The 55,579-nt window shown below is 74.0% G+C and carries 50 protein-coding genes, 1 pseudogene and 2 riboswitches (2 of these 53 cut by a window edge); of the genes and pseudogenes, 23 read left to right on the top strand and 28 right to left on the bottom strand.

Annotation, left to right across the window (positions count from 1 at the left end):
- Positions 1-1,029: the 3' portion of a putative Ig domain-containing protein gene (locus ACFY2K_RS25030; RefSeq protein WP_387714163.1), read on the top strand. It extends 996 nt beyond the left edge of the window; the window shows 1,029 of its 2,025 coding nt (coding positions 997-2,025); the start codon falls outside the window, past its left edge; it ends in the stop codon at positions 1,027-1,029.
- Positions 1,030-1,155: 126 nt separating this feature from the next.
- On the opposite strand, the gene ACFY2K_RS25025 is transcribed toward ACFY2K_RS25030, so the two are convergent.
- A complete protein-coding gene (locus tag ACFY2K_RS25025) occupies positions 1,156-1,872 on the bottom strand; it encodes an SDR family NAD(P)-dependent oxidoreductase (protein ID WP_380588161.1) in 717 nt (238 codons plus the stop codon).
- Between the two features lie 145 nt (positions 1,873-2,017).
- On the opposite strand from ACFY2K_RS25025, the gene ACFY2K_RS25020 reads away from it, so the two are divergent.
- Positions 2,018-3,070, top strand: a complete 1,053-nt coding sequence (locus ACFY2K_RS25020) for an Lrp/AsnC family transcriptional regulator (RefSeq protein ID WP_387714160.1) — start codon at positions 2,018-2,020, stop codon at positions 3,068-3,070.
- Between the two features lie 72 nt (positions 3,071-3,142).
- Here ACFY2K_RS25020 and ACFY2K_RS25015 read toward each other — a convergent pair whose 3' ends face one another.
- From ACFY2K_RS25015 to ACFY2K_RS24995, 5 genes are all read right to left on the bottom strand, one after another.
- Entirely contained in the window at positions 3,143-4,468 is a 1,326-nt protein-coding gene (locus ACFY2K_RS25015; RefSeq protein ID WP_387714157.1) for a cryptochrome/photolyase family protein, read from the bottom strand.
- 168 nt (positions 4,469-4,636) lie between these two features.
- Positions 4,637-6,130: an SDR family oxidoreductase gene (locus ACFY2K_RS25010; protein WP_380523370.1), complete on the bottom strand. Its 1,494-nt coding sequence runs from the start codon at positions 6,128-6,130 to the stop codon at positions 4,637-4,639.
- 94 nt (positions 6,131-6,224) lie between these two features.
- Complete coding sequence (locus ACFY2K_RS25005; RefSeq protein ID WP_387714154.1) at positions 6,225-7,205, bottom strand: MerR family transcriptional regulator; 981 nt, start codon at positions 7,203-7,205, stop codon at positions 6,225-6,227.
- Positions 7,202-7,807, bottom strand: a complete 606-nt coding sequence (locus ACFY2K_RS25000; protein WP_380523382.1) for a sigma-70 family RNA polymerase sigma factor — start codon at positions 7,805-7,807, stop codon at positions 7,202-7,204. Before ACFY2K_RS25000 ends, ACFY2K_RS25005 begins: the two co-directional genes overlap by 4 nt.
- 191 nt (positions 7,808-7,998) lie before the next feature.
- Positions 7,999-8,856 carry an SAM-dependent methyltransferase gene (locus ACFY2K_RS24995; RefSeq protein WP_387714151.1) on the bottom strand — a complete coding sequence of 286 codons (858 nt, stop codon included), beginning with the start codon at positions 8,854-8,856 and terminating at the stop codon, positions 7,999-8,001.
- A 133-nt stretch (positions 8,857-8,989) separates the two neighbouring features.
- Between ACFY2K_RS24995 and ACFY2K_RS24990 the strand changes: the two genes are divergently transcribed.
- From ACFY2K_RS24990 to ACFY2K_RS24965, 6 genes are all read left to right on the top strand, one after another.
- A complete protein-coding gene (locus tag ACFY2K_RS24990; protein ID WP_380523373.1) occupies positions 8,990-9,682 on the top strand; it encodes a TetR/AcrR family transcriptional regulator in 693 nt (230 codons plus the stop codon).
- Positions 9,683-9,721: 39 nt separating this feature from the next.
- Positions 9,722-11,221: an MFS transporter gene (locus ACFY2K_RS24985; protein WP_387714148.1), complete on the top strand. Its 1,500-nt coding sequence runs from the start codon at positions 9,722-9,724 to the stop codon at positions 11,219-11,221.
- Positions 11,222-11,448: 227 nt separating this feature from the next.
- Positions 11,449-11,988, top strand: a complete 540-nt coding sequence (locus ACFY2K_RS24980; RefSeq protein WP_380396498.1) for an RICIN domain-containing protein — start codon at positions 11,449-11,451, stop codon at positions 11,986-11,988.
- Between the two features lie 211 nt (positions 11,989-12,199).
- A complete protein-coding gene (locus tag ACFY2K_RS24975) occupies positions 12,200-13,750 on the top strand; it encodes an MFS transporter (RefSeq protein ID WP_387714145.1) in 1,551 nt (516 codons plus the stop codon).
- On the top strand, positions 13,747-14,391 hold the full coding sequence (locus tag ACFY2K_RS24970; protein WP_387714142.1) for a TetR/AcrR family transcriptional regulator: 645 nt from the start codon (positions 13,747-13,749) through the stop codon (positions 14,389-14,391). The genes ACFY2K_RS24975 and ACFY2K_RS24970 overlap by 4 nt, the downstream gene beginning before the upstream one ends.
- Before the next feature lie 59 nt (positions 14,392-14,450).
- Positions 14,451-14,990, top strand: coding sequence for a GNAT family N-acetyltransferase (locus ACFY2K_RS24965; RefSeq protein ID WP_380523377.1), 540 nt, complete (start codon positions 14,451-14,453; stop codon positions 14,988-14,990).
- Between the two features lie 263 nt (positions 14,991-15,253).
- Here ACFY2K_RS24965 and ACFY2K_RS24960 read toward each other — a convergent pair.
- Both ACFY2K_RS24960 and ACFY2K_RS24955 read right to left on the bottom strand, forming a co-directional pair.
- Positions 15,254-15,655: pseudogene (locus tag ACFY2K_RS24960) on the bottom strand (class I SAM-dependent methyltransferase); the annotation flags it as partial.
- A 200-nt stretch (positions 15,656-15,855) separates the two neighbouring features.
- On the bottom strand, positions 15,856-17,409 hold the full coding sequence (locus tag ACFY2K_RS24955) for an HD domain-containing phosphohydrolase (protein WP_387714139.1): 1,554 nt from the start codon (positions 17,407-17,409) through the stop codon (positions 15,856-15,858).
- An 89-nt stretch (positions 17,410-17,498) separates the two neighbouring features.
- On the opposite strand from ACFY2K_RS24955, the gene ACFY2K_RS24950 reads away from it, so the two are divergent.
- Positions 17,499-18,035, top strand: a complete 537-nt coding sequence (locus tag ACFY2K_RS24950; protein ID WP_387714136.1) for an NUDIX hydrolase — start codon at positions 17,499-17,501, stop codon at positions 18,033-18,035.
- A gap of 78 nt (positions 18,036-18,113) precedes the next feature.
- On the opposite strand, the gene ACFY2K_RS24945 is transcribed toward ACFY2K_RS24950, so the two are convergent.
- Positions 18,114-18,503 (bottom strand): nuclear transport factor 2 family protein, encoded by a 390-nt coding sequence (locus tag ACFY2K_RS24945; protein ID WP_380588137.1) that lies wholly within the window; start codon positions 18,501-18,503, stop codon positions 18,114-18,116.
- A 68-nt stretch (positions 18,504-18,571) separates the two neighbouring features.
- A complete protein-coding gene (locus ACFY2K_RS24940; protein WP_380588134.1) occupies positions 18,572-19,756 on the bottom strand; it encodes an MFS transporter in 1,185 nt (394 codons plus the stop codon).
- A gap of 220 nt (positions 19,757-19,976) precedes the next feature.
- On the opposite strand from ACFY2K_RS24940, the gene ACFY2K_RS24935 reads away from it, so the two are divergent.
- A complete protein-coding gene (locus ACFY2K_RS24935; RefSeq protein ID WP_387714133.1) occupies positions 19,977-20,543 on the top strand; it encodes a TetR family transcriptional regulator in 567 nt (188 codons plus the stop codon).
- A gap of 59 nt (positions 20,544-20,602) precedes the next feature.
- On the opposite strand, the gene ACFY2K_RS24930 is transcribed toward ACFY2K_RS24935, so the two are convergent.
- The 3 genes from ACFY2K_RS24930 to ACFY2K_RS24920 form a co-directional block, all read right to left on the bottom strand.
- Entirely contained in the window at positions 20,603-20,878 is a 276-nt protein-coding gene (locus ACFY2K_RS24930) for a hypothetical protein (protein ID WP_387714131.1), read from the bottom strand.
- A gap of 214 nt (positions 20,879-21,092) precedes the next feature.
- The gene (locus ACFY2K_RS24925) at positions 21,093-22,907 is read right to left on the bottom strand and encodes an alkaline phosphatase family protein (protein ID WP_387714128.1); all 1,815 of its coding nucleotides are present in this window, start codon (positions 22,905-22,907) and stop codon (positions 21,093-21,095) included.
- A gap of 314 nt (positions 22,908-23,221) precedes the next feature.
- Complete coding sequence (locus tag ACFY2K_RS24920; RefSeq protein WP_387714126.1) at positions 23,222-24,913, bottom strand: serine hydrolase; 1,692 nt, start codon at positions 24,911-24,913, stop codon at positions 23,222-23,224.
- A gap of 251 nt (positions 24,914-25,164) precedes the next feature.
- Here ACFY2K_RS24920 and ACFY2K_RS24915 point away from each other — a divergent pair, with 251 nt between their 5' ends.
- The gene (locus ACFY2K_RS24915; protein ID WP_387714124.1) at positions 25,165-26,310 is read left to right on the top strand and encodes a hypothetical protein; all 1,146 of its coding nucleotides are present in this window, start codon (positions 25,165-25,167) and stop codon (positions 26,308-26,310) included.
- Between the two features lie 66 nt (positions 26,311-26,376).
- Here the strand turns inward: ACFY2K_RS24915 and ACFY2K_RS24910 are convergent, their stop codons facing one another.
- Positions 26,377-27,528, bottom strand: a complete 1,152-nt coding sequence (locus ACFY2K_RS24910; RefSeq protein ID WP_387714121.1) for an endonuclease/exonuclease/phosphatase family protein — start codon at positions 27,526-27,528, stop codon at positions 26,377-26,379.
- Between the two features lie 86 nt (positions 27,529-27,614).
- Between ACFY2K_RS24910 and ACFY2K_RS24905 the strand changes: the two genes are divergently transcribed.
- Positions 27,615-28,346: a response regulator transcription factor gene (locus ACFY2K_RS24905; RefSeq protein ID WP_380588116.1), complete on the top strand. Its 732-nt coding sequence runs from the start codon at positions 27,615-27,617 to the stop codon at positions 28,344-28,346.
- Positions 28,339-29,439 carry a sensor histidine kinase gene (locus ACFY2K_RS24900; protein ID WP_387714118.1) on the top strand — a complete coding sequence of 367 codons (1,101 nt, stop codon included), beginning with the start codon at positions 28,339-28,341 and terminating at the stop codon, positions 29,437-29,439. The genes ACFY2K_RS24905 and ACFY2K_RS24900 overlap by 8 nt, the downstream gene beginning before the upstream one ends.
- A gap of 82 nt (positions 29,440-29,521) precedes the next feature.
- On the opposite strand, the gene ACFY2K_RS24895 is transcribed toward ACFY2K_RS24900, so the two are convergent.
- Positions 29,522-30,565, bottom strand: a complete 1,044-nt coding sequence (locus ACFY2K_RS24895; protein ID WP_380530733.1) for a GlxA family transcriptional regulator — start codon at positions 30,563-30,565, stop codon at positions 29,522-29,524.
- Between the two features lie 137 nt (positions 30,566-30,702).
- On the opposite strand from ACFY2K_RS24895, the gene ACFY2K_RS24890 reads away from it, so the two are divergent.
- Positions 30,703-31,626 (top strand): NADP-dependent oxidoreductase, encoded by a 924-nt coding sequence (locus tag ACFY2K_RS24890; RefSeq protein WP_387714115.1) that lies wholly within the window; start codon positions 30,703-30,705, stop codon positions 31,624-31,626.
- A gap of 52 nt (positions 31,627-31,678) precedes the next feature.
- On the top strand, positions 31,679-31,903 hold the full coding sequence (locus ACFY2K_RS24885) for a hypothetical protein (RefSeq protein WP_380588111.1): 225 nt from the start codon (positions 31,679-31,681) through the stop codon (positions 31,901-31,903).
- 23 nt (positions 31,904-31,926) lie between these two features.
- On the opposite strand, the gene ACFY2K_RS24880 is transcribed toward ACFY2K_RS24885, so the two are convergent.
- The 4 genes from ACFY2K_RS24880 to ACFY2K_RS24865 all read right to left on the bottom strand — a co-directional run bounded on the left by ACFY2K_RS24880 (position 31,927) and on the right by ACFY2K_RS24865 (position 35,050).
- Entirely contained in the window at positions 31,927-32,286 is a 360-nt protein-coding gene (locus ACFY2K_RS24880) for a nuclear transport factor 2 family protein (protein WP_380530739.1), read from the bottom strand.
- A 54-nt stretch (positions 32,287-32,340) separates the two neighbouring features.
- Complete coding sequence (locus ACFY2K_RS24875; RefSeq protein ID WP_380396482.1) at positions 32,341-32,961, bottom strand: TMEM175 family protein; 621 nt, start codon at positions 32,959-32,961, stop codon at positions 32,341-32,343.
- Between the two features lie 75 nt (positions 32,962-33,036).
- Complete coding sequence (locus ACFY2K_RS24870) at positions 33,037-34,194, bottom strand: FAD-dependent oxidoreductase (RefSeq protein ID WP_387714110.1); 1,158 nt, start codon at positions 34,192-34,194, stop codon at positions 33,037-33,039.
- A 139-nt stretch (positions 34,195-34,333) separates the two neighbouring features.
- A complete protein-coding gene (locus ACFY2K_RS24865; RefSeq protein ID WP_380530745.1) occupies positions 34,334-35,050 on the bottom strand; it encodes a TetR/AcrR family transcriptional regulator in 717 nt (238 codons plus the stop codon).
- A 152-nt stretch (positions 35,051-35,202) separates the two neighbouring features.
- Here ACFY2K_RS24865 and ACFY2K_RS24860 point away from each other — a divergent pair, with 152 nt between their 5' ends.
- Positions 35,203-35,406: a CsbD family protein gene (locus ACFY2K_RS24860; protein ID WP_380530748.1), complete on the top strand. Its 204-nt coding sequence runs from the start codon at positions 35,203-35,205 to the stop codon at positions 35,404-35,406.
- Positions 35,407-35,474: 68 nt separating this feature from the next.
- Positions 35,475-35,636, top strand: coding sequence for a hypothetical protein (locus ACFY2K_RS24855; RefSeq protein WP_380530751.1), 162 nt, complete (start codon positions 35,475-35,477; stop codon positions 35,634-35,636).
- Between the two features lie 65 nt (positions 35,637-35,701).
- Here the strand turns inward: ACFY2K_RS24855 and ACFY2K_RS24850 are convergent, their stop codons facing one another.
- The 7 genes from ACFY2K_RS24850 to ACFY2K_RS24820 all read right to left on the bottom strand — a co-directional run bounded on the left by ACFY2K_RS24850 (position 35,702) and on the right by ACFY2K_RS24820 (position 43,453).
- The gene (locus ACFY2K_RS24850; protein WP_380588096.1) at positions 35,702-36,475 is read right to left on the bottom strand and encodes an enoyl-CoA hydratase; all 774 of its coding nucleotides are present in this window, start codon (positions 36,473-36,475) and stop codon (positions 35,702-35,704) included.
- Complete coding sequence (mmsB, locus tag ACFY2K_RS24845) at positions 36,472-37,353, bottom strand: 3-hydroxyisobutyrate dehydrogenase (RefSeq protein ID WP_380588093.1); 882 nt, start codon at positions 37,351-37,353, stop codon at positions 36,472-36,474. Before mmsB ends, ACFY2K_RS24850 begins: the two co-directional genes overlap by 4 nt.
- The gene (locus ACFY2K_RS24840; protein ID WP_380588090.1) at positions 37,350-38,414 is read right to left on the bottom strand and encodes an enoyl-CoA hydratase/isomerase family protein; all 1,065 of its coding nucleotides are present in this window, start codon (positions 38,412-38,414) and stop codon (positions 37,350-37,352) included. Before ACFY2K_RS24840 ends, mmsB begins: the two co-directional genes overlap by 4 nt.
- On the bottom strand, positions 38,414-39,559 hold the full coding sequence (locus ACFY2K_RS24835) for an acyl-CoA dehydrogenase family protein (RefSeq protein WP_387714104.1): 1,146 nt from the start codon (positions 39,557-39,559) through the stop codon (positions 38,414-38,416). The genes ACFY2K_RS24840 and ACFY2K_RS24835 overlap by 1 nt, the downstream gene beginning before the upstream one ends.
- 5 nt (positions 39,560-39,564) lie before the next feature.
- A complete protein-coding gene (locus tag ACFY2K_RS24830) occupies positions 39,565-41,064 on the bottom strand; it encodes a CoA-acylating methylmalonate-semialdehyde dehydrogenase (protein ID WP_387714101.1) in 1,500 nt (499 codons plus the stop codon).
- A 196-nt stretch (positions 41,065-41,260) separates the two neighbouring features.
- A riboswitch (cobalamin riboswitch) is annotated at positions 41,261-41,452 on the bottom strand.
- A gap of 241 nt (positions 41,453-41,693) precedes the next feature.
- Positions 41,694-41,915, bottom strand: a complete 222-nt coding sequence (locus tag ACFY2K_RS24825) for a hypothetical protein (protein WP_380529809.1) — start codon at positions 41,913-41,915, stop codon at positions 41,694-41,696.
- Between the two features lie 146 nt (positions 41,916-42,061).
- Positions 42,062-43,453 carry a short-chain fatty acyl-CoA regulator family protein gene (locus ACFY2K_RS24820; RefSeq protein ID WP_387714098.1) on the bottom strand — a complete coding sequence of 464 codons (1,392 nt, stop codon included), beginning with the start codon at positions 43,451-43,453 and terminating at the stop codon, positions 42,062-42,064.
- A gap of 359 nt (positions 43,454-43,812) precedes the next feature.
- On the opposite strand from ACFY2K_RS24820, the gene aceA reads away from it, so the two are divergent.
- The 6 genes from aceA (at position 43,813) to ACFY2K_RS24790 (ending at position 51,454) form a co-directional block, all read left to right on the top strand.
- Positions 43,813-45,108 (top strand): isocitrate lyase, encoded by a 1,296-nt coding sequence (gene aceA / locus ACFY2K_RS24815; protein ID WP_380588083.1) that lies wholly within the window; start codon positions 43,813-43,815, stop codon positions 45,106-45,108.
- 202 nt (positions 45,109-45,310) lie between these two features.
- Positions 45,311-46,921, top strand: coding sequence for a malate synthase A (aceB, locus tag ACFY2K_RS24810; RefSeq protein WP_380588080.1), 1,611 nt, complete (start codon positions 45,311-45,313; stop codon positions 46,919-46,921).
- A 27-nt stretch (positions 46,922-46,948) separates the two neighbouring features.
- Positions 46,949-47,860 (top strand): 3-hydroxybutyryl-CoA dehydrogenase, encoded by a 912-nt coding sequence (locus tag ACFY2K_RS24805; RefSeq protein ID WP_380642634.1) that lies wholly within the window; start codon positions 46,949-46,951, stop codon positions 47,858-47,860.
- Between the two features lie 290 nt (positions 47,861-48,150).
- On the top strand, positions 48,151-50,349 hold the full coding sequence (locus tag ACFY2K_RS24800) for a glycoside hydrolase domain-containing protein (protein WP_387714093.1): 2,199 nt from the start codon (positions 48,151-48,153) through the stop codon (positions 50,347-50,349).
- Entirely contained in the window at positions 50,346-50,705 is a 360-nt protein-coding gene (locus ACFY2K_RS24795; RefSeq protein ID WP_380529820.1) for a hypothetical protein, read from the top strand. The genes ACFY2K_RS24800 and ACFY2K_RS24795 overlap by 4 nt, the downstream gene beginning before the upstream one ends.
- A 20-nt stretch (positions 50,706-50,725) precedes the next feature.
- Positions 50,726-51,454, top strand: a complete 729-nt coding sequence (locus ACFY2K_RS24790) for a hypothetical protein (protein WP_380642654.1) — start codon at positions 50,726-50,728, stop codon at positions 51,452-51,454.
- A gap of 96 nt (positions 51,455-51,550) precedes the next feature.
- Here the strand turns inward: ACFY2K_RS24790 and metE are convergent, their stop codons facing one another.
- Positions 51,551-53,866, bottom strand: a complete 2,316-nt coding sequence (gene metE / locus ACFY2K_RS24785; protein ID WP_387714090.1) for a 5-methyltetrahydropteroyltriglutamate--homocysteine S-methyltransferase — start codon at positions 53,864-53,866, stop codon at positions 51,551-51,553.
- A gap of 177 nt (positions 53,867-54,043) precedes the next feature.
- A riboswitch (cobalamin riboswitch) is annotated at positions 54,044-54,213 on the bottom strand.
- Positions 54,214-54,384: 171 nt separating this feature from the next.
- A protein-coding gene (locus tag ACFY2K_RS24780; RefSeq protein WP_387714087.1) for a SpoIIE family protein phosphatase crosses the window boundary here: on the bottom strand, positions 54,385-55,579 show its end. It continues 1,370 nt past the right edge of the window; only the last 1,195 of its 2,565 coding nucleotides appear in the window; its start codon lies off the right edge, out of view — the gene reads right to left on this strand; its stop codon occupies positions 54,385-54,387.

The raw sequence follows: 55,579 nt of genomic DNA, 5'->3' as shown, positions 1-55,579 counted from the left end.
GTCGCCGTCTACCAGACCTACGGCGGCAGCGGCTGGGCCGTGTACGGCGGCACCAGCGCCTCCGCGCCGATCATCGCCGCCGTCTACGCCGACGCGGGCGCCCCGGGCGCGGGCGACGTCCCGGCCAAGTACGCCTACCAGCACGCCGGTTCGCTGAACGACGTGACCAGCGGCGCCAACGGCACCTGCTCGCCGACCTACCTCTGCACCGCCGGCGCCGGCTACGACGGACCGACCGGCCTCGGCACCCCCAACGGCCTGGCCGCCTTCACGGCCGGCGGCAGCAGCGGCGGCAACACCGTCACGGTCACCGGCCCCGGCAACCAGAGCGGCACCGTCGGCACCGCGGCCAGCCTGCAGATCCACGCCAGTGACTCGGCCTCCGGCCAGAGCCTCAGCTACTCGGCCACCGGCCTGCCGGCCGGACTGTCGATCAACTCCTCGTCCGGCCTGATCTCCGGCACCCCGACCACGGCGGGCAGCAACAACGTCACGGTCACCGCCAAGGACACCACCGGCGCCACCGGCTCCGCCTCCTTCACCTGGACCGTCGCGGGCACCGGCGGCGGCACCTGCACCGGCGGCGGCCAGCTGCTCGGCAACCCCGGCTTCGAGACCGGCACCGCCTCCCCGTGGACCGCGTCCAGCGGCGTGATCGACAACTCCAGCAGCGAGCCGAGCCACTCCGGCTCCTGGAAGGCCTGGCTCGACGGCTACGGCAGCACCCACACCGACACCCTGAGCCAGACCGTCACCATCCCGGCCGGCTGCAAGGCGACGCTCAGCTTCTGGCTGCACGTCGACACCGCCGAGACCGGCACCACGGCCTACGACAAGCTCACCGTCCAGGCCAACTCCACCACCCTGCACACCTACTCCAACGTCGACGCCGGCACCGGCTACGTGCAGCGGACCTTCGACCTGTCGAGCTTCGCGGGCCAGAGCGTGACCCTCAAGTTCACCGGCACCGAGGACTCCTCCCTGCAGACCAGCTTCGTCATCGACGACGCGGCCCTCAACGCCTCCTGAGCGACCGTACGACGCGCACAGCTCCAACCCGTGTGGGCCGCAGCCTCGCTGCGGCCCACCGGCCTGTCCCGCGCCGACCTGTCCCGCGCCGGCACCCGTCAACCCCGTGCCTGCGCCCGGCGGGACCTACCAGGGGACGGTCCGGCCGAACCGGTCCAGGTACGCCAGTCCGGGCGTGCCCAGCCGGGACAGCAGGACGTCCACCAGCAGGGGGACGGTCTCCTCGACGGTGAACGGCGCGTCCGGGCCGCCCAGGTCCGTGCGGATCCAGCCCGGCGCCAGGAGCAGGAAGGCCCGCCCGGTGCCGCTGCGCCGGGCCGCGAAGCTCCGCAGGAACATGTTCAGGGCCGCCTTGCTGCCCCGGTAGACCTCGCGGCCGCCGGACGTGTTGTCCGTGATGCTGCCCTGCCCGGAGGACATCACCCCGATCAGGCCCGCAGGGGCGACCAGGTCCTCGAAGGCTTCGATGACGCGCAGGGGGCCGAGCGCGTTGGTGACCATCACGTCGACGAAATCGGCGGTCGTGACCGCCCCGATCGGTGTCCGCTCGTTGCTGGTGGTGCCCGCGTTGACGAAGAGCACGTCGAACCGTCGGTGCGCCAGCCGTTCGTGCAGCGGGGGCAGCAGGCCGGGGTCGTTGACGTCGAGCTGCTCGACGGTCACCCGCCCGCCGGCGCGGTCCGCCAGCTCGTGCAGCGGCGTGCGGGCCGCGGGGTCGCGCACCGTGCCGACCACCGACCAGCCCCGGTCGAGGAACTCCGCCGCCATCGCGTGGCCGAGGCCGCGAGAGGCCCCGACGATCAGGGCGGTCGGTGGGTGCGGTGCGCTGCCTGTCGATGACATCCGGCGTCATCCCCATCTCTTCGGGTCTTCGGGTCTTCGGGGTCTCGCTGCTGCGAGCCCTGCTTCCCGCTTCGGGCACCGCCGAGTGTTCCGCCCGCACCGCCACCCGGGCGAGCCACCGGCCCCCGTCCGTAGGATCGCCCCCATGGCAAGGTCCCCGATGTCGGAATCCACTCCGATCCAGCCCGACGACGTGCGAATCATCCGGGCGTTGCAGATCGCTCCGCGGGCCTCGTTCGCCGCGATCGCGACCGCCCTCGGCCTGACCGAGGGCGCTGTCAACCGCCGCTACCGCCGCCTGTGCGCCGACGGCGTCATCCGGGTGGCCGGCGTGGTCAACCCGGGCGCCCTGGGGCAGAGCAGGTGGCTGGTGCGGCTGCGCTGCCGCCCCGGGAGCGCCCCGGCGATCGCCGACGCGCTGGCCGGGCGGGACGACGTCAACTGGGTGTCGCTGGACGCGGCGGGCTGCGAGATCACCTGCGCGACGCAGTCCCGGACCCGGGAACAGCGCGAGGACCTCCTCGGGCAGCGGCTGCCCCGTACGGCCGCGGTGCTCGACATCAACGCCGTCGCCATGCTCCGCCAGTTCCTCGGCGGGCGCGGCCACTACTGGTCCGCCCTCCAGGGCACGCTGTCCCCGCAGGAGGAGGCGGCACTGGGCGGCGACGGACCCCCGTTCACCGAGTCCCCGGTCGTCCCCCGCGATCCGCTGCACCTCGCCCCGGAGGACGAGAAGCTGCTCGCCGCGCTCGCCGCCGACGGCCGGGCCGGTCTGGTCGACCTCGCCGCGGCCGCCGGGCTCACCCCGGGGCGCGTCTCCCGGCGCCTGGACACCCTGCTCCGGCACCGCGCCGTCCACCTCGACGTGGAGATCGCCGCGGCGGCCCTGGGCTACCACGCCCGCGCCCACCTCTGGCTCCGGGTGCACCCCTCGGAGCTGAAGACCGCGGGCCGCGCCCTGGCGCAGGAGCCAGGGATCGCCTTCGCCGCGGCCGTCTCCGGGCCCTGGAACCTCCACGCCGTCGCGCACTGCCGGGACCTCGACGAACTGTTCGTGTTCACGTCGGAGCGGATCGGGTCCCTCGCCGGGCTCCAGGGCATGGAGGTCTCCCCCGTGCTGAGGCAGGTCAAGCAGGCCGGCACCCGGCTCGTCGGCGACCGCCTCGTCAGCCCGGCCGGCGCCCGTCCACAACGCTGAGCGACCGGGGCGGGGAGCCGGGAGCGGGGAGCGGGGAGCGGTACGAACGGCGGTGGCCCAACGGCGGTGGTGCTACGGGGCGTCCAGCTCCCGGGCCGCGCGCATCCGGACCATCAGCGCGTCGGGGGCGATGATCGGGTCCGGGTACTCGGGGGCGAGCATCCACGGGCGGTGCACGGCCGGCCCGGGCAGGTGGGCCAACTCCGGTACCCAGCGCCGTACGTAGGCCCCGTCGGGGTCGTAGCGGTCGGCCTGGCGCAGCGGGTTGAGCACCCGGTTGGGCCGGGTGTCGGTGCCGGTGCCGGCCACCCACTGCCAGTTGAGCTGGTTGTTCGCGACGTCGCCGTCGACCAGCAGGGAGAGGAAGTGGGCGGCGCCGATCCGCCAGTCCAGGTAGAGGGACTTGGCGAGGAAGCTGGCCGTCAGCAGCCGGGCCCGGTTGTGCATCCAGCCCTCCTCGGCGAGCTGGCGCATCCCGGCGTCGACGATCGGGTAGCCGGTGCGGCCCTCCCGCCAGGCCTGGGCCTCGTGCTCGTCCCGGTGCCAGCGGTCCTCCCGGGTGCGGTAGTCGCGGTGCGCGGCGTCGGGCCGGGCGGCGAGCACCTGGTGGTGGAAGTCCCGCCAGGCCAGCTGCCGGACGAAGGCCTCCGCCCCGGGGCCGCCGCGCTGGAGGGCGCGGGCGGTCAGCTCGGTGGCCGACAGGCAGCCGAAGTGCAGGTACGGGGAGAGCCGGGAGGTGTCGTCGGCCGCCAGGTCGTCGTGGACGTCGGCGTACGCGTCGACGTCCCAGCGCCGCCAGCGCTCCCGGGCCGCGGTCTCGCCGCCGCGCGGCAGCGAGGGTGAGAACGGGCCGCTGACCGCGAGGTTCTCGCTGCCGATGCCGTCCGGTGTGCGGATCACCCGGGGCGCGCCCAGCACGGTGCGGTGCGGGGTCTGCTGCCAGGCCCGGTGGTACGGGGTGAAGACGGCGTAGTGGTCGCGGCCCGCCGGGGCGACCCGGCCGGGCGGCACGACGGTCACCGAGGCGTCGTGGACGTGCAGCCGGTCGCCGAACAGGGCGAGCAGCGCGGCCTCGCGCCGCCGGGCGTAGCCGCTGACCCCGGCGGCGACGTGCACCGTCCCGGCCCCGGTCTCGGCGGCGAGCCCGGCCGTCTGCTCGGCGGTCGGCCCCCGGCGGACGATCAGCCGGGAGCCGGTGCGGCGCAGCGAGGCGTCCAGGTCGGCGAGGCAGTCGGCCAGGAAGGCCAGCCGGTTGGGGGCGGCGAAGCCGGCCGCCTCGACGGCCGGGTCGAGGACGAACAGCGGCACCACCTGGTCCGCGGCGGCGCGGGCGGCGTGCAGCACGGGGTTGTCGTGCAGGCGCAGGTCCTGGGTGAACAGGGCGATCGAGACGGTCATCGGCGGGACCTCGGAGCGGGTGCGGTCGGGGTTCTGGGGGTGGGGTGCGGCGGGTGCGGCGGGTGCGGCGGGTGCGGCGGGTGCCGGACCGTACCCGGTCCTTCGGAGCGGGTCACCGCGCGGATTGGCGGTGCTCCCGCGGTCCGCCCCGCCACGGTGGGCGACCGGTCAGGCGGCATGCCGGGCCCGTTCGGTGATGTTGCGCGCCATGGCGTCGAAGACCACCGAGTGGAACGGCGCCACCGACCACCAGTAGGCGTGGCCGGCCAGTCCGTGCGGGTGGAACAGGGCGCGCTGGCGGTAGCGGGCGCCGCCTTCGCCGTCCGGGGAGACCCGCAGTTCGAGCCAGGCCAGGCCGGGCAGCCGCATCTCGGCCCGCAGCCGCAGCAGACGCCCGGGTTCGATCTCCTCGACCCGCCAGAAGTCGAGGGCGTCGCCGACCCGCAGGTGCTCCGGGTCGCGTCGGCCGCGTCGCAGGCCGACCCCGCCGGCCAGCCGGTCGAGGGTGCCGCGCAGCGCCCAGGCGAACGGGAGGGAGTACCAGCCGTTGTCGCCGCCGACGCCCTCGACGACCCGCCACACGGCGGCCGGGTCGGCGTCCACCCGCCGTTCCCGCAGGTCCTGGTAGAGGCTGCCGCCGGCCCAGTCGGGGTCGGTGGGCAGCGGGTCGCTGGGGGCGCCGGGCAGCGAGGCGGAGGACCACCGGGTGGTGACCCGGGCCTCGCGGATGCGGCGCAGGGCGAGTTCGAGGGCGCGGTCGAAACCGGTCAGGCCCTGCGGCGGGTCGGGGATCCAGCGGGCGACGTCGTGCTCGTGGCAGACGACCTCGTGCCGCAGCGACTCCACCAGCGGGCGGGCGAGTGGCCCGGGCACGGGGGTGACCAGGCCGACCCAGTGGCTGGACAGCGCCGGGGTGAGCACCGGCACCGGCAGGATCAGCCGTGGCGGCAGGCCGGCCGCGCGGGCGTAGCGCTGCATCATCAGCCGGTAGGTCAGCACGTCCGGTCCGCCGATGTCGAAGGCCCGGTCGACCTCGGGCGGCAGCCCGGCCGCGCCGACCAGGTAGTGGAGCACGTCGCGGACGGCGACGGGCTGGATCCGGGTGTTGACCCAGCGCGGGGTGACCATGGCGGGCAGGCGTTCGGTCAGGTAGCGGAGCATCTCGAAGGAGGCGGAGCCGGAGCCGATGATGACGGCGGCCCGCAGTTCGGCGGTGGGCACCCCGGCCTCCCGCAGCACCCGGCCGACCTCGGCACGCGAGCGCAGGTGCGGGGACAGCTCGGCCTCGGGCACCCCGGCGGGCACCAGCCCGCTGAGGTAGACGATCCGGCCGACCCCGGCCCGGGCGGCCGCGCGGGCGAAGGCGCGGGCGGCGCGGCGGTCGGTGGACTCGAAGTCCGGCCCGGTGCCGAGGGAGTGGACCAGGTAGTAGGCGACGTCGACGCCGTCGAAGGCGCCGTCCAGCGCCTCCGGCCGGGTGACGTCACCCGCGACCGCCTCCACCTCGGCGCGCCACGGCTGGTCGCGCAGCCGGCCCGGGTCGCGGGCCAGGCAGCGGACGCGGTGCCCGGCGGCGAGCAGTTCGGGGACCAGGCGGCCGCCGATGTAGCCGGTGGCGCCGGTGACCAGGCAGTGCTTGCCGGTCGGGGTCGGCTCGTCCATGGTCCGCTCCTTCGGTTCCTTCCGTACGGCGGGGTGTGCCCGGTGGGTGTGCCCGGCGGGTGTCCGGGGGCCGGGGGGGGTGCCCCGGTCCTGGTCAGCGGAGCAGCGCCTCCAGGTGGTCGACGGCCGTGGCGAGGTCGCGCGGCCGCAGGGTGCCCGGTGGGCGGCGGGGGCCGGCCCAGCCCGGCCCGGCGACCAGCACCACCGGCTGGGTGCGCGCGCCCTGCGGGCCCCAGGCCGTCCGGACCACCCGTTCGACCAGGGCCCGGTCGGCGGTGCGGGTGACCTGCGACCAGAGCAGCACGGCGGGCGGGCCGGTCCGGCGCACCGCTTCGAGCAGCGCCTCGGGCGGCAGGGCGGGGCCGAACATCCGGAACGGCAGGCCGCGTTCGGCCAGCGCCGCGGCGAGCGCCTCCAGCGGGAGGGCGTGCAGTTCGGACGGCATCCCGGCGAGCAGCACGGCCGGGCCGGGCAGCGGCTCCGGCCGGTCGGCGACCCGGCGCAGCGCGGCCGCCACGTGCCAGGACAGCAGGTGCTCCACCTCGACGTAGCGCTCGCCCTCGGCGACCCACTTGCGCCCGGCCGCCCGCAGCGCCGGGGTCATCACCTCCGTCCAGGCGACGACGGCGCCGAGCTCGTCGACGCTGCGGCGCAGGATGCGGGCCACCTCGGGGGCGTCCAGCCGGACGGCGGCCCGGGCCAGGCCCCGGCACTCGGGGCGCACGGTGCCCACCGGCAGGGTGTTGCCGCCGGAGGCCGTCCCCGTCCGGGCGGTCGACCGCCCGGGCCCGGAGCCGGACCCGGAGTCGGAGCCGGTTCCAGGGCCGGACCCGGCCGCCAGGGCCGTCCGGGCGGCCTCGGCGGGGTTGACGCCCCGGGCGGTGAGCCGGCACATCTCCTCCAGGACGGCCACGTCCTCCGGCTCCCAGCGGCGGTGCCGCCCGGGGGCGCGGTGGGCCGGGCCGATGCCGTAGCGGCGCTCCCAGGACCGGATGGTGGTGGGCGAGACGCCGAGCCGGCGGGCGAGGGCTCCGGTGGTCAGTCCGGCCGGGGCCGGTGCGGTCGGGGCGGTCACGGCCGCGAGCCTACGACGGGGCGCCGGGGCCCGCTCGGCCGACGCGCGCGCGGCCGGGGCGGGGGCCCGGCCGCGTCGCCGAGCTCCTCGCGCAGCCGGCCGAGGGCGTCGCGGATGCGGGTCTTGACGGTGCCCAGCGGCGCGCCGAGCGCGGCGGCGGCCTGGGTGTGGGTGCAGCCGCCGAAGTAGACCAGCAGCAGGCACTCGCGCTGGACCTCGGTCAGCCCGGCCAGCGCGTGCCGGACCGTCCGGCGCTCCAGCTCGCGCTCCAGCGCGCCCTCGACCTGCTCGGCGACCTGGTCGAAGTCCGGGGTGTAGCCGCGCAGCGCGGCGGCGCGGTCCCGGTCGGCGGCCGCCCGGGCGGAGCGGACCCGGTCGACGGCGCGGTGGTGGGCCACGGTGAGCATCCAGGTCAGCACCTCGCCCCGCTCGGGGCGGTAGCGCGGGGCCTCCCGCCAGACCTGCCAGAACGCCTCCTGGACGACCTCCTCCGCCTGCGCGCGGTCGCGCACCACCCGCAGCACCAGGCCCAGCACGGCGCCGGCGGTGGCCGCGTAGAGCTCCTCGAAGGCCCGCTCGTCGCCCCGGGCGGTCCCGGCCATCAGCACGCGCAGCCGGGCCCGCCCGTCGGCGGTCCGCTCGGGTACGGCCGGTACGGCGGGTCCGGTGGGCGGCCGGTCGGTGATTGCCTGCACGTTCCGACCGTCGCGCACTCACACGCTGCACCGGTAGTCGCATCGTTTTCGCAGCGTTGCCGGTCCGGCGGGCCGTCCAGGTCAGCGGCCCCGACCGGTCAGTGCCCGTCGCGGCCGTCCCGGCCGTGGAAGATCCCCCAGCTCAACCGGCCCTGCCGGCACGCCTCCACCCAGAGCGGCAGGTTCTCCAGCAGCCCCGCGACGTAGTCCGGCCCGATGAGCCGGCGCAGCTCCGGGGCCCGGCGTTCGGTCTCCGCCACCAGGCGCAGGTAGTGGGTGAGGAGTTGCCCGCCGTCGTCGTCGAAGTCGACCCGGAGCGGGCCGAGTTCGGCGAACCGCTTCAAGTAGTAGCCGGGGGTGGCGAGTTCGGCCACCTCCAGTCGCGCCACCACCGCCCGCAGCGTCTCGGGCGCGACCCCCTCGGCGGCCATCACGTCGGTGAAGACCACCTCGCCCCCGGGCCGGAGCACCCGGGCGACCTCGGCGAGCAGCCGGTCGCGGTCGGGGCTGTGGCAGAAGGCCTCCTGCGACCAGACGACGTCGAAGTGGCCGTCCGGGAAGGGGATGTCCTGGAACGAGCCGGTGACGACCTCGATCGACCGGTCGAGCCCGTGGGCCGCGTTGACGGCCCGGTGGTGCGCGTTCTGCCGCTCGCTGATGTTGAGCGCGACCACCCGGCACCCGAAGCGCCCGGCCAGGTAGCGGGTCGCACCGCCGTACCCGGACCCGAGGTCCAGCACCGTGGCCCCGGGGCGCCCGAGCCGCCCGGCGACCTTCGCCGCCACCCGTTCCACGGTGCGCCGGGACGCCCGCGCGATGGACTCGTCCGGTTCGAGGTACGTCCCGGTGTGGATGTCCTCCCCGCCCCACACCGTGGCGTAGAAGCCGTCGACCTCGGCGCTCCCGTAGTAACGGCGCGCTGTCTCCACCGCGCCTGCGGCACCCTGCTCGGCCATGGGGTCCAACCCTTCGCTTCGCTCCGCTGTCGACTGCTGACCCTACGTCATCGAACCGTCCGACCGAAGGCATTGGCGCGGCCCGGAAATGGAGCGACTCCAGAAATCCGGCGACTACGGCTAGGCTTGATCCATGCCCACCCGCACCGACACCCCCGCCGAGACCACCTCCGGCCTGCGCGAACGCAAGCGGGAGCGGACCCGTCGCACCATCGGGGACGCGGCGTTCCGGCTGTTCGCCGCACACGGCTTCGAGGAGGTGCGGCTCACCGACATCGCGGCGGCGGCCGAGGTCGCGCCCGCGACGGTGTTCACGCACTTCCGGACGAAGGAGGAGATCTTCTTCAGCCGCCGGGCCGACTTCAACCAGGGGCTGACCGCGGCCGTGGCGGGGGCGGGCACCACCCTGGGACTGATCGCCGCCCTGGAGGCGTGCTTCCGTTCCGTCACCCGGATCGGGCTCGACGAGGACGGCCTGCCCCGGTCCCGGACCTTCGCGGGCGTGCTGCTGGCGAGCCCGGCGCTGCGCGACGCGTACCTGGTGCTGGACCGGGAGCGGCGGGAGCTGCTGCTCGCGGCGCTGACCGAGCGGGCCGCCGGCCGGACGGCCGTGGCCGACCAGGAGCTGTTCGCCGGCCTGGTGGGCGCGGTGGCCTCCGCCGCGTTCGGCGCCCGGCACCGACTGCTGGCCCAGGGGGCGCCGGTCGGGGACGTCGAAGCCGGTGTGGACGAGGTGCTGCGGCGCGGCTTCGGGCGGATCGCCACCGCCTACGCGGGGGACGCGGCCCTGGACGCGGCACACGCAGCGCCCACCGCAGTCGGATAGGAAATAGGAGGACTCTATTTATAGAGTTACTCTTCCCCCATGCCTGAGCCAGCCCCCGCACCGCGCGCACGCACCACCCCGCCCGCCGACTCGACCCCGGGCACCACCCCGGACATCACCCCGGACGGAAGCACCGACGGGACCTCCGCCCCGGACCGCCGGAGCTCGACCGTCCTGTGGATCGCCTGCGCCGCCCAGTTCATGGTCGTCCTCGACGTGTCGATCGTGAACGTCGCCCTGCCGCAGGTCCGCGACAGCCTCGGCCTCAGCCCGGCCGGGCTCCAGTGGATCGTCAACGCCTACACCCTCGGCTTCGCCGGGCTGCTGCTGCTCGGCGGCCGCCTCGCCGACCTGATCGGCGCCAAGCGCGCCTTCACCACCGGGCTGGCCGCCTTCACCACCGCCTCCCTGGTCTGCGGCCTGGCCGGCAACGGCCCGCTGCTGATCGCCGCCCGCGCCACCCAGGGCGTCGGCGGCGCGATGCTCGCCCCGGCCACCCTGACCCTGATCATGACCACCTTCACCGAACCCCGCGCCCGCACCCGGGCGATGGGCGCCTGGAGCGCCGTGATGGCCGCGGGCGGCGCGGCCGGCGCGGTGCTGGGCGGCGTGCTCACCCAGTACGCGGGCTGGCGCTGGGTGTTCTTCGTCAACGTGCCGATCGGCATGGTCCTGGTGGTCGCCGCCGTCCGCTCCGTCCCCGTCGGGCAGCGTCCGCGCGCCGGCCGCCGCCTGGACCTGCCCGGGGCGCTCACCGTCACCCTGGGGCTGACCCTGCTCACCTACGGCATCGTCGCCACCGAGACCCACCCGTGGGGCGCGCCCCAGGTGTGGGCCCCCGTCGCGGCCGCCCTCGCGCTGCTCACCGCGTTCGCCGTCATCGAGGCCCGCACCGCCCAGCCGCTGGTGCCGCTCACGATCCTGCGCCGCCCCGTGCTGGTCCTGGCCAACGCGACCGTGTTCGCCCTGGGGGCGGCCATGTTCGCGATGTGGTTCCTGCTCTCGCTCTACTTCCAGCAGGTCCTCCTGTGGGACCCACTGCGGGCGGGCCTGGCCTTCGTCCCCGGCGCGCTCGCGATCATCGCCGGCGCCCGGATCGCCACCCGGCTGATCGGGCGGACCGGCGCGCGCCCGCTGATGGTCCTCGGCACGGCGGTCAGCACCGCCGGGTTCGGCTGGCTGTCGCAGATCACCGCCGACGGCTCGTACGCCACCGACGTCCTGCCGCCGTTCGTCCTCTGCACCCTGGGCCTGGGCCTGGCCACGATGCCGCTCACCGTCGCGGCCACCGCCGGCTCCCGGCCCGAGGAGGCCGGGCTGGCCTCGGGGCTGGTGAACACCTCACGGCAGGTCGGCGGCGCCCTCGGCCTCGCCGCGCTCGCCTCCGTCGCCTCGCACACCGCCGCCTCCCACGGCGGCACCGCGGCCCAGGCCGCCACCGCCGGCTACGGACGGGCCCTGCTCGCCGCGGCCGCCTTCACCACCGTCGCCGCACTCCTGGCCCTCGCTCTCCCGGGCCCCCGCGCGGCCCGCGGCTGAATCCCCCGGGGCGCCGCATCCCCCGGGCGCTGCATCCGCTCGCCGCGCGGCGCCGTCGACACCCTGCGTCTGCCCGCCGAACCCTGGGCGGGATGCGGAGGCCGCCGCCGGCCCCGGGCCCACGACCCCGCTTCGTCTCCTGTTCGTTGCCGCTCGGTGATCATCGTGCGGAGGGATTCCCCTACGATCGTGATCAACAGCTTGTCGATCAACGGGGGAAGATCATCATGCGCAAACTCCTGGCCACGTTCGCCGCCGTCGCCGCAGCACCTCTGCTCGCCGCCACGCTCGGCACCGGCACCGCCCACGCCGATACCAGGTCCGTCTGGGGTGAGGTCCGGTTCGCCAACGGCTACTGCCTCGACGTCTCCGGCGCCGACTTCGTCTCCGGCGCCACGGTCCAGATCTGGGGATGCAACGGCACCCAGGCCCAGCAGTGGTCGCTGTACCCGGCGGACGCCACCCACTTCCAGATCCAGGCGGCCACGAGCAACGACCACGTGCACACCCTGTGCGTGAACAACTGGGAGGGGGGCGACGTCACCGGCAACCACATGCGCCTGTACCCCTGCACCCAGGGCTCCGCGAACGACACCTGGTTCAACTGGGTCCACAAGGGCAACGGCAGGCAGATGCAGCCGAAGGTCGCCTCCGCCAACTGCCTCAACTCCTGGGGCGGGCTCTACCAGGGCGCCCAGGCCCGCTTGTTCTCCTGCTACGACAGCGCCGAGGAGAACGTCGTCTCCGCCCCGATCTTTCCGATGTAGCCCGACCACGGCAGGCCCGGCCACTCGCACCCGAGCGGCCTGACCCCAACGCGCACAACGGCCCCGTACTCCCGACCCCGGGAGCACGGGGCCTCGCCGTTGCATGCCCAGGGGCCGGTGCGGCTCGTCGCCCGGACCCCCTATTTTGACAGTCGACTCCCATATGGGAGTCTGGTGTCAGATTCGTGGTTCGGTTCTCCTGGAGGTTGGCATGGTGTGCCCGTCGTCGGCGCTGTCCCGCTCGCGGCGCTGGTGGGCACTGGCGGCCCTGGTGGCCTGCAATCTGCTGCTCGGCCTGGACGCGACGGTCCTGAACGTGGCGCTGCCCTCGATCTCGGCGGAGCTGGGTGCCACGGGCGGGCAGTTGCAGTGGATGGTGAACGGCTACCTGGTGGTGCTCGCGGCCCTGATGCTCCCGGGCGGGCTGCTGGGCGACCGCTTCGGCCGGCGGCGCGTGCTCGTCGCCGGCCTGGGGGTCTTCCTGGGCGCCTCGTTGCTGGGTGCCTCCGCCCACACGGTCTGGCCGGTCCTCGTGGCCCGTGCGCTGATGGGTGCGGGTGCCGCACTGGTCATGCCGCTGGCACTGTCCGTGCTGCCGTCCCTGTTCGGCCCGCGGGAGCGCGACCGGGCCCTCGGCGTCGTGTCGGCGGTGTCCGCGCTCGGGTTCCCGCTCGGCCCGTTGCTGGGCGGCTGGCTGGTGGAGCGGTTCTGGTGGGGCTCGGTCTTCCTGGTCAACGTGCCGCTGGCGCTCGCCAGCATCGCGGCCTGCGTGTTCCTGCTGCCGGAGAGCCGGGACCCGGCCTCGCCCCGGCTCGACGTCACCGGCGCCGCGCTGACGGTCGCGGGACTGGGCGCTCTGGTCCTCGCCCTGAACGAAGGACCCGCACGGGGCTGGGCCAGCCCTCCGGTCCTGGGCGCGGCCGCGGCCTCGGCCGTGCTGCTGGCCGCTCTGGTACGGCGCTCGCGCGGCCGGGAGCGGCCGTTGCTGGACCTGTCCCTGCTGCGGCAGCCGGAGTTCGTGTGGAGCACGGCGGCGGCCACGCTGGTCTCGTTCGTCCTGGCCGCCCTCATGTTCGCCCTGCCCCAGCACCTCCAGGACGTCCGCGGCTACGACGGCCAGGGCGCCGGACTGGCGATGCTGCCGCTGATGGCCGCCATGGCGGCCGCCCCCAGGCTGACCGGCGCGCTCACCGCCCGCTTCGGCCCGCGCGCCGTGATCGGCGGCGGGCTGCTCACCCTGTCCGCCGCCACCCTCCTCGGCGCGGCCGTGGGGCAGGCGGGCGGATACCCGGCCCTGGCGCTGTGGCTGGCACTGGCCGGCCTGGGACTCGGTACGGCGATCGTGCCCGCCGTGGGTGCCGCCCTGGGCGCACTGCCCACCGAACGCGCCGGCAGCGGCTCCGGCCTGCTGACCACGCTGCGCCAGTGCGGTTCCGCGCTCGGAGTGGCGGTGCTCGGTGGCATCCTGACCAGCGTGTACGCGGCCCGGCTGGACACCGACGCCGTCCCCGCCGCCCAGGCCGTGGCGGCCCGGCAGTCCGTCGCCGCCGCCCATCTGGTGGCCGACCGCCTCACGGACGGCCGGCTGGCAGCCTCGGCCGACCGCGCCTTCACCGACGGGACGCGTGTCCTCCTGGCGGCCTGCGCGGCCGCCGCACTGACCGTCGCTCTGCTCGTGCTCCGGTTCCTGCCCGCCCCCGCACCGGCCCCCGCACCCCGACCTGGAACCACCGCCCCCGACCGAAGGACCGCCGAACGATGACCCCCGAGACCCCCACGCCAGCCACGCCCCCCACACCCGCCACGGGCACCACCGGTGACCGGTCCGGGCTGCGGGAACGGAAGAAGGCCCGGACCCGGCAGGCGATCCGCCGCGCCGCCTACCGCCTGTTCGCCGAGAACGGGTACGAGGCCACCCGGGTCGAGGAGATCGCCGCCGCCGCCGAGGTCTCGCCCAGCACCGTCTTCCGCTACTTCGCCACCAAGGAGGACATCGTCCTCACCGACGAGCAGGACCCGCTCCTGGCAGCCGGACTGCGGTCCCGCCCCGCCGGCGAACCGGTCCTCGAATCCCTGCGCCACGCCGTCCTCGACACCCTGGACCACCTCCACGCCACCGACCGCACCGAACTCGTCCAGCGCACCCGCCTCGTGCGCGAGGTCCCGGTGATCCGCGGCCGCACCGCCGAACAGGCCGCACGGGACGCGGACATGCTCGCCGCCGTCCTGGCCGAACGCGCCGGACACCCCGCCGACTCCCTGCCCGTCCGCGTCATCTGCGTCGCCGTGATGGCCGCCGTCGACGAGACCCTGTGGCAGTGGGTCAGCGGCGGCCAGCAGGAAGACCTGCACGACCTCGTCGACCGGACCATGGACCTCCTCGCCAGGGGCATGACCCTCTGATCCCACGTCCCGAAGAAAATGGATTGCCTTGAGGCCGGAGCTCACGTTGGCTGGGCAGCATGGCTGAACTGCGTACCGACCGCCTCATCCTTCGTCGATGGGAAGACTCCGACCTTGAACCGTGGGCGGCGATGAATGCTGATCCCGAGGTTCGCGAGCACTTGGGGGACCAGCTCACCCGTGAACAGAGCGACGCCTCCGTGGCGCGGTTCCAGGCCGAGTTCGACCGGCGAGGCTACGGATGGTGGGCGGTCGAGGTGCGGGCCACGGGCGAGTTCGTCGGCTTCGCGGGCTTGGACCAGGTGGATGACGGTCTGCCGTTCACCGGGGTGGAGATCGGTTGGAGGCTCGCCCGCTCGGCCTGGGGCCACGGTTACGCCACCGAGGCCGCCCTCGCCGGCCTGGCCTTCGGCTTCGACACGCTCGAACTCCCCGAGATCCTCGCGGTGACGACTGCGACCAACCTCCGTTCCCAGGCAGTGATGCGCCGGATCGGCATGACCCGAGACCCGGCTGACGATTTCGAGGACACCACCGCGCCCGAAGGGCCGCTGCGTCCGAACGTGCTGTACCGCATCGCCCGTGACGTGAGGGTCTGACCCTCTCGGTTTGGAGGCTCGGCCCTCGGCTCTGTGGCCTGGTCGCTCGGTCGGGCCGCAGCAGGGCGGTGGCCCGACCAGGGGGTCGCCGCCGGGAGCCTGGCGCTGCCCAGCACGGCCGGGCCGATGAAGGACGGACTCGCGGGGAAGACCTGGCGCTCGACGTGGTCGACGACGAATCCGGCCGCCCGGATCGAGTCGAGCGTCGGACGGTTGCACTCGCAGCAGACCACCAGCCGGTTCAGCCAGTTCATCCGGTCCTGGTGGCGGGCCGCCTTCGGGTCCTCCGAGCGCATGTGCTCCAGGAAGAGCAGCCGCCCGCCGGGGCGCAGCACCCGGCCGAGCTGGCGCAGTGCCCGCTGCTGGTCGCTCACCCCGCAGAGCACCAGCGTGGACACGACGACGTCGAAGCTGTCGTCCTCGAACGGAAGGTCCTCGGCCGGGGCCCGCAGGACCGTGGTGCGCGGAGCCCGCTCCGCGGCGTGGCGCTCCAGCCGGCGGACCATCGCCGGTTCGGGCTCGGTGACCGTCAGCGACTCCACGCCGTCGCTGTAGAGGGCGAGGTTGGCCCCGGTGCCGCCGCCGATTTCGAGCACCCGGCCGCCGGCCTCGGCGATCAACCGGCGGCGCAGGTCGGTCAGGCCCTGGCGCTCGGCCTTGGCCATCATCCGGTCGTAGGTCACCGCGAACAGTGTGCTTCTGACGCCCATGACTGCCTCGCTCCACGGTCCGATGTTCTGCCTCGACGGTTCGGCCTCGACGGTGCTGCCTCGACGCTAGGCCCGTGCCGTGCCCGGCACATGGGGCGGATGCCTCATCTTCGGCATCTTCCTCCGGGCCGTCGTTCCCGGAGCCGGCCCCGCTCTCAGAGCAGACCGTGCTGCACCGCGAAGAGGCAGGCCGAGGCCCGGGTCGAGGTCCCGATCTTGGCGTAGATGTGCTCGATGTGGTTGCGCGCGGTCTTGGGCGAGATCACCAGCCGTGCGGCGATCTCCTTGCTGGAGCAGCCGCGGGCCAGCAGCCGCAGCACGTCGATCTCCCGGGTGGTCAGGCCCGCGGGCCCGGCGCCGCGCCGGGGCGTGCGGTGCCCGGCGGCCGCGAGGACCGCGGCGACCGCCTCGCCGTCCAGGCGTCCGGCGGCGACCTCGGCGTGCAGCTGCGCGGCGGCCTCCGCCGCCCGGAGCGCCGCCCGGTGCGGGCGCGGCTCGGTCATCGACCGGTACGCGTCCGCGACGCCCAGGATCCGGCTCGGCCAGGAGATCGCGCCGCCCGCGAGCCCGCGCGGGTAGCCGGAGCCGTCCAGCCGTTCGCGGTACTGCACGGCGACCTCGCCCAGGGGCGCGAGCGCCGGGGACTGCCGAAGCATCCGCTCCGTCAGATAGGGCTGCAGCCGGACCCGTTCCCACTCCCCCGCGCCCAGCGGTCCCGGTTTGTCCCAGATCGCGTTGGAGACGCCGAGGCGGCCCAGGCCGTGCACCAGGCCGGCCCGGCGCAGCGTCGTCACCTCGGCCGGACCCATCCGCAGCCCGAGCGCCGCCGCCTCGGCCAGCTCCGCCACGGCACGGCCGTGGCCCAGCGTGTACGGGGACTTCAGATCCACGAAGTCGGCGACCGCGAGCAGCGCCGCGTCGAACTCCTCCTCCCCGAGCCGCACGCCGAGCGCGGGCTCGGCCCCGATCACCGCCTCCCAGGTACGGACCGTGTCCAGCCCGCCCACGATCTCCTCGGGCTCCCGGCAGAACTCGGCCGTGAGCCCGGGATCGAACTGCGTCCCCGCCCGACGCCTGGCCAGCGCCGTGGCCGCGCCGGTCCCGCCGATCCGGTGTGCCACCTCGACGTACTCGGACAGCTGAGCGAGCCGGGAGGGCAGCGGCACGGCCTCGCCCTTGCGCTCTCCCGGCCAGCCGCGCCCGTCCCACTGCTCGTACGAACAGGCCACCGTCTCCTGCACGGCGTCCGGCAGACCGAGCCGGCGGGCGAGCTCGCGGGCCAGCGCCGAGTGCGAGCTGATCATCCCGTTCATCTCGCGGAACCCGCCGAGCGTGAACTCCAGGCCGACCCGGAACCGGTGCAGCGGCGGGTTGCCCGATCCGATCAACCGCAGCGTCGCCGCCGCGCCCGCCAGACTGCGCTGCTCGTGGGCGTACTTGCCGGACTTCAACGTGATGTCGTCGCCGAACCACTTCGCCTGCTCGTGCGCGTCCGAATGGCAGCCGACGTTGACCAGCAACGCTGTGTAGTAGACGACCAACCGGGTGTCGTCGTCCAGGCCGAGCCGCTCGGCCAGTCGCAACGCGATCAGGCACTGGCGCAGCACGTGCTCCATCGGCTGGCCGAACCCCAGGTCCACGCCCAGGGAGAGCGCGGCCACCAGCTCCGCCAGACGCACCCCCGCTCCGCCCGTCGCGCGGCTCGTCACCATCACCACGCTACGCCCCCACGCGCCCTGATCTCGATCGGTGGAGGAAGCCCGGTCTCCTACCGGGCCCGGCCCCGTACAGTCCTCGCATGACCGACACCACGCCGTGGCGCGAGATCCAACGCACGACCGTCTTCGAGAAGTTCGGCCGGGCCGTCGATCAGGTCCACTTCGAGATGCCGGACGGACAGCAGGAGGAGTTCTACCTCAAACGCGAGCGTCCGGGCGCCGCCGTGCTCGCGCTCACCCCTGACCGGCAGGTCATCCTGGCCCGCCAGTACCGCCCCGGGCCCGACCGCGTGCTGCACGAACTTCCCGGGGGCGTCATCGATCCCGGTGAACGGGCCATGGACGCCATCGGCCGTGAACTGCTGGAGGAGACCGGCTACCAGGGCACCATCACCGAGGCCGGTTCCTACTGGCACGACGCCTACTCCACCATCCGCCGCTACGCCTTCCTCGCCACCGACTGCGTGCGCGTCGCCGAACCGGACCCCGAGCGCACGGAGTTCATCGACGTGGTCACCCTCCCCCTCCAGGAGTTCCGCGACCGCGTGCTCCGCCGGGGTTCGATGACCGACACGGCGGCGGCCTACCTCGCCCTCGACCGCCTTCGGATCCTCTGACCGGCGGGCGGGGCAGCCGACTTCGTGCCGCCGACAGCCCCGCCACGCCCGGTGGGCCGGGCTCAGGCGGTCAGGCGGTCAGCCGGTCAACTGGGCCTGGAAGACGGCGCTGTTGAAGTACGCCCTGGCCTCCCGGATGAGGCCGGTGTCGTCCAGTTCGTAGACGTTGATGCCGGACCAGTTGACCGGCTTGCCGTCCAGGGCGACGGCGGCGCCGCGCCAGGAGACGGCGACGTGGTGGCCGACGGTGTGGGCCTCCAGGGGCGTGAGGCCGAGGAAGGGCCGGAAGTTGGGCAGCACGGAGGCGATGAACTCGTGGATCGCTGCGCGTCCGGTGATCGGCGCGGTGCCGACGGGGTCGTGGAAGACGCCGTTCTCGGCGAAGGCGGCCGCCCAGGCGTCGGCGTCGCCGTCCTGGGAGGCGCGGAAGAACTGGAGGACGGCGGCGGGCATGGCGGGGAAGGTCATGGAAGGTCCTTTCGGATGGTGGAGCGGGAGGGTCGGGGGCGTGGCAGCGGCGGAGGCCCGGCGGCCGTTCACCCGGCCTCGGCCGGGGGCGTCGACGGTGTGTCCGTACGGCCGGGTCGACGCAGTCGGGCGGCGAGGGCGACGGCCGCGGCGAGGGCGATGAGGGCGCACACCCCCGGCCAGCCGTAGCGGGCGTGGACCCGGATGCCCAGCCAGGATCCGGCGCTGCCGCCGAGGAACGAGCAGGTCATGTAGGCGGTGTTCAGTCGGCTCCGGGCCGCCGGGTTCAGGGCGAAGATCCGGGCCTGGTTGGCGACCTGGCTGCACTGCACCGCCACGTCCAGCAGCAGGAGGCCGACGACGAGCCCGGCCAGGCCGATCGCTCCGCCCGCCGCGCCCGCGGTGAGCACGGCGGCCGCGGCGAGGGTGGCCGCGATGCACCAGCCGTTCACCCGGTCCGGGCCGTGCCGGTCGACCCAGCGGCCGGCGGCCGGGGCGCAGAACATGCTGGCCGCGCCGATCAGGGCCAGCAGGCCGACCGCCTGGGCGCCCATCCGGTAGTGGGGCCCGGTGAGCAGCAGGGCGAGTGCCGTCCAGGCGGCGCTGAACCCGGCGAAGAGGGTGGCCTGGTAGAGCGCGGAGCGGCGCAGGGCCGGCTCGGTGCGGAGCATCCGTACGGTGTCGGCGAGCAGCGCCGGGTACCGCTCGCGGGTGGCGGGCGCGGTGCTGGGCAGGGCCAGGGCGAGGACGAGCGCGAGCAGGCCGGTGAGCCCGGCGGCGACCAGGTAGGGGGCGCGCCAGCCGAGGTGGTCGCCGAGCACGCCGCCGAAGGTGCGGGCCAGCAGGATCCCGCCGATCAGGCCGCCCTGGAGGGTGCCGATCACGGCGCCGCGCCGGTCGGGTGCGACCAGGCCGGCCGCCAGGGGCAGCAGCAGTTGCGGGACGACCGTGGCCAGGCCGACGACGGCACCGGCGGCGAGCAGGAGACCGCTGCTCGGGGCGAGCCCGGCGGCGAGCAGTGCGCAGCCCGTCACGGCCAGCAGCACGCTGATCAACGGGCGGCGGGGCAGCCGGTCGCCGAGCGGGACGAGCAGGAAGATCCCGGCGGCGTACCCGAGTTGGGTGACCGTGGCCACGCCCGCCGCCGCGCCCGGCGCGATGCCGAAGCCGTCGGCGACGAGCGGGGCGAGGGCCTGCGGGAAGTAGACGTTCGCCACGCTGACGCCGCAGGCCAGCGCCATCACCAGCGGCATCCGCCGACCCAGCTCGGCGGGCGGCGACGGAACGGGCGCAGGTGGGACGGGCGCACGCGAGGTAGGCGCGGGCGAGGCGGGCACGAGCGAGGTAGGCGCGGGCGGACCGGTCCTGGGCATCACCACTCCATTCGAACGAACCAGTTGGTTCGGAAGCTCGGGGAGAGCGTCGCAGACCGCCGCGGGATCGTCAAACGAACCGGTTCGTTACCATCGCTCCATGGCCTACGACTCGACGGCGACCAAAGAGCGGATCCTCACGGCGGCGGCCGCCGAATTCGCCGCCCACGGCGTCGCCGGCGCCCGGGTGGACCGCATCGCCGCCCAGGCCCGGGCCAACAAGCGGGCGATCTACGACTACTTCGGCGACAAGGACAAGCTCTTCGCCGCCGTCCTCGAACGCCTGATGGCCGACCTCGCCGAGGCCGTCCCGCCCGGCGACGACGACCTGCCCGCCTACGCCGAGCGCCTCTTCGACTACCACCGCGCCCACCCCGAGGCGCTGCGGCTGCTCATGTGGGAGGCCCTCGAACTCGGCGACGGGCCCGTCCCCGGCGAGGAGGCCCGCACCCGCCACTACCAGGACAAGCTCCAGGCCGCCCAGGGCAGCGGCGACCCCCGCACCCGCCTGTTCTTCGCCCTCGGCCTGGTCGGCTGGAGCCTGGCCATGCCCCAGCTCCGCCGCATGGTCCTCGGCCCCGACCACAGTCTGGACGAGCTCCGCTCCGACATCGCCCGCACCGTCGGGACCCTCCCCACCGCCCCCGCACCGACCGAGCAGGCGTAGCCCGGCGCCCAACCCCCGCAGCGGGCCGTTGGGACGATCTTCGCCGCCCCGCCCCGCCCTCACTTCGACACCGCACCACCCGGTGTCGCCCGCCGGGTGACCTTCACGCCGGGCAGCGGGGCGGCGGCCGAGGTCCGGACCGACGACGATGGGGTGCCGCAGCGGTGCGGGGCGCGGGGCGCCGGGGTGAGCTGCCAACACCCGCTGAAACGGTCGGAGTTGTGCACTCCGATCGCGCGGTGGAAGCCGAAGGCGGCCGCCGCGAGCAGCAGTACGGCGGTGACGGTCAGCAGGATGCGGGCGCGCACGGACAACCCGGCGGTCGGCACGGACAAGGCCACTCCCGGTCTCGATTTCACCGGAATGGTCTCAACCAATCGCCGAACTCCGCAGCGATTCGGGCAAGTTGCCTGTCAGGTCCAGCTCAGGTCCAGCTCAGCGGCAGGGTCGGTCACGGCCGTGGCCGTCGGCGGCCGCACCCCGGACGGGGGAAGGGCAAGGGGCCCGCCCGGACTTCTCCGAGCGGGCCCCCTCGGCTTTCTCCCGTCGTCAGCCGACGGTGACGGTGAACGGACCGGCCAGCACCGAGTAGCCGTCGTTGGCCAGGAGGTACGCGTCGTACCGGCCCGCGCCGCCGAGCTTGCCACTGGCGAACGTGAGGGCGCCGCTCTGGTTCGGGGCGTAGGACCAGGTGAGCGAGGAGCGGGAGCCCGGGGTGACGCCCGCCGGGTAGAAGCCGATCCAGTTCTTGGCACCGGCCTGGGCGGCGGTGGGCAGGGCGTAGCGCAGGGTGAGGTTGCCGCCGGCGGCAACCGCGTTGAGGTCGCCGGTCAGGGTCGGGCCGGTCGCGGTGGACGGCGCGAAGGCGGCGTTCAGCGGCGTCGCGTAGGTGTCGTTGGCGGTCAGGCCGGGCAGCCCGAGGGCGGACTCGAAGGTCCGGCCGATGCTGTAGTGGTCGTAGTGCAGCGGGCTGCTGGTCCCGGCCGGAACGGTGCCCTGGGAGCCGACGACGACGGTGGCCAGGTGGTTGTAGCCCTCGTTCTGGCTCTCGTCCCAGGTCAGCACGAGCAGCGAGCGCTGCTGGGTCCAGGCCGGGGAGGACAGCACCGGGGCGAGGGTCTGCTGCAGCCAGCCGTCCTGGGTCTTGAGGCTGGTGGCGCTGCCGTTGCCGGAGGCCTCGCCGTCGTAGTAGTCGTCGGCGGCGATCCAGGAGAAGTTCGGCGTGGTGGCCGCCGACTTGAGGTCGGTGGTCAGCTGCGAGGTGTCGAACAGGTGGGCCGCGCAGCGGGCCGGGTTGCCGCTGATGTCGGTGTAGTTGATGAACGGCGCGTCGTCGGGCATGTAGGAGCTGTCGTAGGCCTTGGTGGTGTTGCAGGGCGTGCCCATGCCCTGCTCGTAGGCCTTCCAGGTCTTGCCGGCGTCCTCGATGGTGTCGCCGAGGTTGCGCTGCGGGGAGTTGATGTTGGGCCAGTAGGTGGCGCCCTTGGTGTAGGTGTCGCCGCCCGCGATCGCCAGGTAGTTCTCGTCGCTGGGGTGGTAGACACCGTGCGAGTCGGTGAGGGTGGCGCCCTGGGACATCAGGCTGTGGATGAACGGGGTGTCCGCCGGGTCGTTCATGATCTGGGCGTAGTCGGTGTTCTCCATCATGACGGTGAACACGTGGTCGTAGCCCGGCACTCGGGAGGCCGGCGGGGCGATCGGCGCGGGCGCGGCGACCGGGGTGTCGAGGGTGAGCGAGAGGTTGTCCAGGTAGCCGGTCTCGTTCGTGGTGGAGAGGAACTGCACCTCGACCTGGATCGAGCGGGTCCCGGCCGGGACGGCGCCGGTGGCGTTGCGGGAGAGGAACTTGGTGCCCAGGCCGCGGTCGGTCGCGGAGACGGTGGGCAGCTTGGCGGTGGCGCCGATCGGGTTGCCGCCGGCGTCCTGGAAGTGCAGGCTCACCGCGGCGTAGCCGCCGTACGTGGTCCAACCGCCCAGCCAGCCCGCCAGGTTGTAGTGCACGCCGGCGCCGTCGATCGCGGTGGCCGCCGAGGAGACGTCGACGGTCTGGCTCATCGAGCCGTCCCCGAAAATGCCCGGTGCGAAGAAGGCCTTGCCGGCGGTCTGCCCGTCGCCCGGCAGGCCGAAGGAGCCGACCGTGGAGCACATCACGTCGATCCCGCCGGCCTGGACGGTCCAGCCCGGGACGGTGGTGGCAGCGCTCCAGTCGTTGGTGCAGTAGCCGCCGGCCTCGGCGTCGCCGTTGACGATCAGGTTGCCGCTGCCGCCCGCCGCCTGGGCGCCGGCGGGGGCGCCGACGACCAGTGCGCCGACGAGCGGGAGGGTGGCGAGCAGTCCGCCGAAGGGGCTCCAGCGAAGTCGCATGGGGGGTACCTCGTCCCGTGTGGTTGCGTGAGGGTGGGTGCCCGGTGGCGGTGCACCACGGGCGGGACACAGAAGTACCGGTTCCGCGCCGCCCGGGGAAGGGCGCGCGGGCGAACACGGGCCGAACTTGGTCAGACAACTTCGCGCAGCGGGCCCCGCACCGCCCTCCCGGGAGCGGCCGACGGACGGTCCGTCGCAGCTCCGGGGGGGGCGGTCGGGGCCCGGTGGCCTCGCGCGCAGGACGTCAGGAACGGGACGCCGAGAAGCGGGCCTCAGGAACGGGACACCAGGAACCGGACGTCAGGAACTGGACGTCAGGAACGGGTGAAGGTCCCGAGGCCGTCCACGTCCAGCTGCTCGACGACCACCTTGGCGGCCCGCCCGTCGCCGCCGACCGTGAAGGTCACCCCGGACAGGCCGACCGCGTTCTCGCCCTTGCTGGCGAAGCTGAACACGTCGCCGTCGAAGTGCGTCAGCGGGTACCGCAGCCCGGCGGGACCCACCGTCATCACCAGCCCGCCGTCCTGCTCGCCGACGGTCAGCGTCCCGTAGTAGCCGCTGCCGTACGTCCCGGTGTAGGCGGAGTTCGGCTTGGCCGGGGCGGCTCCGGCCGGGGGCTTGGCGTAGTCGGTCTTCGAGACGGGGCTCGCCGCGGCGGCGGGGACCACCTTGCCGAGGAAGGAAAGCCAGTCGACCGTCTCGCGACCGTTCTGGGCGAGGTCGAAGAACTCCTCGGCGACCGCCTCCGGGAGGCCGGTCGGCTGGCCGTTGGTCAGCACCACGATCCCCAGCTGCTCGGAGGGCAGCAGGGTCACCGTGGTCGCCGCGCCCAGCTCGAAGCCGCCGGAGTGGTTCAGCCGCAACCGCCCCTCGGCGTCGGTGTTCACGTTCCAGCCGAGGCCGTAGAAGCCCGCGGTGGCGGCCGGCGCCCTCGGCGGACTGTTGACGTAGTGCGGGGTGCGGGTCTCGTTCAGGGCCGCCGGGTCGATCACCGCCCGGCCCTCGAACTTCCCGTCGGCGAGCTGCAACCGCATCCAGCGGGCGAGGTCCTGCACGGTGGAGCTCACCCCGCCGGCCGGGGACTGCGAGTCGGCGTTCTCGGTGGTGCTGACCTGCCAGCCGCCGTCCGTCTTCACGTGCGGCGCCGCCTTGTTGCCCGCGGCGTCGTAGTCGGAGCGCCGGGAGCTGGTGGAGCCCATCCCCAACGGCTTGTAGAGGACGTCCGCCGCGAGGTCCTCCCAGGCCACCCCCTTGGCCTTGGCGACGGCCGCCGCCGCCTCGGTCAGGCCGTAGTTGGTGTAGGCGTAGGTCGCCCGGAACGGGCTGAGCGGCTGGTCGCGCAGGTGCTGGACGATGTAGTCGCGCTGGTAGCCGAGGTCCTCCAGCAGGTCGCCGGCGTGGTCGGGCAGGCCGCTGCGGTGCGAGAACAGGTCGGCGATCGTCACGTGGTCCGTCACGTACGGGTCGGCCAGCGCGAAGCCCGGGTCGTGGGAGGTGACCGGGTCGTCCCAGGTGGCGACCTTCTGGCCGACCGCCCCGGCGACCACCGTCGAGGAGATCGGCTTGGAGACCGAGGCCAGCTGGAACACGGTGTCCGGGTCCACCTGGTCGGGCTTGCCGAGCTGCCGGACGCCGAAGCCCTTCGCGTGGATCACCTTGTCCTGGTACACCACGGCGACCGCCACCCCGGGGACGCCGGTCTTCGCCATGGCGTCCTGCACGTAGCCGTCGATCCGGCCCACGGCGGAGTTCACCTGCTGGTCCGTCAGCTGCGGCGCCGGCTGGGCGGGCGGCGCGGTGGCCGGGGCGGAGGAGGGCGCGGCGGAGGGGGACTGCGTGGGCGCGGCCTCGGGGTCGGTGGCGGCCGCCGAGGTGCACCCGGCGAACAGCGGGCCGCTCAGCAGCAGGGCCGCCAGCGCCGGTGCGCCCACGGCCCGGCCGGGGCCGTGGGCGGTGCGGCGGGCTGCGTGGTCGCCTGCGTGGCGGGCCGCGCCGTGACGATCCATCGGGGTCCTCCCTCGTCAAGGCGGCGCGGCACCAGGTCCGTCGGTGCCGCCGTCCGCCGTACGGCGGGAGTGTGAACGGCTCCACGCGCCCCAGGCGGCCGCCGCGCGCTGTCCCCCACGGAATCCACCCGTCCGGCGGCGGGCTGCGGCACAGCACCGGAGGCTCCGGGCCGCCGAGGGTCTGGTCACGCGTGCCCGGGCCTGCCAAGCTCTCAGGCGCCAACTGGCCCGAACGATCAGGAGAACGACGGATGCGACTGCTCGGACCGATACGGTCCCTGTCCCGCTGGCTCACGGTGGCGGCGCTGATCCTGGGCGGCCTGACCCTCGCGGTCGCCCCGGCCGCCCAGGCGGCCCAGCCCGCCCGGACCGTACCGGCCTCGCAGACCTCGCAGGCCTCGCAGACCTCGCAGGCCTCGCCGCAGGCCGCCGGCACGACGACGATCTGCGGCTACACCCCGGTGCCCACCGGCTGGGTGATCGTCAGTGAGCAGTGGTCCGGGTGCAGCGGCTACGGGCTGTTCACCATCGCCGACGCCTCGGCCCTGACCTCCGTCCAGGCCTGCTCGAACGGGCCGGTCCCGAGCGGCTGGGTGATCACCGCGATGCAGAGCGGTGCCGGCACCTGCGGGAGCTACCCGCTGTACTCGCTGCTCAAGGTCACCACCCAGACCGTCCTCCAGGACTGCGGGCAGTCCCCGATCCCGCCGGGCTGGGTGATCACCGCGATCCAGACCGTCTCCCCGGCCTGCGGCACCTACAGCACGTACACCCTCGTCCCGCTGGGCGACCGGACCAGCGTCCAGGCCTGCGGCAACTGGCCCGTGCCCACGGGGTGGGTGATCACCGCGATGCAGAACGGCGCGGGCTGCGGCAACTACCCGCTGTACTCGCTGCTCAAGGTCACCACCCAGACCACCCTCCAGGACTGCGGACAGTCCGCCCTCCCCAGCGGCTGGGTGATCACCGCCATCCAGACCACCTCCGCCGCCTGCGGCACCTACGGGACGTACACCATCGTCCAGTTGTCGAACCAGAGCAGCATCCAGGCCTGCGGCAACTCGCCCGTGCCCACCGGCTGGGTGATCACCTCGACCCAGAACGGCGCGGGCTGCGGCAACTACCCGCTGTACTCGCTGCTCAAGGTCACCACCCAGACCACCCTCCAGGACTGCGCGCAGTCCGCCGTCCCGGCGGGCTGGGTGATCACCGCGGTCCAGAGCAACTCCTCGCTCTGCGGCACCTACGGGACGTACACCATCGTCAAGGTCACCGACCAGACCAGCATGCAGGTCTGCGGGCCCTCCACGATCCCGGCCGGCTGGGTCGTCAGTCGGCAGGGCTCCGGCGCCCAGTGCGGCGTCTACGTCGTCTACACCATCACCAAGTCGGCCTGATCCGACCGCAGTTCGGACTCCCCTTGCCCCGGTCGGTCTGCCCCCGCCCCGACCGGGGCAGGAGGTTCACCAGCGGATGCCGGCCGCCACCGGCAGGTGGTCGCTGCCGTCGTCCGGCAGGACCCGGGAGTAGGTCGCCGTCACTCCGCGGAGCAGGATCTGGTCGATCCGCACCATCGGGAAGGAGGCCGGGTAGCTGAATCCGAAGCCGTCCCCGGCCGTGTCCTGGGCCGAGCGCATCCCGGCGGTGAGGCCGGCGAGCGCGCGGTCGTCCAGGGTGCCGTTCAGGTCGCCGAGCAGCAGCGCCCGCTCGCTCCGGTCGGCGGCGAGGGAGCGGCCGAGGGCCTGCACGCCGATGTCGCGGGAGGCCGTCCAGAAGCCGGTGGCGGGGGTCACCCGGACGGACCCCAGATGCGCCACGTAGACGGTCAGCGGCCCCCGGGCGGTGGTCACCGTGGTGCGCAGCGCCCGGTTCTCAGCCAGGTCGCGGGCGGCCGGCGCGCGCTCCGCCAGCGGGCCGTAGTCCATCACGTCGATCGGCTCGGCCCCGCCCAGCGGCAGCCTGCTCCAGAGGCCGACGGTGCCCAGCACCACGTGGTACGGGTACGCCGCCGCCAGCCCCTGCTCGTACACGTCCGCCGCCTGTGGGGTGAGCTCGACCAGGGCCAGCAGGTCCGCGCCGGAGCCGGCCAGGTGGCGTGCGGTGGCGTCCGGGTCCGGGTTGTCGGCGTTCACGTTCTGCTCGGCCACGGTGAGGTCGCCGCCCGGGCGGGACTTGTCAAGGAGCAGGCCGCCGAAGAGGTTCAGCCACGCCGCGACCGGGAGCAGCAGCGCCAGCACGGCGGCGGCGGACCGCCGCCACAACGCGGCGGCCAGCAGCAGCGGGACGAACAGGCCGAACCACGGCAGGAGGTTCTCCACCAGGCTGCCGAGGTGCCACCCGGCGTTCGGGACCTGCGCGTGCAGCAGCAGGAGCAGGCCGAGCAGCAGCGCCAGCGCGGTGAGGACCGGCCCGCGCTGCCAGGGCTCCGGCCGGGCGGCGGCGCGGAGCACCCGGAGCACCCGGAGCGCCCGGAGCGGCGCCGCGCGCCGGGCGCCGGGCTCCCCCGGCTCTGCGGTCGGCTCCCCGGGTCCTGCGGTCGGCTCCGGCGTCCGCTCCGGCGTCCGCTCCGCACGGTCGTGCGTGGCCGTTCTCGTCCTGCCCTGCTCGTGGTTCATGCCGCCAGTCAACGCAACGGTCCGTTGCCCCGGCGTATGCGTTTTCCGATACGCGGACGATAGGTGCCGGCTCGTAGCATCGGGGGATGCGAGTGCTGATCGTCGAGGACGAGCTCTACCTGGCCGAGGCCATCCGGGACGGTCTGCGGCTGGAGGCGATCGCGGCCGACATCGCGGGGGACGGGGACACCGCGCTGGAGTTGCTCGCCGTCAACGCCTACGACATCGCCGTCCTCGACCGGGACGTCCCCGGGACCTCCGGGGACGAGATCGCCCGGCGCATCGTCGCCTCCGGCAGCGGCCAGCCGATCCTGATGCTCACCGCGGCCGACCGGCTCGACCAAAAGGCCTCCGGGTTCGAACTGGGCGCCGACGACTACCTCACCAAGCCCTTCGAGCTGCGCGAACTCGCGCTCCGGCTCCGGGCCCTGGACCGCAGGCGCGGCCACAGCAGGCCGCCGGTGCGGGAGCTCGCGGGCCTGCGGGTGGACCCGTTCCGGCGCGAGGTCCACCGGGACGGCCGGTTCGTCGCACTGACCAGGAAGCAGTTCGCCGTGCTCGACGTCCTGGTCGCCGCGGAGGGCGGCGTGGTCAGCTCCGAGGAGCTGCTCGAACGGGCCTGGGACGAGAACGCCGACCCGTTGACGAACGCCGTGCGGATCACCGTCTCGGCCCTGCGCAAGCGGCTCGGCGAGCCGTGGATCATCGCCACTGTGCCGGGCGTCGGCTACCGCATCGACGCGCCGCCGCCCGGCTCCGGCACCGGCTCCGCATCCGGCTCCCGCTCCGGGCCCGAGGGCGGCGGGCCGCGTGGGTAGGGCGCCCGGGCCGAGCGTCCGGCTGAAACTCACCCTCAGCTACGCCGGGTTCCTCATGGTCGCCGCGGTCCTGCTGCTCACCGCGGTCTGGCTGTTCCTGCTCCGCTACGTCCCCGACCGGGCGTTCCTCATCCCCGGCTCCACCGACCTCCCGACCCGCGGGGTGTTCCCGGTCCGCTCCAACCTGCTGCGCGTCTTCGCCCCGCGGGCCGCCCTGGTGCTGGCGTTCCTGCTGGTGTTCGGCCTGGTCGGCGGGTGGATCCTGGCCGGCCGGGTCCTGGCTCCGCTGAGCCGCATCACCGCCGCCACCAGGCTGGCCTCGACCGGATCGCTCGCCCACCGGATCCGGCTGCCGGGCCGCGCGGACGAGTTCCGCGAGCTCGCCGACGCCTTCGACACCATGCTGGACCGGCTCGAAGCCCACGTCGGCGCGCAGCAGCGGTTCGCCGCCAACGCCTCGCACGAGCTGCGCACCCCGCTGGCCACCTCCAAGGCGCTCCTCGACGTCGCCCGGAGCGATCCCGACCGGGACCCCGGCGTGGTCATCGACCGCCTCCACGTCGTCAACGCCCGGGCGATCGAGCTCACCGAGGCGCTGCTCCTGCTCAGCCGGGCCGGCCAGCGCTCCTACACCCGGGAACCGGTCGACCTGTCCCTGCTGGCGGAGGAGGCGGCCGAGACCCTGCTGCCGCTCGCGGAACGGCACGGCGTCACCGTGGAGACCTCCGGCGCCGCCGCCCCCACCACCGGCTCCCCGGCGCTGCTGCTCCAGCTGACCGTGAACCTGGTGCACAACGCGATCGTCCACAACCTGCCCGCGGGCGGCACCGTACGGGTCGACACCCGGGTCCGCCCGGGGGCCGCGCTGCTCGTCGTCGAGAACACCGGCGAGACGCTCGCCCCGGAGCTGGTCGCGACGCTCACCGAGCCGTTCCAGCGCGGCACCGGGCGCGTCCGCAACCACCACGCGGGCGTCGGGCTGGGCCTGGCGATCGTCCGGTCCATCGCCGAGGCCCACGACGGGACGCTCACCCTCGGCCCGCGCCCGGGCGGCGGGCTGCGCGTCACGGTGGAGCTGCCCGCGCCGCCCTGACCGGGCCCGGGCACCTGGGCACCTGGGCACCTGGGCACCTGGGCACGGCCACCCTGGTACGGGCGCGACCGGCCGGGGGCGGTCACCTGAGCGCGGCCACCCGGTCGTCCGTGCCGAAGGTGCGGCGGTAGGAGGCGGGCGAGATGCCGAAGGCCGCCCGCATGTGGGCGCGCAGGGAGTTCGCGGTGCCGAAGCCCGCCCGGTGGGCGACCAGGTCGATGGGCAGGTCCGTGGTCTCCAGGAGCTGCTTGGCCAGTTCGAGCCGCTGGGCGGTGAGCCACTGGACCGGCGTCATGCCGACCTCGTCGCGGAAGCGCCGGGTGAAGGAGCGCAGGCTCATCCGGGCGTGCTCGGCGAGCCTGGTGAGCGGCAGCGGCTCGTCGAGGTGGGCGAGCGCCCAGGCCCGGGTTGCGGTGGTGCCCGCGATGGTGGGGTCGGGGACGGGACGGTCGATGTACTGGGCCTGCCCGCCGTCCCGCCACGGCGGCACGACGCACATCCGGGCGACCCGGTTGGCGGTGGCCGCACCGTGGTCGCGGCGGATCAGGTGCAGGCAGAGGTCGACGCCCGCGGCCACCCCGGCGGAGGTGAGCACGTCGCCGTCGTCGACGAAGAGCACCTCCTCGTCGACCTTGACCGTGGGGTAGGCACGGCGGAACTCGGGGGCGAGGTTCCAGTGGGTGGTGGCCGGCCGGCCGTCGAGCAGCCCGGCCGCGGCGAGCACGTAGGAGCCGGAGCAGATCGACACCAGCCGGGTGCCGGGGCGGATCCGGGCGACGGCCGCCGTGACCTCGGGCGGCAGCGGGCCGCCGGTGCCCAGCTCGGGCATCGCATGGGTGGGCGGGATCACCACGGTGTCCGCCGCGGCCAGGGCCTCGGGCCCGGCGGCGGGCTGCACGGTGAAACCCGCGTCACTGAGGACGGCGGCGCCGTCGGCGGTGCAGACCGTGACCTCGTAGAGCCGGCGGCCCTCGGCGTCCTCCGCGCTGCCGAACACCCGGGAGGGGATGCCCAGCTCGAACGGCGGGACCCCGGGCAGGGCCAGCACCGCGACCCGGTGCGGATCGGGCGCCAACGGCGCCGGGTCCGAGCAGTTCCGCGGGGCCTCCGGCCGGATCCTTGCCATGGCCAGATCCTGTCACACAGTGGCCGGACGGCCAACCCCGCGCTGGTGCCGGGCACGGAATGGTTGACCTCGTTGCGCCGGGCAGGCCCGGCAGTGGAACGGATCGACCGGATCCGACGAGAGCAAGGCGTACGGACATGCGTGCAGTCGTGGTGGAGCAGTGGGGCGGCCCGGAGCAGCTGGTGGAGCGGAAGCTGGCGCGGCCCGAGCCGGGGATGAACGAGGTCCTGGTGAAGGTGCACGCGGCCGGGGTGAACCCGGTGGACTGGAAGACCAGGGCGAGCGGGGCGCTCATCGGGTGGGGCGAGGTGCCGGCGGTCGGCTGGGACGTCTCCGGCACGGTGGAGGCCGTCGGCCCCGGGGTGAGCAACCACCGCCCCGGCGACGAGGTCTACGGCATGCCGCTGTTCCCGCGCCAGGCGGGCGGCTACGCCGAGTACGTCGTCGCCCCGGCCCGGCACCTCGCCCCGAAGCCGGCCGGTCTGTCGCACGTGGAGGCGGCGGCGCTGCCGCTGGCCGGGCTGACCGCCTGGCAGGCCCTGGTCGACGCCGCCGACGTGCGCCCCGGCGAGCGGGTGCTGGTGCACGCGGCGGCCGGCGGCGTCGGCCACCTGGCGGTCCAGATCGCGAAGGCGCGCGGCGCGTACGTCATCGGCACGGCCAGCGCGGGCAAGCACGACCTGCTGCGCGAGCTGGGCGCGGACGAGGTGGTCGACTACCGCGAGGTCCGCTTCGAGGAGGCCGTGTCCGACGTGGACGTGGTCCTCGACGGGCTCGGCGGCGAGACGGCCGAGCGGTCCATGAAGGTGCTGCGTCCCGGCGGCCGGCTGATCACCCTCCCCGGCCCGGGCGACGTCCCCGCGGCGCAGGAGGGCGTCAGCGCGAGCTGGGTCCTGGTCGAGCCCGACCACCTGGGCCTGCGCGAGCTCACCGCCCTGGCCGAGCGGGGCGCACTGCGGCCCGTGGTCGAGGCCGTCCTCCCGCTCGACCAGGCCGCCAAGGCCCATGAGCTCGGCGAGCTGGGCCGCACCACCGGCAAGATCGTCCTGACCGTCGCCTGACGGTCCCGGCACGGCGGCGGTGACCGGGGCCGGGCGTGATCGTTGTGCGGGCATGACCATCACCAAGCGCGTCGTCGCGCTCACCGCCCTGGCCGCCGCCGCCCTCTCGCTGGCCGCCGTCCCCGCCTCCGCCGCCGGACACGTCCGGCACATCGAACCGCCCGTCACCGTCATCCAGTGCGAGGAGGGCGGCGGGTTCGTCGCCAGCGACATCCGCGAACGCCGGGAGTTCTGCGTCGGCGGGGAGTTCGACGACCGCTACGTCGTCTGGCTGTAGTCCGGCCGGATCCAGGGCGTGCGCTACACCTCCGGCCCGTACGCGCCGAGGCCGTGGCAGACCAGGCCGTCGCGGAAGGTGAGCACCTCCGCGACGGCCCGGCCGCGCTCGTTGCGGTAGTTGATGACGAGGGTGTCCACGGAGGCCCGGACGTCCTCGACGGTGAAGTGCAGGTCGGGCAGGTGCTGGAGGCCCTTGCGCCAGTAGACGCGCAGGGCCTCCTTGCCGCGCACCTCGCCGGACGGGTCGCCGATCAGCTCGACGATCCGGGGCGAGGCGAAGACGACGTCCTCGGTGAAGTGGGCGAGGATGCGCTCCAGGTCGTGGGAGTTCCAGGCGGCGGCCCAGTCCTGGGCGAAGCGGGTGGCGAAGGCGTGGTCCATGGCCCGGACGCTACGACAACTCCCGCTCCCCCGGCCGTGGTTTCCACGATCCGGTCAGGCCCCCTGCGCCAGCAGCGGCACCCGCACCTGGTTGAACCCGTAGTAGACGGCCAGCAGTCCGTGGACGGCGAGGGCCGCCGGGGCGGAGAGGAAGGCCAGCGCGACGGTGAGCGGGTAGACCACCAGGCCCAGTTCGAACCGCCAACGGGCGGCCCGGGCCGCCGGCACGTCCACCTGCTCGTCGAAGCAGCGGCCGGTGCGCGTGACGTGGTTCCAGAAGGCGGAGAACAGCACCGCCTGACCGACCATCACCGCGCCGTACACGGCCGCCGCGACGTTCGCCGCCGAGCCGTTGCGCAGGTTCTGCGCGACCACGGCGGTCGGGAACGGCAGCACGGAGATCAGCATGAGCAGCAGCAGGTTGAGGAACATCAGGGTGCGGTCGACCCGGGCGAGGTGGGCGAACAGGGTGTGGTGGTTGACCCAGACCACCCCGATCACCAGGAAGCTCACCACGTAGGCGAAGTAGGACGGCCACTGCGCCCCGAGCGCCCGCCACAGCTCCGCCGCCCCGTGCGCCTGCGGGATCTTGATCTCCAGCACCAGCAGGGTGATCGCGATCGCGAACACCCCGTCGCTGAACGCCTCGATCCGGCCCGTGTCCCTGGTCTCCACCGGGCGAGCATCTCAGCCGGGCGGCCGCACCCCGCCGCGCAACGCGCCGGGAGCACCGGCGCGCCGGTCAGCCGGTCACTCGGCCGCGGGGGCGGGGGCGGAGGCGGGGGCGGGGGTGAAGAACTCGACCATCCGGTCGAGCCCGTGCTCGCCGAACATCGACTCCAGGCTGGCGGCGGAGTCCGCGGCGGACGCCTCGGCGCGCGGGAACAGGGCCGTCTCGTAGGCAGTCAGCGCGGCCGCGGTGTCGCCGGGGTGGGCGACCAGGGCCGCGGCGAGTTCGGCGCCGTCGAGCATGGCCAGGTTGGCGCCCTCGCCCGCGAACGGGGACATCAGGTGGGCGGCGTCCCCGAGGAGCGTCACCCCCGGGGTCGGCTCCCAGCGGTGGCCGACCGGCAGGGCGTGGATGCGGCGCGGGGTGAGGGTGTCCGCGTCGGCGACCAGGGCGCGCAGGTCGTCGTGCCAGCCGTCGAAGCGGGCGAGGACGCCGGCCCGGGCGGCGGCGAGGTCGGTGAAGTCGACGGTGTCGAGCCAGCCCTCGTCGGCCCGCACGGCGGCGTAGACGTGGAGGCTGCCGTCGCTCTCCCGGTGCGCGAGGAAGCCGCGGCCGCCACCCAGGCCGAGGAAGAAGCCGCCGCCGATCAGGGCGGCGCTGCGCGGGTGACGGGCGTCGGCGTCGTGCAGGTCGGCCTCCGCGAAGGAGATGCCGGTGTAGGCGGGCACGGCGTCGGAGAGCAGCGGCCGCACCCGGGACCAGGCGCCGTCGGCGCCGATCAGGAGGTCGGTGGTGACGGTGGACCCGTCGGCGAAGGTCACCTCGTGGCGGCCGCCGCCGAGCGGTCGGACGCCGGTGACCTTGCTCCCCCAGCGGACGGTGCCCTCGGGCAGCGAGGCCAGCAGCAGGTCGCGCAGGTCGCCGCGGTCGACCTCGGGGCGGCCGCCGGTGCCGTCGTCCTGCTCCGCGACGCGGACCACGGCGTCGGGGCCGACCAGGCGCATCTCCTGGCCGCCCGCGTGGACGAGCCCCAGGAAGTCCTCGTACAGGCCGGCGGCCCGCAGCGCCCGCTGACCGGTCTCCTCGTGGATGTCGAGCATGCCGCCCTGGGCCCGGGCGGCGGCGGAGGCCTCCAGTTCGAAGACGACGGCCGGGACGCCGTGGACGTGCAGCACGCGGGCGGCGGTGAGACCGCCGAGACCGCCGCCGATGATCGCGATGGGGTGGTGGGTGCTCATGGGTGCCTCCTGAGGACTGGCCGGACTCCTCCACGGTAACGAACATGTTCGTTCCGAACAAGTTCGTCCATGGGCGTGCCGACGCCCGGCACCCCGGACAACCGAGGCCCCGGGTGGGCGGGGCGCCGGACGGGAGGGTTCAGCCCTCCGCGTCCGGGACCGGCGTCCCGGTGATGCCGTTGACCAGCACGTCAAAGCCCCAGCGCAGGCGCTGCTCGGCCGAGCCGCCGACCAGGACGGGCATGTGCGCCCGGATCGCCGGGTGGGTGTCCTCGTCCACCGTCCGCAGGGCCCGGGCGGTGGCGCTCCAGGCCTCGTCGGACGCCGGGTCCTGGGCCTGGGTCGCGTGCTCGGCCGCCGTGGCGGTGGCGTCCTGGAGCAGCTTGTCCACGCCCCAGGCGACCTGCTCCCGGGGGGCGCCGCTGCGGGACAGCAGGCTGAGGACGCACTCCACCAACCGCAGGTAGTTCTCGCCGCTGGGCCGCGCCACGACGGCCGAGCGGGCGAGCTGGGGGTGCGCGAAGAGCACGGCGGTGTAGGAGGCCAGGACGGCGCGGAGCCGCTCGCGCCAGTCGTCCCCCTCGACGGCCGCGGCGCCGTCGGGGCGCCCGCCGGTCAGGTCTACCTCCCCCAGCAGGGCGTCCAGGACGGCGGCGTGCAGCTCGGCGGTGTTGGCCACGTAGACGTACAGCGAGGCCGGGCCGGTGTCCAGCTCCGCGGCCAGGCGGCGCATGGTGACCTTCTCCAGCCCCTCCGCCCGCATGACCCGTACGGCGGTGTCGACGATCCACCGACGGGACAGGGCGGGCTTCGCCGGGCGCTCCCGGCGGCTGATCGGCTCTCTTCTCGCGGTCATCCCCCGATCGTAACGAACGCGTTCGGGGCGGCCCGGGCCCGTCCGGACACCGATCCGCCCCGGTGCATGGAAGGGCGATTACGGGGCAAACGGAGACGAACAGCGGCGACGGAGCCACGTCGCCGACGGACGAGGGACCACGGGAGGACCGGATGAGCAGCCTGTCGAACAAGGCGCAGGATCTGACCGGCAAGGCCAAGGAGAAGGCCGGGGACGTGACCGGCGACCAGAAGCTCAAGGGCGAGGGCCAGGCCGATCAGGTCGAGTCGAAGGTCAAGCAGGCCGCGGACGACGTCAAGGACGCCGCGCGCGGCGCCGCCGACCGAGTCAAGGGGGCCCTCAAGCGCGACCACTGACGATGGCGCCCCCCGGCGGGAACGAACCCGCCGGGGAGTGCGCGGACGGGGCGAGGAAGGGGAACGACATGGCAGTACTCCTGTTCATCCTGCTCATCGCGGTGGTGTTCGGCTTCGTGGGCGTCCTGGTGAAGGGGCTGCTGTGGCTGCTCCTGATCGGGATCGTCCTCTTCGTGGGCGGCCTGGTGTTCGGCGGCCTGCGGCTCGGCAGCCGCCGGGCCGGCAGGTAGCACGGGCCGACCGGAATCGGGCGGGGCCGGGGCGATCCTCTGCCCCCGGCCCCGCCCGCCGGTCGTCAGCGGTGCTCGAACTTCGGCGCCCGCTTCTCGGCGAAGGCGGCCATGCCCTCCTTCTGGTCCGCCGTGGCGAACACCGAGTGGAACAGCCGGCGTTCGAAGCGGACGCCCTCGGCGAGCGTCGTCTCGAAGGAGCGGTTGACGCTCTCCTTGAGCATGACCGCCGCCGGGGTGGACATCGCCGCGACGGTCCCGGCGGTGGCCAGCGCCTCGGTGAGCAGCTGGTCGGCCGGGACGATCCGGGCGACCAGGCCGGCCCGCTCGGCCTCCTCGGCACCCATCATCCGGCCGGTGAGGCACAGGTCCATCGCCTTGGCCTTGCCGATGGCGCGGGTGAGGCGCTGCGAGCCGCCGATGCCCGGGATCACCCCGAGCTTGATCTCCGGCTGCCCGAACTTCGCGGTGTCCGCGGCCAGCAGGATGTCGCACATCATCGCCAGCTCGCAGCCGCCGCCCAGCGCGTAGCCCGCGACGGCGGCGACGACGGGCTTGCGCAGGGCGGCGAAGCGGTCCCAGGCGGCGAACCAGTCGCCGAGGTAGGCGTCGACGAAGTCGAGCGACTGCATCTCCTTGATGTCCGCACCGGCCGCGAAAGCCTTCGCCGAGCCGGTCAGCAGCAGGCAGCCGATCGCCGGGTCCCGGTCGAACTCCGCTGCCGCCGCCACGACTTCGTTCATCAACTGGGTGTTCAGCGCGTTCAGCGCCTTCGGCCGGTCGAGAGTGATCAGCCCGACCCGGCCCTTGCGCTCGACCAGGATCGTCCCGTACGTCATGCGCGCTCCCTCAGCGTGGTGATGATGGCGGAGAAGTCCAGCCCGCCGCCCCCGTCCTGGGCGAAGTCGGCGAACAACTCGGCTGCCCGGCGGCCGAGTTCGGTCGGCGCTGCGGTCGCGGTGGCGGCGTCGGCGGCCAGCCCCAGGTCCTTGGCCATCAGGGCGGCCGCGAACCCGGCGGCGTAGTCGCGGTTGGCCGGGCTGGTCGGCACCGGCCCGGGGACGGGGCAGTTGGTGGTGAGCGCCCAACACTGGCCGGAGGCGGTGGAGGCGACCTCGTAGAGCGCCCGGTGGCTGAGGCCGAGGCGCTCGCCGAGGACGAAGGCCTCGCTCACCGCGATCATCGAGACGCCGAGGATCATGTTGTTGCAGATCTTCGCGGCCTGCCCGGCACCGGAGCCTCCGCAGTGGACCACCTTGCGGCCCATCGCGGCGAGCACCGGTTCCGCCTCGGCGAACTCGGCCTCGTCCCCGCCGGCCATGAAGGTCAGGCTCGCGGCCTCGGCTCCGGGGACGCCGCCGGAGACCGGCGCGTCCACGGCCCGGTGCCCGACCGTACGGGCGAGGTCCGCGGCCACCCGGGCGTCGCCGACCGCGACGGTGGAGCAGTCCACGAACAGCGCCCCGCTCGCCGCGAGCGTCAACTCTTCGTAGGCCTGCAGGACATGGCGTCCGGTCGGCAGCATGGTGAGCACCACCTGGGCGTCGGCGACGGCCTCCGCCGCCGAGCCCGCCACCGTCACGCCGTGGGCGGCCGCCCGCTCCCGGGCGGCCGCCGAGAGGTCGTAACCGGTCACCCGGTGACCGGCCTTGACCAGGTTGGCGGCCATCGGGCCGCCCATGTTGCCGAGTCCGACGAATCCGATCGCGAGGGTCACCAGCGCTCCAGGGGTGTGGTGGCGGCGAGGCCGAGTTCACGCTCGCCGAGCGGGGCGAAGTAGCGGGCCACGACGGCGTCCTCGACCTCGGCCAGGGTGGCCGGGTGCCAGCGCGGCGAGCGGTCCTTGTCGATCACCTGGGCCCGGATGCCCTCCGCGAGGTCCGGGGTGGCCAGCGCCGCGCAGGAGATCCGGTACTCCTGGTCGAGCACCGCCTCCAGCGGGCCGAGCGCCCGGGCCCGGCGCAGGGCGGCGAGCGTCGCCTTCACGGCGCTCGGGGAGTTGGCCGCGATCCGGTCGGCGGCCGCCTTCGCCTCCGGTTCGCCGCTGTCGCCGAGCCGGTCGAGGATCTCCTCGACGGAACCGGCCGCGTAGCAGCGGTCGATCCAGCCGCGCTGCCCGGCCAGCGGACCGGGCGGCGCGGCGGCGACGTGCCGTTCCAGCGCGTCGTGCACGGGCCGTTCGGCCAGGTCGTCCAGCAGCGCCGGGAGGCGTTCGGCGGGCACGTGGTGGTCGGCGAGCCCGCAGAGCAGGGCGTCCGCGGCGCCGACGGAGCCGGCCGTCAGGGCCAGGTGGGTGCCGAGTTCGCCGGGGGCGAGGGCGAGCAGGTAGGTGCCGCCGACGTCGGGGACGAAGCCGATCCCGGTCTCCGGCAGGGCGATCCTGGTGCGTTCGGTGACGATCCGGACGCTGCCGTGGGCGGAGACGCCGACTCCGCCGCCCATCACGATGCCGTCCATCACGGCCACGTAAGGCTTGGGGTAGCGGGCGATCCGGGCGTTGAGGTGGTACTCGTCGCGCCAGAACTCCTCGGCGGCGCCCGGGTCCCCGCCGGTGGCGGCACGGTGGATGGCCACGATGTCGCCGCCCGCGCAGAGCCCGCGCTCCCCGGCGCCGGTGATCACCACGGTGGCCACGGCCGGGTCGTGCTCCCAGTCGTCCAGGGCGCGCGCGATGCGCCGGACCATGCCGTGGGTGAGGGCGTTGAGCGCCTTGGGGCGGTTGAGGACGATCAGCCCGGCCCGGCCCTCGCGGTGGACCAGGACCTCCTCGGCACTCATCAGGCGGCTCCGATCAGGCCGCGGGCGACGATGACGCGCATGATCTCGTTGGTCCCTTCCAGGATCTGGTGCACCCGCAGGTCGCGGACGATCTTCTCGATGCCGTACTCGGCCAGGTAGCCGTAGCCGCCGTGGAGTTGGAGCGCCTGGTTGGCCACCTCGAAGCCGGTGTCGGTGGCGTGCCGCTTGGCCATCGCGCACAGCTGCGGTGCCCGCCGGTCGCCCCGGTCCAGGGCCGCGGCGGCCCGCCAGAGCAGCGCCCGGGCGGCCTCCAGCTCGGTGGCCATGTCGGCGAGCCGGAACTGCAGCGCCTGGGCGTGCAGCAGCCGGGCGCCGAAGGCCTCCCGGTCGGCGAGGTGGGCGGTGGTGCGTTCCAGGGCGCTCTGGGCGCCGCCGAGCGAGCAGGCGGCGATGCCGAGCCGGCCCCCGTTCAGGCCGGCCATGGCGATCCGGAAGCCCTCCCCCTCGCCGCCGAGCAGGCGGTCGGCGGGCAGCCGGACGCCGTCCAGGACGACCTGGCGGGTGGGCTGGGCGTTCCAGCCCATCTTCCGCTCGTCGGGGCCGAAGGAGAGCCCCGGGTCGTCCCGCTCCACCACGAAGGCGGACACCCCGGCGGCGCCCGGGCCGCCGGTGCGCGCCATCACCACGTACACCCGGGCCGCGCCCGCGCCGGAGATGAACTGCTTGACGCCGTCCAGCACCCAGTGGTCGCCGTCGCGCACCGCCCGGGTGGCGAGCGCGGCGGCGTCGGAGCCGGCGCCGGGTTCGGTGAGGCAGTAGCTGCCCAGGTCCTCGGCGGTGCAGAGCGCGGGCAGCCAGCGGTGGCGCTGGTCCTCGCTGCCGTAGCGGTCGACCATCCAGCCGACCATGTTGTGGATGGACAGGTAGGCGGCGACGGACGGGCAGCCGCCCGCCAGTGCCTCGAAGGCCACCACGCCGTCCAGCCGGGAGAGTTGGGAGCCGCCGACGTCCTCCCGGACGTAGACCCCGGCGAGGCCGAGGTCGGCGGCCTTGCGCAGCACGTCCACCGGGAAGTGCTTGGCCTGGTCCCACTCGACCGCGTGCGGGGCCAGGTACTCGGCGGCGAAGGCTCCGACGGCCTCCGCGATCGCGGCCTGGTCCTCCGTCAGTTCACTGCAGTGCACGGCGTTCACCCCATCGTCGGCATGGTGAAGCTCGCGCCCTCCTTGACCCCGGAGGGCCAGCGCGAGGTGACGGTACGGGTGCGGGTGTAGAAGCGGATCGAGTCCGGACCGTGCTGGTTGAGGTCGCCGAAGGCGGAGCGCTTCCAGCCGCCGAAGGTGTGGTAGGCGATCGGCACCGGGATCGGCACGTTGACGCCGACCATGCCGGTGTCCACCCGGCGGGCGAAGTCCCGGGCGGTGTCGCCGTCCCGGGTGTAGATGGCCACGCCGTTGCCGAACTCGTGCTCGCTGGGCAGCCGCAGCGCCTCCTCGTAGTCGGCGGCGCGGACCACGGTGAGCACCGGGCCGAAGATCTCCTCGCGGTGGATCCGCATCTCCGGGGTCACCCGGTCGAACAGCGAGGCGCCGAGGAAGTAGCCGCCCTCGTGGCCCTCCAGGCGGAAGTCCCGCCCGTCGACAACGAGTTCGGCGCCCTCCCGGACCCCGAGGTCGAGGTACCCGCGGACCCGCTCCAGCGCGTCGGCGCCGACCAGCGGGCCGAAGTCGGCCGCCGGGTCGTCCGAGCGGCCGACCTTGAGCGCGGCGATCCGCTCGACCAGCTTGGCCACCAGCGCGTCCGCGGTCTCCTCCCCCACCGGGACGGCCACCGAGATCGCCATGCAGCGCTCCCCCGCCGAGCCGTAGCCGGCGCCGATCAGCGCGTCGGCGGCCTGGTCGAGGTCGGCGTCCGGCATCACGATCATGTGGTTCTTCGCGCCGCCGAAGCACTGCGCCCGCTTCCCGTGGGCGGCGGCCGTCGCGTAGACGTACCGGGCGATCGGGGTGGATCCGACGAAGCCGACGGCCTGCACCCGCTCGTCCTCCAGCAGGGTGTCCACCGCCTCCTTGCCGCCGTTGACCACGTTGAGCACGCCCGGCGGCAGCCCGGCCTCCAGGAACAGCTCGGCGAGCCGAAGCGGCACCGACGGGTCCCGCTCGGAGGGCTTGAGAACGAAGGAGTTGCCGCAGGCCAGCGCGGGTGCGGCCTTCCACAGCGGGATCATCGCCGGAAAGTTGAACGGCGTGATGCCGGCGACCACGCCGAGCGGCTGGCGCATCGAGTAGACGTCGATGCCGGTGCCGGCGTTGTCGGTGAACTCGCCCTTCAACAGGTGCGGGATCCCGGCGGCGAACTCCACCACCTCCAGGCCGCGTTGGAGGTCGCCGTGGGCGTCGGCCACAGTCTTGCCGTGCTCGGCGGAGAGCAGCCGGGCCAGCTCCTCCTTCTCCTGCTCGACCAGTTGCAGGAAGCGCAGCAGCACCCGCGCCCGCCGCTGCGGGTTCCAGGCCGCCCACCCGGGCTGGGCCTGGGCGGCGTCGGCGATCACCGCCTCGACCTCGGCCCGGTCGGCCAGCGGCACCCGGGCCTGCACCCGGCCGGTGTTGGGGTCGAAGACGTCGCCGTAGCGGCCGGACGTCCCGGCGACGCGCTTGCCGCCGATGAAGTGGGCCAGTTCGCGGACCATCGGTTCCTTCTCTCGTCACGGGTGGGGAGAGGAGGAATGGAGAGAGCACGCCGCGGCATCGGACGTACGGTCGTACGCCGTCGCGGCAGGCGTAAAGTGACGAACCGTCAGGAGCGATGGGCCCCGACGGTCGGCAGCACGGCAGCGGAGCGGGAACAGCGGCCCGGAGTCATGCGTGTCGTCTCCATCCTCGTGGAAAACACGGATCATCCGCGGCCGGTATCCTGACTCCCGGATCCACGCCCGCCCCCTGGCCTTCCCGGCTGGCTGCCAGTGGCCGTCATCTGCGAGGACGAACTCCCCGGTCACAGTGGCGGGACCGTGCCGGACTCACACCGGCTTCCCTGACACCGCGGACCTGCCGTCGACCATATAGTTGGACGTCCTAGTAAGTCCAGACCCACCGCCGCGCGGCGCGGGCCCGAGCGGTCACAGGGGCACGACGGGTCACAGGGCCAGGACGGGCCGGTGGCGGTCGAGCCAGAGCGCGAGGTCGACCACGCGTTCCTGTAGAGCGAGGTGTCCGTGTCCCCGACACCGATCGGCGAGTCCCGGGCCGCGACCACGGCCCTTCGCCGGACCGGCGGCGGGTCATCGGACCGCCGCCCCCGGGCGCCGTTCGATCGCGTTCAGCCGGCCGAAGCCGCGGAGAGGTCCAGCAGTCCCTCCTTGGCCTGGCGCACCAGGTCGCGGAACTGGTCCTCGCTCATCCGGATCTGCTGACCGAAGTCGTCGGTGATCCTCACCCGCCGGTCCACCGGGGCCTCCCGGTCCAGGAACACCTGGGGGCAACCGCAGTTGCAGTTGCCGCAGAACGTCGCGAAGGGCTGTGGCGTCTCGTCGCCGGCCATCCGTCCCACCTCACTTCCGCCCGTGGTGCACGGGGCTTCCGGGCTGGCGATGCCCGCCGCCCAATGTCACCAAACCCGATGGCAGGAAGGGTGGTTGTACTCGTCCGACGGCCCTCCGGGGGCTGCCTCGCCCCGTGCGGCACCGCTCAGGAGGACGCCGGGTACGGGACGAAGGTGCTGGTGTGCTCGTCGACGGCCAGCGGGCGGCCGATCGCCGGGGCCGAGCGCTGGGCGCAGGCCGGGCGTTCGCAGACCTTGCAGCCCAGGCCGATCGGGGTGGCGGCGGCCTCGTCGGTCAGGTCCAGGCCGGCGGAGTACACCAGCCGCCCCGCGTGCCGGAGTTCGCAGCCGAGGCCGATCGCGAAGGTCTTGCCGGGCCGGCCCCAGCCGCCGGGCGAGCGGGTGACGGCGCGGGCCGTCCACAGGTAGCGGCGCCCGTCCGGCATGGCGGCGACCTGGACGTGGACCCGGCCCGGGGCGGCGAAGGCGTCGTAGACGTTCCACAGCGGGCAGGTGCCACCGGTGCGGGAGAAGTGGAAGGGCGTGGCGGACTGCCGCTTGGAGACGTTCCCGGCCCGGTCGACCCGGACGAAGGAGAACGGCACCCCGCGCAGACCGGGGCGCTGGAGGGTGCTGAGGCGGTGGCAGACCGTCTCGTAGCCGACGCCGAAGTGGTCGGCGAGGTGCTCGATGTCGTAGCGGGCGGACTCGGCCTCGGCGTGGAAGGCGGCGTAGGGCAGGACGAGGGCAGCGGCGAAGTAGTTGGCCAGGCCGATCCGGGTGAGCGAGTGCGCGGCCGAGCCTTCGGGGCTGTCCTGGGCGGCGAGTTCGGAGAGCAGCGCGTCGTGTTCCAGGTAGCCGAGCTGGGTGGCCAGCCGGAAGGCCTGCTGGCCGGGGCGCAGCCGGTCCGACAGCCGCAGCGTCCGGGTCCGCGGATCGTACCGGTGCAGCTGCTCCCCGCCGGAGGCGAGCCGTACGCCGTGCACGTCGGCCAGCCGTTCGGCCAGCACCGCCCGCACCCCGCCGCGCCGCAGCCGGATCTCGCCCGCCAACTCCTCGGCGGCGGTGTCGAGTTCATGGACGTAGTTCTGCCGGCGGTAGAAGAACTCGCGGACCTCCTCGTGCGGGGTCCGGGTGTCGGCGGCCGGGCCCCGGTCCCCCGCGAGGACGGCGAGCTGCTCGGCCAGGGTGCGACGGCCGCGCCCGAGGTCGGTCAACAGCCGTGCCACGGCGGGCAGTCGGGTGGCGACCTCGTCGAGGTCACCGGGGGTGATCCGGCCGGCCGCGAGCTCCTCGCCGAGGCCGTCGCGCAGTTCGGCGGCGAGCCGGGCGCTGTCCGGCGGGGCGAAGTACCCGGCCTCCACGCCGAACGCCTCGGTGAGCCGCAGCAGGACGGGGACGGTCAGCGGGCGGGCGTCGTGCTCCAGCTGGTTGAGGTAGCTGGGCGAGAGGTCGATCATCCGCGCCGTGGCGGCCTGGCTCAGTCCGCGTTCCTCCCGGAGCCGGCGCAGCCTGGCCCCGGCGAAGGCCTTCCCCATCGTCCCGCACCTCCGTGTCCGGCCGTCGGGTCGGGCCGGTGCGGCGCAGCCTAGCCGCAACGCCTCCGGGCAGGCCTTCGCAAGCTTCGCGGATTCGCCGGGCGGGCTTCGCGGAACGTGGCACGGCTCCACCGGTGACGGCGGCCGCGTCGGCTGCCAGAGTCGGTGCTGCGGCCGGGAGGCGCCCAGTACGGTGGCGAACGGGCAGGTCAACTGCCCTGACCTGTCGTCCGGGTGACCACGTCCCGCGGTGTTCCACCGCTGCCCGGCGCCACCCGGCCGCCCTCTCGCCACCTCGTGAGAGGTCGCTCACATCCTTCGCAACGTCCTTCGCAGAGCATCCCCGGGAGTCGATCACCATGACCCAGTCGGTTCGGCAGCAGCAGGAGCAGCAGGCGGCGGAGCTGGCCGCCCGGTGGGCGTCCGACCCCCGCTGGGCCGGCATCGAGCGCACGTACGGCGCGGCGGACGTCGTCCGGCTGTCCGGTACGGTGCGCGAGGAGCACACCCTGGCCCGGCGCGGCGCCGAGCGCCTGTGGAAGCAGCTCCACGAGCAGGACTACGTGCACGCCCTGGGCGCGCTGACCGGTGGTCAGGCCGTCCAGATGGTCAAGGCCGGGCTCCAGGCGATCTACCTGTCCGGCTGGCAGGTCGCGGCCGACGCCAACCAGGCCGGCCAGACCTACCCCGACCAGAGCCTCTACCCCGCCAACTCCGTCCCCCAGGTGGTGCGTCGGATCAACAACGCGCTGCTGCGCGCCGACGGGATCGACGCCGCCGAGGGCACCGACGGCGGCCCGGACTGGCTGGTGCCGATCGTCGCCGACGCCGAGGCGGGCTTCGGCGGCCCGCTGAACGCCTTCGAGCTCACCAAGGCCATGATCGCGGCCGGCGCCGCGGGCATCCACTACGAGGACCAGCTGGCCTCCGAGAAGAAGTGCGGCCACCTCGGCGGCAAGGTGCTCGTCCCCACCGCCCAGCACGTCCGCACCCTCAACGCGGCCCGCCTGGCCGCCGACATCGCCGACGTGCCGACCCTGGTCGTCGCCCGCACCGACGCGCTGGCCGCCAACCTGCTCACCACCGACGTGGACGAGCGCGACGCCCGCTTCTGCACCGGCGAGCGCACCGCCGAGGGCTTCTACCGGGTCGAGCCCGGCATGGCGCCGGTGATCTCCCGCGGCCTGGCCTTCGCCCCGTACGCGGACCTCATCTGGGTGGAGACCGGCACCCCGGACCTCGCCCAGGCCCGGGAGTTCGCCGAGGCGCTCAAGGCCGAGTACCCGGACAAGATGCTGGCCTACAACTGCTCGCCCTCCTTCAACTGGAAGGCCGCCCTGGACGACGACCGGATCGCCAAGTTCCAGCGGGAGTTGGGCGCGATGGGCTACCGCTTCCAGTTCATCACGCTGGCCGGCTTCCACGCCCTCAACCACTCGATGTTCCAGCTGGCCCGCGGCTACGCCGAGCACGGCATGACGGCCTACGTCGACCTCCAGGAGGCCGAGTTCGCGGCCGTGCCGGACGGCTACACGGCCGTGAAGCACCAGCGCGAGGTCGGCACCGGCTACTTCGACCAGGTCTCCACCGCGCTCAACCCCGACGCCGAGACCCTGGCGCTGACCGGCTCCACCGAGGCCGAGCAGTTCCACTGATCCTCCGATCCCCGCCCGCCCGGTGGGTTCGGTCGTCCACCCACCGGAGCGTGCCACCCCGGCGGCCCGTACGGCGGAGCGAGGGAGCTCCGTGCCGCCCACCCGCCCGGGGCCGCGTTGAGGGACGCGGCCCCGGGCCCCACCCGTCCCCGCCCGACCCGTCCCCACCTGACCCGCCCCGCCTGCTTCCCTGGAGAACCGGATGAGCCAGTCCCGTCGCGTCGAGGTCCTCGGAGAGCCCGAGGACCGCTTCGAGGAGGTCCTCACCCCCGAGGCCCTCGCCTTCCTCGCCCGGCTGCACGACGGGTTCGCCGCCCGCCGCACCGAGCTGCTCGCCGAACGCGCTCGCCGCGCCGCCGAGTTGGCGTCCGGCGGCACCCTGGACTTCCGCCCGGAGACCGCCGCCGTCCGCGCGGACGCCAGCTGGCGGGTGGCCGGCGCCGGCCCCGGCCTCACCGACCGCCGGGTGGAGATCACCGGCCCGCCCGAGCGCCGGATGGCCGTCAACGCCCTCAACTCCGGCGCGAAGGTGTGGCTCGCGGACTTCGAGGACGCCACCTCCCCCACCTGGCACAACCTGGTGACCGGCCAGCTGAACCTGGCCGACGCGATCGAGCGCCGGATCGAGGAGACCACCCCGGACGGCAAGCACTACTCCGTCGGGACCGACCCGGCCACCATCGTGGTCCGCCCGCGCGGCTGGCACCTGGACGAGGCCCACCTGCTGATCGACGGCCGCCCGGCCGTCGGCGCCCTGGTCGACTTCGGCCTCTACCTCTTCCACTGCGGCCGGCGCCAGATCGAACGCGGCAGCGGCCCGTACTTCTACCTGCCCAAGCTGGAGAACCACCTCGAAGCCCGGCTGTGGAACGACGTCTTCACCGCCGCCCAGGCCGAGTTGGGCATCCCGTACGGGACGGTCCGCGCCACCGTGCTGATCGAGACCATCACCGCCGCCTTCGAGATGGACGAGATCCTCTACGAACTGCGCGACCACGCCGCCGGGTTGAACGCGGGCCGCTGGGACTACCTGTTCAGCCTGATCAAGAACTTCGCCCAGCACGGCCCGCGTTACGTCCTGCCGGACCGCGCCACCCTCACCATGACCCAGCCCTTCCTGCGCGCCTACACCGACCTCCTCGTGCGCACCTGCCACCGGCGCGGCGCCCACGCCATCGGCGGGATGGCCGCCGCGATCCCCCAGCGCGACCCGGCCGCCAACGCCGTCGCCCTGACCAAGGTGCGGGCCGACAAGGAGCGGGAGGCCGGGGACGGCTTCGACGGCTCCTGGGTCGCCCACCCCGGCCTGGTGGACACCTGCCGCACCGCCTTCGACGCCGTCCTCGGCGCGTTCCCGCACCAGCTCGACCGCACCCGCGCGGACGTCGAGGTCACCGCCGACGACCTGCTGGGCGTGCACCGGCTGTCCGCCGGCCTGCCCACCGACCAGGGGCTGCGCGCCAACGTCGCCGTCGCCCTGCGCTACCTCACCGCCTGGCTCGGCGGCGCCGGCGCCGTCGCCGTGTTCGGCCTGATGGAGGACGTCGCCACCGCCGAGATCGCCCGCTGCCAGATCTGGCAGTGGCAGCACCACTGCACCCGGCTCACCGGCGGCTCGCTCGCCACCCCGGACCTGGTGCGCCGGCTGATCGACCGCGAGCGCGCCGCCCTCCTCGCCGAGGGCGTCGACCCCGAGCTCCTCGACGCCGCCGTACGGGTCCTCACCGAGACCTCCCTCGGCGACGAACTGCCCGCCTTCCTCACCACCGAGGCCTACGCCCGCCACCTGGTCCGCGTGCGCGCCACGGCCTGAGCCACACCACCACGGAGGCACCGCACCATGAACGACATCCGAACGACCGAGCTCCCGACGGACGAGACCCGAACGAACGAGATCCGCCGCGTCGCCGTCGTCGGCGCCGGACAGATGGGCGCGGGCATCGCCGAGGTCTTCGCCCGCGCCGGCCTGGACACCGTCGTCTGCGAGAAGGACCGGGCCGCGCTCCGGGCCGCCCGCGGCCGCATCGACCGCTCCCTGCACCGCGCCGTCGACCGCGGCCGGATCGACCCGGCCGAGCGCGAGTCCGCCTGGGCGCACCTGCTGTTCGCCGACGACCCGGCGGCGCTGGCGGACCGCCAGCTCGTCGTCGAGGCCGTCGTCGAGGACGAGCACGCCAAGACCGAGGTGCTCACCACCCTCGACAAGGTCCTCGTCGACGACGGGGCGATCCTCGCCACCAACACCTCGTCCATCCCGGTCACCCGCCTCGGCATCGCCACCGGCCGCGCCTCGCACGTCCTCGGCCTGCACTTCTTCAACCCGGCGCCGGTGATGCCGCTGGTCGAACTGGTCTCCTCGCTGCACACCGACCGCACCGCCCTGCGCCGGGTCGAGGCCTTCGCCCGGGACGCCCTCGGCAAGCACGTCATCCACTCGCGCGACCGGGCCGGCTTCGTCGTCAACGCCCTGCTGGTGCCCTACCTGCTGTCCGCGATCCGGATGGCCGAGGCCGGCCACGCCACCCCGGAGGACATCGACGCCGGCATGGTCCACGGCTGCGCCCACCCGATGGGCCCGCTCGCCCTCGCCGACCTGATCGGCCTGGACACCGTCGAGGCCATCGCCCGCTCCCTGTACGACGAGTACAAGGAGCCCCTCTACGCCCCGCCGCCACTGCTCTCCCGGATGGTCGAGGCCGGCCTCCTCGGTCGCAAGAGCGGCCACGGCTTCCACCCCCACCGGACGTCCTGACCCCGGATCACCGGGCCCGAGAAGAGCACCGGGCCGCGCCGGGCCGAACCAGGCCGAGCCGAGCAGAACCAAACAGCAGGTCAATTCTCCCCAAAGCCCTGGTAAAGTTCCTCCCCGTGCCGCAACGGGGGGACCGCGGCCGTTTCCAGGGGGGGCATCACCGCCGGCCTCGTTCCACCGGACCGCCACGGTGGCGGAGGTGCCGCCCTGCTCGCGCCCGGCCGCCCCGCGGTCTCCCCCGTGCCCCGGAGAGGGGTGGCGGCGCTCCACCGGAACACGGGAGACAGCTCATGGCTGACGAGATGGTTCGTCTGGCTCAGAAGTTCATCAACACGACCTACAACAGCGGTGCCATGCTCGGCATCTCGAAGCTGGAGGAGGACGGCCGCACCGGCTGGCCGACCATGTACGCGCTGACCCGCGCGCTCCAGTACGAGATGGGCATCACCGCGCTGTCGAACTCCTTCGGCCCGACCACCCTCTCGACCCTCCAGGCCAAGTACCCGAGGCTCGACGAGTCGACCGTCCCGTCCGCGAACTTCTGCCGGATCCTCCAGGCCGCCCTGTACTGCAAGGGCTACGACGGCGGCGAGATCGACGGGAAGTACAACGACCGGGTGAAGGCCGCGGTCGGCAGGCTCAAGACCCACATGGGCCTGGAGTCGGTGTTCCCGGGCAGCGCCCTCGAACCCAAGGTGGTCAAGGGCCTGCTCACCATGGACGCCTACGTCACCGTCAACGGCGGCACGGACGGCGTCCGGGCCATCCAGCGGTGGCTGAACGGCCGCTACGTCAACCGCAAGGACTTCTTCGTCATCCCCTGCGACGGGCACCACTCCCGGGACGTCGCCAAGTCCATGCTGCTGGCGATCCAGTACGAGCTGGGCATGGCCGACGGCACCGCGAACGGCGCCTTCGGCCCCGGCACCCAGGCGGGGTTGAAGGGCCGCACCCTCACGGTCGGCGCCACCGGCACCTGGCCGACGCTGTTCACCGCGGCGATGATCCTCAACAAGCGGGACGTCCCGCTCGGCGACTTCACCGCCACCGTGAAGAGCGGCGTGGAGGCCTTCCAGTCCTTCGTGAAGCTGCCGGTCACCGGCACGGGCGACTTCCAGACCTGGGCCTCGCTGCTGGTCTCCTACGGCGACCAGACCCGCCGGGGCACGGCCTGCGACGGCGTCACCAAGATCACCCCGGCCCGCGCCCAGGCGCTCAAGGACGCCGGCTACCAGTACATCGGCAGGTACCTCTCCAACGCCTCGACCACCAGCCTGCCGGAGAAGCAGATCCAGCCGGGCGAGCTGGCCACCATCAAGCAGTACGGCCTGCGCTGCTTCCCGATCTACCAGACCTGGAGCCGGTCGGCGGACTACTTCGGCTACGAGCAGGGCAACAACGACGCCTTCCGCGCGGTCGAGTGGGCGCGCTTCCACGGCTTCAAGCCCGGCACCACCATCTACTTCGCCGTCGACTACGACGCGATGGACGGCGAGGTCACCGCCAAGATCGTCCCGCACTTCCGGGGCGTCCACCACACCATCAGCGAGAACTCCCCGTACCGGGTGGGGATCTACGGCCCGCGCAACGTCTGCCAGCGGGTCGCCGACGCGGGCTACGCGGAGACCAGCTTCGTCTCCGACATGTCCAGCGGCTTCTCCGGCAACCTCGGCTACCCGATGCCGACCAACTGGGCCTTCGACCAGATCGCCACCGTCACCGTCGGCTCGGGCGCGGGCGCCATCGAGATCGACAACAACATCGCCTCCGGCCGGGACACCGGCCAGGGCGACTTCGACCCGGGCCTGCCCAGCGTCGCCGGGCTCGACGTGGACCTGGACAAGACCGCCTACCGCGACCCGATGCTGCGCGACGTGCAGAAGTACCTCACCTCGATCGGCGTCCCGGAGACCGGCGGCTCCGGCTGGACGGACTCCGACTGGGTCACCCTCGGCGGGGTCTCCACCACCAAGGCGTACGACCTGGTGCTCAGCGCGGACTGGCTGTTCACCGCGCTGGCCCGCGAGTTGAAGCTGCGCAAGGCCCTGATCCAGGCCCCCGTCCTGTGGGAGCTGCGCAAGCTGAACCCGCTCGACGCGGTCTCCGACGCCGGCGTCCGCAACGGGATCCTGGAGGACTGCAGCACGGGCTGGGGCCAGATCTTCGCCCGGGTCGCCATGGCCGCCCGCAACTACTGCCTCAAGGAAGGCCTGATCAACGGCTCCCCGCTGGCCGAGCCCAACCTGCGGGAGGTCTGGGACAAGCTCCAGGACCCGGCCTACAACATCCGCTCGGTCGCCTACCTGACGGTCTACAACGCCCACCAGCTCAAGATCGCCCGCCCCGACCTGACCACCGGCCCGGCCGACACCCAGGCCCTGCTCGCCCGGTACAACGGCCTCGGCGAGGACGCCCAGCAGTACGGCCGCGAGCTGATCGGCCTGTACAACGTCCTGGAGGGCTACAACCTGCTCTCCCGCACCAAGTGAGCTCCGCTGCCCCGGCGGACGCCGAACGGCCCCGGGACTACTCCCCCACCGCCGCCGTCGTGAACCTCCTGCTGGGGGTGCCCGGCATCGTCCCGGTCTGGCTGCTCTACTACTTCGCCGCCAACTGGCCGCTCGCCGCGCTCGGTTGGACCAGCCGTGAGCCGACGGAGAACGACGGTGTCCTGCCGTGGCTGCTGCTGCCCGGCCCCCTGGTGCTCGGCTCCGCCGTCCTGTGGTGGTTCGCCAACCGCGCCCTGCGGCGCCGCACCGCCCCGCACGGCCGCCGCGCGGTGTACTGGCCGACCAGCGTCCTGCTGACCCTGGTGCCCACCTTCGTGCTCATCGTCGTCCTGTAGGAGAAAGAGAGTTGGAAAACGTGCAGACCACCGTCACCCGGCGCACCGTCACCCGACGGACCGCCGTCCGGGGCGCCGCCGTCCTCGGCGCGGCCGCGGCCACGGCCGCCCTGCTCCCGGGCACGGCCTCGGCCGCCCCGGGCACCACCCCGCCGCAGGCTCCCGGGCTCCCCGAACTCACCGAACGGAAGCTCCCCACCAGCGCCAACGGCTGGACGATCGAGAAGGAGGCCAACCACGTCTCCACCGTCTGGACCCGCCAGGTCGCCGGCACCGGGCTCTCGGTCGACCTCCGGATCGGCGACGTCGAGGAGATCCTCGTCCACCTGATCCGGCGCTTCCACTACGAGGTGGAGGAACTCCCCGACGGCGACCTGCTCGGCTGGCAGGAGATCGGCGGCCTGCGGACGGCACTGCCGGAGTCGAACCTCGCCTCCGGCACCGCCGTCCGCATCCGCCCCGGCGCCTCGGCCAAGGGCGGCCTCTTCGCCCACCAGGAACTGGTGCTGCGCGACATCCTCGCCGACTGCCAGGGCGTGGTGCGCTGGGGCGGGGACGACGACGAGGTGGACGAGTCGCTGTTCTACCTCGCCCTCGGCCCGCAGGACCGCCGGGTGAACCGGCTCGCCGACCGCCTGCGCGGCTGGGCCGAACGCCCCGGCGCGGGCGCCGGCACCCCGGTGGACGTGGCCTCCCCGGACCGCCGCACCGAGGCGAGCACCCTGGCCCGCACCCAGCGCGCGGGCTGACCACCCCACGGGGGCGGGCCCGGCAGCCGTGCCGCGCCCGCCCCCGAACCCGTCCGATCGGCCCGCCTGATCAGCCCATCTGATCAACCCGCCCGATCAGCCCGCGAGTTCGGCCCGCAGGCGGCGGGCGGCGGCGACCAGGCTGTCCAGCGAGGCGCGGGTCTCGGGCCAGCCGCGGGTCTTGAGGCCGCAGTCGGGGTTGACCCAGAGCCGCTCGGCGGGGATCGCCGCCAGTCCGGCCCGCAGCAGCTCGACGGCCTCCTCGGTGCTCGGCACCCGCGGGGAGTGGATGTCCCAGACACCCGGGCCGACCTCGCGCGGGTACCCGGCGGAGGCCAGTTCCCCGGCGACCTCCATGTGCGAACGGGTCGCCTCCAGGGAGATCACGTCGGCGTCGAGTTCGTCGATCGCGGTCATGATCGCGCCGAACTCGGCGTAGCACATGTGGGTGTGCACCTGGGTGTCGGCGCGCACGCCCGAGGTGGCCAGCCGGAAGGCCTCGGTGGCCCAGTCCAGGTAGGCCGGGCGGCCGGCGGCGCGCAGCGGCAGGGTCTCGCGCAGGGCCGGTTCGTCGACCTGGACGACGGCGGCGCCCGCGGCCTCCAGGTCGGCGACCTCGTCGCGCAGGGCGAGGGCCACCTGCCGGGCGGTGTCGGCGAGCGGCTGGTCGTCGCGGACGAAGGACCAGGCGAGCATGGTGACCGGGCCGGTGAGCATGCCCTTGACCGGGCGGTCGGTCAGGTCCTGGGCGTAGCGGAACCAGTCGACGGTCATCGGCTGCGGGCGGGAGATGTCCCCGGCCAGGACCGGCGGCCGGACGTAGCGGGTGCCGTAGGACTGCACCCAGCCGTGCCGGGTGGCCAGGTAGCCGGTGAGCTGCTCGGCGAAGTACTGGACCATGTCGTTGCGCTCGGGCTCGCCGTGCACCAGGACGTCCAGGCCGGCCTTCTCCTGGTAGGCGACCACCTCGCGGACCTCCGCCTCCATCCGCTCCCGGTACGCGGCGGCGTCGATCCGCCCGGCGGTCAGGTCGGCCCGGGCGACGCGCAGTTCGGTGGTCTGCGGGAAGGAGCCGATGGTGGTGGTCGGCAGCAGCGGCAGTGCGAGCCGGGCCCGCTGGGCCGCGGCCCGTACGGGGTAGGGCTGGGCGCGCCGGGCGTCGCCCGGGGTGACGGCCGCGGTGCGGGCGCGTACGGCCGGGTCGCGGGTGATCGGCGAGGTGGCGCGGGAGGCCAGGTCGGCGCGGTTGGCGGCGAGTTCGGCGGTGATCGCGCCGGTGCCCTCGCGCAGGGCGCGGGCCAGCAGCGCGGTCTCGGTGGCCTTCTGCTTGGCGAAGGCGAGCCAGCGGGCGATCTGCGGGTCGATGTCGCGTTCGAGGGTGGCGTCGATCGGCACGTGCAGCAGCGAGCAGGAGGGCGCGACGTCGACCCGGTCGGCGAGCCCGAGCAGGGTGGCCAGGGTGGCCAGCGAGGCGCCCAGGTCGTTGATCCAGATGTTGCGGCCGTCGATCACCCCGGCGACCAGGCGCTTGCCGGGCAGCCCGCCGACGGCGGCGAGGTCCGCCAGGTTGGCGGCGGCCGGTCCGGTGAAGTCCAGCGCCAGGCCCTCCACCGGGGCCTTGGCCAGCACCGCCAGGGCGTCGCCGAGGCGGTCGAAGTAGCTCGCCACCAGCAGCTTGGGGCGCTCGGTCGGCGCGCCCAGCTCGCGGTAGGCCCGGGCGGCGGAGTTCAGCTCGACCGGGGTCCGGTCCTGGACCAGCGCGGGCTCGTCCAGCTGCACCCACTCCGCGCCGGCGGCCCGGAGCGCCGCGAGCAGTTCCGCGTAGACGGGCAGCAGCCGGTCCAGCAGGGTGATCGGCTGGAAGTCGGGGGCCACCCCCGGCGCCGGCTTGGCGAGCAGCAGGTAGCTGACCGGCCCGACCAGCACCGGACGGGCGCCGTGCCCGAGCGCGAGCGCCTCCTTGAGCTCGGCGACGGCCTTGGCCGGGTTCGCGGCGAAGGCGGTGTCCGGCCCCAGCTCCGGGACGAGGTAGTGGTAGTTGGTGTCGAACCACTTGGTCATCTCCAGCGGAGCGACGTCCTGGTTGCCGCGCGCCATGGCGAAGTAGCCGTCCAGCGGGTCGGCGTCGACCGCCGCCCGGTGCCGCGGCGGGATCGCGCCGACCGCCACGGTGGTGTCCAGGACGTGGTCGTAGAGCGAGAAGTCGCCGGTCGGGACCTCCTCGATGCCGGAGTCGGCGAGCTGCTGCCAGTTCCCCCGGCGCAGGTCGGCGGCGGTGGCCAGCAGCACCTCGGCGGTGACGGCGCCCTTCCAGTACCCCTCGATCGCCTTCTTCAACTCCCGGCCCCGCCCCTGGCGGGGGTAGCCGTGGGCGGTGGCGAGGGTCGCCGCGGCTGCGGACTTCGTGGTCAAGGGACTCTCCTTCGCGAGTCTGGTTCCTCAAGTGCCCGGCGACGGGGACGAGGACGCGAAGGGACGACGGACCGGACGGGCCCCCGCACACGGGTACGGCTCCGCCAGGTGTGGTCGCCGACCCGCCCTCGAGGTCACCGGATGGCCGGGCGCGAACGGTCGCACCCGGGCAGTGGCAGGTCTTCGGACTCGCGGGCCCGCCCGTCCTCCTCAAGGACCGGCACCTACTGGCCGTCGCTTCCCAGACCCGAACCGGGCCCAGTGCGTATGACGGCGGTCGTTCCCACTCACCGCTGCGGGGCAGTCCCGGACTGGCCAGTTGAAAGGCGTCACCGGGTTCCCTCTTACGACACCCCGCCTGGCGGACGGGGCGAACCAGCTGCACCCGCCACCCTACGGGCAGCCCGCCGCTTTCCGGCCGGAGAACCGCACAACCGTCCACATGATGAGACGACGTCAGCCTCCGACGACCTCGGCCTGCGACCGGGGTCAGCCTCCGGCCGCTGCGACGGCCCGGGTCAGCCGACCGCCACCCCGACCAGGCAGGTGTCGTCGTCGGTGTCGGCACCGCTGTACTGCAACAGGTGGTCCAGGTGCCCCTCGAGGCCGTCCCCACCCTCGGCGGCCAGCCGGTGCGCCCGCTCGGCGAGGGTCGTCAGGTTGCTCAGCGACGCCTGGAGGGACTCGTCGCGGCGCTCGATCAGCCCGTCGGTGTACATCACCAGGGTGTCCCCGGGCCGGAGCACGATCTCCTCCTCCTGGTAGTCCGCCTGGTCGACGGCGCCGAGCAGGATCCCGCCGAGCTGCGGGAGGGTCCGCGCCCGGCCCTCGCGCAGCAGGACCGGTGGCGGGTGGCCAGCGCGGGCCCAGCGCAGCCGCCGGGTGGCGGGTTCGTAGAGCCCGCAGACGGCGGTGGCGGTCACGTTGTCCGTGAGGTGGTGGGTCACGCTGTTCAGCCAGTTGAGCAGTTGGCCCGGTCCGGCACCGGTGGCGGCCAGGCCGCGCAGGGCGTTGCGCAACGCGACCATGCCGGTGGCTGCCTCGATGCCGTGCCCGGCGACGTCGCCGACGCAGATCAGGACGTCGCCGGTGGGCAGCACGAGGGCGTCGTACCAGTCGCCGCCGACCAGGTGGTCCTTCTCGGCGGGGCGGTAGCGCACCGCCACGTGCAGGTCGTGAAGGTCCAGCGGCCCCCGGGCGGGCGGCATGATGGCGTGCTGGAGCTGGAGGGCGAGGCGGCTGCGCTCGGCGGCCTGCTGCTCGCTCTGGGCGAGCTGGTCGCGGGTGGCGGCCAGGGCGACCTCGGTCCAGTGCTGGGCGGAGATGTCCTGGTAGGCGCCGCGGACCACGCGCAGTCCGCTGTCCGGGTCGTGCACCGGTTCCGCCACCACCCGGATGTGCCGGGTGACCCCGTCGGCGCGCTGGAGGCGGAAGGCGGTGGAGGCGGGCCGCCGGTGGTGCAGCAGCGTCCGCAGGAAGCGGCCGATGGTCTGCCGGTCGTCCGGGTGGGCGTGCTCGGCGAGCTGGTCGAGGGCGATCGGCCGGTCGGTCGGCGCGAGCCCGTGCAGCTCGAACAGGGTTTCGTTCCAGTCGATCCGACGGGTCGCCAGGTTCTCCTCGAAGCCGCCGATGCGGCCGAGGCGTTGGGCGTGCTGGAGCAGTCGGGCGACCCGCGGGGTACCGTCGTCGAGCCGCCAGACGACCACCAGGTGG

This window comes from Kitasatospora sp. NPDC001309 (assembly GCF_042896295.1).
Lineage (GTDB): Bacteria > Actinomycetota > Actinomycetes > Streptomycetales > Streptomycetaceae > Kitasatospora.
Note: the sequence above shows the minus strand (reverse complement) of the source record. Positions and strands in the feature narration are given on the sequence as shown.

What these genes read in the sequence shown, in the direction of transcription:
- ACFY2K_RS25025 (WP_380588161.1), bottom strand. Translation starts at nt 1,872, where the DNA reads ATGTCATCGACAGGCAGCGCACCGCACCCACCGACCGCCCTGATCGTC.
- ACFY2K_RS25020 (WP_387714160.1), top strand. Translation starts at nt 2,018, where the DNA reads ATGGCAAGGTCCCCGATGTCGGAATCCACTCCGATCCAGCCCGACGAC.
- ACFY2K_RS25015 (WP_387714157.1), bottom strand. Translation starts at nt 4,468, where the DNA reads ATGACCGTCTCGATCGCCCTGTTCACCCAGGACCTGCGCCTGCACGAC.
- ACFY2K_RS25010 (WP_380523370.1), bottom strand. Translation starts at nt 6,130, where the DNA reads ATGGACGAGCCGACCCCGACCGGCAAGCACTGCCTGGTCACCGGCGCC.
- ACFY2K_RS25000 (WP_380523382.1), bottom strand. Translation starts at nt 7,807, where the DNA reads ATGGCCGGGACCGCCCGGGGCGACGAGCGGGCCTTCGAGGAGCTCTAC.
- ACFY2K_RS24995 (WP_387714151.1), bottom strand. Translation starts at nt 8,856, where the DNA reads ATGGCCGAGCAGGGTGCCGCAGGCGCGGTGGAGACAGCGCGCCGTTAC.
- ACFY2K_RS24990 (WP_380523373.1), top strand. Translation starts at nt 8,990, where the DNA reads ATGCCCACCCGCACCGACACCCCCGCCGAGACCACCTCCGGCCTGCGC.
- ACFY2K_RS24985 (WP_387714148.1), top strand. Translation starts at nt 9,722, where the DNA reads ATGCCTGAGCCAGCCCCCGCACCGCGCGCACGCACCACCCCGCCCGCC.
- ACFY2K_RS24980 (WP_380396498.1), top strand. Translation starts at nt 11,449, where the DNA reads ATGCGCAAACTCCTGGCCACGTTCGCCGCCGTCGCCGCAGCACCTCTG.
- ACFY2K_RS24975 (WP_387714145.1), top strand. Translation starts at nt 12,200, where the DNA reads ATGGTGTGCCCGTCGTCGGCGCTGTCCCGCTCGCGGCGCTGGTGGGCA.
- ACFY2K_RS24970 (WP_387714142.1), top strand. Translation starts at nt 13,747, where the DNA reads ATGACCCCCGAGACCCCCACGCCAGCCACGCCCCCCACACCCGCCACG.
- ACFY2K_RS24965 (WP_380523377.1), top strand. Translation starts at nt 14,451, where the DNA reads ATGGCTGAACTGCGTACCGACCGCCTCATCCTTCGTCGATGGGAAGAC.
- ACFY2K_RS24950 (WP_387714136.1), top strand. Translation starts at nt 17,499, where the DNA reads ATGACCGACACCACGCCGTGGCGCGAGATCCAACGCACGACCGTCTTC.
- ACFY2K_RS24945 (WP_380588137.1), bottom strand. Translation starts at nt 18,503, where the DNA reads ATGACCTTCCCCGCCATGCCCGCCGCCGTCCTCCAGTTCTTCCGCGCC.
- ACFY2K_RS24940 (WP_380588134.1), bottom strand. Translation starts at nt 19,756, where the DNA reads ATGCCGCTGGTGATGGCGCTGGCCTGCGGCGTCAGCGTGGCGAACGTC.
- ACFY2K_RS24935 (WP_387714133.1), top strand. Translation starts at nt 19,977, where the DNA reads ATGGCCTACGACTCGACGGCGACCAAAGAGCGGATCCTCACGGCGGCG.
- ACFY2K_RS24925 (WP_387714128.1), bottom strand. Translation starts at nt 22,907, where the DNA reads ATGCGACTTCGCTGGAGCCCCTTCGGCGGACTGCTCGCCACCCTCCCG.
- ACFY2K_RS24920 (WP_387714126.1), bottom strand. Translation starts at nt 24,913, where the DNA reads ATGGATCGTCACGGCGCGGCCCGCCACGCAGGCGACCACGCAGCCCGC.
- ACFY2K_RS24915 (WP_387714124.1), top strand. Translation starts at nt 25,165, where the DNA reads ATGCGACTGCTCGGACCGATACGGTCCCTGTCCCGCTGGCTCACGGTG.
- ACFY2K_RS24910 (WP_387714121.1), bottom strand. Translation starts at nt 27,528, where the DNA reads ATGAACCACGAGCAGGGCAGGACGAGAACGGCCACGCACGACCGTGCG.
- ACFY2K_RS24905 (WP_380588116.1), top strand. Translation starts at nt 27,615, where the DNA reads ATGCGAGTGCTGATCGTCGAGGACGAGCTCTACCTGGCCGAGGCCATC.
- ACFY2K_RS24895 (WP_380530733.1), bottom strand. Translation starts at nt 30,565, where the DNA reads ATGGCAAGGATCCGGCCGGAGGCCCCGCGGAACTGCTCGGACCCGGCG.
- ACFY2K_RS24890 (WP_387714115.1), top strand. Translation starts at nt 30,703, where the DNA reads ATGCGTGCAGTCGTGGTGGAGCAGTGGGGCGGCCCGGAGCAGCTGGTG.
- ACFY2K_RS24885 (WP_380588111.1), top strand. Translation starts at nt 31,679, where the DNA reads ATGACCATCACCAAGCGCGTCGTCGCGCTCACCGCCCTGGCCGCCGCC.
- ACFY2K_RS24880 (WP_380530739.1), bottom strand. Translation starts at nt 32,286, where the DNA reads ATGGACCACGCCTTCGCCACCCGCTTCGCCCAGGACTGGGCCGCCGCC.
- ACFY2K_RS24870 (WP_387714110.1), bottom strand. Translation starts at nt 34,194, where the DNA reads ATGAGCACCCACCACCCCATCGCGATCATCGGCGGCGGTCTCGGCGGT.
- ACFY2K_RS24865 (WP_380530745.1), bottom strand. Translation starts at nt 35,050, where the DNA reads ATGACCGCGAGAAGAGAGCCGATCAGCCGCCGGGAGCGCCCGGCGAAG.
- ACFY2K_RS24860 (WP_380530748.1), top strand. Translation starts at nt 35,203, where the DNA reads ATGAGCAGCCTGTCGAACAAGGCGCAGGATCTGACCGGCAAGGCCAAG.
- ACFY2K_RS24855 (WP_380530751.1), top strand. Translation starts at nt 35,475, where the DNA reads ATGGCAGTACTCCTGTTCATCCTGCTCATCGCGGTGGTGTTCGGCTTC.
- ACFY2K_RS24850 (WP_380588096.1), bottom strand. Translation starts at nt 36,475, where the DNA reads ATGACGTACGGGACGATCCTGGTCGAGCGCAAGGGCCGGGTCGGGCTG.
- ACFY2K_RS24840 (WP_380588090.1), bottom strand. Translation starts at nt 38,414, where the DNA reads ATGAGTGCCGAGGAGGTCCTGGTCCACCGCGAGGGCCGGGCCGGGCTG.
- ACFY2K_RS24830 (WP_387714101.1), bottom strand. Translation starts at nt 41,064, where the DNA reads ATGGTCCGCGAACTGGCCCACTTCATCGGCGGCAAGCGCGTCGCCGGG.
- ACFY2K_RS24825 (WP_380529809.1), bottom strand. Translation starts at nt 41,915, where the DNA reads ATGGCCGGCGACGAGACGCCACAGCCCTTCGCGACGTTCTGCGGCAAC.
- ACFY2K_RS24820 (WP_387714098.1), bottom strand. Translation starts at nt 43,453, where the DNA reads ATGGGGAAGGCCTTCGCCGGGGCCAGGCTGCGCCGGCTCCGGGAGGAA.
- aceA (WP_380588083.1), top strand. Translation starts at nt 43,813, where the DNA reads ATGACCCAGTCGGTTCGGCAGCAGCAGGAGCAGCAGGCGGCGGAGCTG.
- aceB (WP_380588080.1), top strand. Translation starts at nt 45,311, where the DNA reads ATGAGCCAGTCCCGTCGCGTCGAGGTCCTCGGAGAGCCCGAGGACCGC.
- ACFY2K_RS24805 (WP_380642634.1), top strand. Translation starts at nt 46,949, where the DNA reads ATGAACGACATCCGAACGACCGAGCTCCCGACGGACGAGACCCGAACG.
- ACFY2K_RS24800 (WP_387714093.1), top strand. Translation starts at nt 48,151, where the DNA reads ATGGCTGACGAGATGGTTCGTCTGGCTCAGAAGTTCATCAACACGACC.